General features: G+C 64.1%; 59 protein-coding genes and 3 tRNA genes. 17 read left to right on the forward strand and 45 right to left on the reverse strand.

Annotated elements, in window-relative coordinates; genetic code table 11:
* Positions 1–129: 129 nt before the first annotated feature.
* From ADADO0_RS10990 to ADADO0_RS11035, 10 genes are all read left to right on the forward strand, one after another.
* Positions 130–1,182 (forward strand): OmpA family protein, encoded by a 1,053-nt coding sequence (locus tag ADADO0_RS10990; protein WP_511305182.1) that lies wholly within the window; start codon positions 130–132, stop codon positions 1,180–1,182.
* Positions 1,183–1,337: 155 nt separating this feature from the next.
* On the forward strand, positions 1,338–2,048 hold the full coding sequence (locus ADADO0_RS10995) for a glutathione S-transferase N-terminal domain-containing protein (RefSeq protein WP_511305183.1): 711 nt from the start codon (positions 1,338–1,340) through the stop codon (positions 2,046–2,048).
* Positions 2,049–2,168: 120 nt separating this feature from the next.
* Positions 2,169–4,172: a tetratricopeptide repeat protein gene (locus tag ADADO0_RS11000; protein WP_511305184.1), complete on the forward strand. Its 2,004-nt coding sequence runs from the start codon at positions 2,169–2,171 to the stop codon at positions 4,170–4,172.
* Positions 4,169–4,579 (forward strand): DUF6165 family protein, encoded by a 411-nt coding sequence (locus ADADO0_RS11005; protein ID WP_511305185.1) that lies wholly within the window; start codon positions 4,169–4,171, stop codon positions 4,577–4,579. Before ADADO0_RS11000 ends, ADADO0_RS11005 begins: the two co-directional genes overlap by 4 nt.
* Before the next feature lie 67 nt (positions 4,580–4,646).
* Positions 4,647–4,738 (forward strand) — tRNA-Ser (locus ADADO0_RS11010).
* A gap of 645 nt (positions 4,739–5,383) precedes the next feature.
* The gene (locus tag ADADO0_RS11015) at positions 5,384–6,718 is read left to right on the forward strand and encodes a porin (RefSeq protein ID WP_511305186.1); all 1,335 of its coding nucleotides are present in this window, start codon (positions 5,384–5,386) and stop codon (positions 6,716–6,718) included.
* A 201-nt stretch (positions 6,719–6,919) separates the two neighbouring features.
* Entirely contained in the window at positions 6,920–8,200 is a 1,281-nt protein-coding gene (locus ADADO0_RS11020; protein ID WP_511305187.1) for a porin, read from the forward strand.
* A gap of 211 nt (positions 8,201–8,411) precedes the next feature.
* Complete coding sequence (locus ADADO0_RS11025) at positions 8,412–10,568, forward strand: BON domain-containing protein (protein ID WP_511305188.1); 2,157 nt, start codon at positions 8,412–8,414, stop codon at positions 10,566–10,568.
* 43 nt (positions 10,569–10,611) lie between these two features.
* Positions 10,612–10,734, forward strand: a complete 123-nt coding sequence (locus tag ADADO0_RS11030; RefSeq protein ID WP_511305189.1) for a hypothetical protein — start codon at positions 10,612–10,614, stop codon at positions 10,732–10,734.
* A complete protein-coding gene (locus ADADO0_RS11035; RefSeq protein ID WP_511305190.1) occupies positions 10,734–11,333 on the forward strand; it encodes a helix-hairpin-helix domain-containing protein in 600 nt (199 codons plus the stop codon). Before ADADO0_RS11030 ends, ADADO0_RS11035 begins: the two co-directional genes overlap by 1 nt.
* Positions 11,334–11,369: 36 nt before the next feature.
* Here ADADO0_RS11035 and ADADO0_RS11040 read toward each other — a convergent pair.
* Positions 11,370–11,446: transfer RNA gene (locus tag ADADO0_RS11040), tRNA-Pro, on the reverse strand.
* Between the two features lie 106 nt (positions 11,447–11,552).
* Here ADADO0_RS11040 and ADADO0_RS11045 point away from each other — a divergent pair.
* Positions 11,553–12,068: a GNAT family N-acetyltransferase gene (locus ADADO0_RS11045; RefSeq protein WP_511305191.1), complete on the forward strand. Its 516-nt coding sequence runs from the start codon at positions 11,553–11,555 to the stop codon at positions 12,066–12,068.
* Between the two features lie 2 nt (positions 12,069–12,070).
* On the opposite strand, the gene ADADO0_RS11050 is transcribed toward ADADO0_RS11045, so the two are convergent.
* From ADADO0_RS11050 to ADADO0_RS11060, 3 genes are all read right to left on the reverse strand, one after another.
* Positions 12,071–12,586, reverse strand: a complete 516-nt coding sequence (locus ADADO0_RS11050) for a DUF192 domain-containing protein (RefSeq protein ID WP_511305472.1) — start codon at positions 12,584–12,586, stop codon at positions 12,071–12,073.
* Positions 12,587–12,597: 11 nt separating this feature from the next.
* Positions 12,598–13,125 carry a cold-shock protein gene (locus ADADO0_RS11055; protein ID WP_511305192.1) on the reverse strand — a complete coding sequence of 176 codons (528 nt, stop codon included), beginning with the start codon at positions 13,123–13,125 and terminating at the stop codon, positions 12,598–12,600.
* A gap of 214 nt (positions 13,126–13,339) precedes the next feature.
* Positions 13,340–14,137: an SIR2 family NAD-dependent protein deacylase gene (locus ADADO0_RS11060; protein WP_511305193.1), complete on the reverse strand. Its 798-nt coding sequence runs from the start codon at positions 14,135–14,137 to the stop codon at positions 13,340–13,342.
* Between the two features lie 51 nt (positions 14,138–14,188).
* Between ADADO0_RS11060 and ADADO0_RS11065 the strand changes: the two genes are divergently transcribed.
* Both ADADO0_RS11065 and ADADO0_RS11070 read left to right on the forward strand, forming a co-directional pair.
* Positions 14,189–14,611, forward strand: coding sequence for a VOC family protein (locus tag ADADO0_RS11065; RefSeq protein ID WP_511305194.1), 423 nt, complete (start codon positions 14,189–14,191; stop codon positions 14,609–14,611).
* Positions 14,612–14,704: 93 nt separating this feature from the next.
* Positions 14,705–14,779 (forward strand) — tRNA-Glu (locus ADADO0_RS11070).
* Between the two features lie 27 nt (positions 14,780–14,806).
* Here ADADO0_RS11070 and ADADO0_RS11075 read toward each other — a convergent pair.
* The 4 genes from ADADO0_RS11075 to ADADO0_RS11090 form a co-directional block, all read right to left on the reverse strand.
* Positions 14,807–15,487 (reverse strand): ankyrin repeat domain-containing protein, encoded by a 681-nt coding sequence (locus ADADO0_RS11075; RefSeq protein ID WP_511305195.1) that lies wholly within the window; start codon positions 15,485–15,487, stop codon positions 14,807–14,809.
* Between the two features lie 77 nt (positions 15,488–15,564).
* The gene (locus tag ADADO0_RS11080; protein WP_511305196.1) at positions 15,565–16,050 is read right to left on the reverse strand and encodes a GlcG/HbpS family heme-binding protein; all 486 of its coding nucleotides are present in this window, start codon (positions 16,048–16,050) and stop codon (positions 15,565–15,567) included.
* 130 nt (positions 16,051–16,180) lie between these two features.
* Positions 16,181–16,771: a response regulator transcription factor gene (locus tag ADADO0_RS11085; protein WP_511305197.1), complete on the reverse strand. Its 591-nt coding sequence runs from the start codon at positions 16,769–16,771 to the stop codon at positions 16,181–16,183.
* Positions 16,768–18,330 (reverse strand): sensor histidine kinase, encoded by a 1,563-nt coding sequence (locus tag ADADO0_RS11090; protein ID WP_511305199.1) that lies wholly within the window; start codon positions 18,328–18,330, stop codon positions 16,768–16,770. The genes ADADO0_RS11085 and ADADO0_RS11090 overlap by 4 nt, the downstream gene beginning before the upstream one ends.
* A 415-nt stretch (positions 18,331–18,745) precedes the next feature.
* On the opposite strand from ADADO0_RS11090, the gene ADADO0_RS11095 reads away from it, so the two are divergent.
* Positions 18,746–20,383: an NAD-dependent malic enzyme gene (locus ADADO0_RS11095; protein ID WP_511305200.1), complete on the forward strand. Its 1,638-nt coding sequence runs from the start codon at positions 18,746–18,748 to the stop codon at positions 20,381–20,383.
* A gap of 205 nt (positions 20,384–20,588) precedes the next feature.
* Here the strand turns inward: ADADO0_RS11095 and serA are convergent, their stop codons facing one another.
* The 4 genes from serA to ADADO0_RS11115 all read right to left on the reverse strand — a co-directional run bounded on the left by serA (position 20,589) and on the right by ADADO0_RS11115 (position 23,230).
* Complete coding sequence (gene serA, locus ADADO0_RS11100) at positions 20,589–21,854, reverse strand: phosphoglycerate dehydrogenase (RefSeq protein ID WP_511305202.1); 1,266 nt, start codon at positions 21,852–21,854, stop codon at positions 20,589–20,591.
* Positions 21,855–22,179: 325 nt separating this feature from the next.
* Positions 22,180–22,494: a hypothetical protein gene (locus ADADO0_RS11105; protein WP_511305204.1), complete on the reverse strand. Its 315-nt coding sequence runs from the start codon at positions 22,492–22,494 to the stop codon at positions 22,180–22,182.
* A gap of 144 nt (positions 22,495–22,638) precedes the next feature.
* A complete protein-coding gene (locus tag ADADO0_RS11110; RefSeq protein WP_511305205.1) occupies positions 22,639–22,995 on the reverse strand; it encodes a hypothetical protein in 357 nt (118 codons plus the stop codon).
* On the reverse strand, positions 22,976–23,230 hold the full coding sequence (locus tag ADADO0_RS11115; RefSeq protein ID WP_511305206.1) for a hypothetical protein: 255 nt from the start codon (positions 23,228–23,230) through the stop codon (positions 22,976–22,978). The genes ADADO0_RS11110 and ADADO0_RS11115 overlap by 20 nt, the downstream gene beginning before the upstream one ends.
* 107 nt (positions 23,231–23,337) lie before the next feature.
* On the opposite strand from ADADO0_RS11115, the gene ADADO0_RS11120 reads away from it, so the two are divergent.
* Positions 23,338–23,478: a hypothetical protein gene (locus ADADO0_RS11120; protein ID WP_511305207.1), complete on the forward strand. Its 141-nt coding sequence runs from the start codon at positions 23,338–23,340 to the stop codon at positions 23,476–23,478.
* 3 nt (positions 23,479–23,481) lie between these two features.
* Positions 23,482–24,225 carry an SOS response-associated peptidase family protein gene (locus ADADO0_RS11125; RefSeq protein WP_511305208.1) on the forward strand — a complete coding sequence of 248 codons (744 nt, stop codon included), beginning with the start codon at positions 23,482–23,484 and terminating at the stop codon, positions 24,223–24,225.
* Between the two features lie 54 nt (positions 24,226–24,279).
* On the opposite strand, the gene ADADO0_RS11130 is transcribed toward ADADO0_RS11125, so the two are convergent.
* The 19 genes from ADADO0_RS11130 to ADADO0_RS11220 all read right to left on the reverse strand — a co-directional run bounded on the left by ADADO0_RS11130 (position 24,280) and on the right by ADADO0_RS11220 (position 42,699).
* The gene (locus ADADO0_RS11130) at positions 24,280–24,408 is read right to left on the reverse strand and encodes a hypothetical protein (protein ID WP_511305209.1); all 129 of its coding nucleotides are present in this window, start codon (positions 24,406–24,408) and stop codon (positions 24,280–24,282) included.
* Between the two features lie 94 nt (positions 24,409–24,502).
* Positions 24,503–25,249: an outer membrane protein gene (locus tag ADADO0_RS11135; protein WP_511305210.1), complete on the reverse strand. Its 747-nt coding sequence runs from the start codon at positions 25,247–25,249 to the stop codon at positions 24,503–24,505.
* A gap of 169 nt (positions 25,250–25,418) precedes the next feature.
* Positions 25,419–25,751, reverse strand: coding sequence for a hypothetical protein (locus tag ADADO0_RS11140; RefSeq protein ID WP_511305211.1), 333 nt, complete (start codon positions 25,749–25,751; stop codon positions 25,419–25,421).
* Complete coding sequence (locus ADADO0_RS11145; RefSeq protein ID WP_511305212.1) at positions 25,735–26,220, reverse strand: hypothetical protein; 486 nt, start codon at positions 26,218–26,220, stop codon at positions 25,735–25,737. The genes ADADO0_RS11140 and ADADO0_RS11145 overlap by 17 nt, the downstream gene beginning before the upstream one ends.
* The gene (locus ADADO0_RS11150) at positions 26,220–26,351 is read right to left on the reverse strand and encodes a hypothetical protein (RefSeq protein ID WP_511305213.1); all 132 of its coding nucleotides are present in this window, start codon (positions 26,349–26,351) and stop codon (positions 26,220–26,222) included. The genes ADADO0_RS11145 and ADADO0_RS11150 overlap by 1 nt, the downstream gene beginning before the upstream one ends.
* Before the next feature lie 46 nt (positions 26,352–26,397).
* The gene (locus tag ADADO0_RS11155; RefSeq protein WP_511305214.1) at positions 26,398–26,763 is read right to left on the reverse strand and encodes a hypothetical protein; all 366 of its coding nucleotides are present in this window, start codon (positions 26,761–26,763) and stop codon (positions 26,398–26,400) included.
* On the reverse strand, positions 26,760–28,091 hold the full coding sequence (locus ADADO0_RS11160) for a peptidoglycan-binding protein (protein ID WP_511305215.1): 1,332 nt from the start codon (positions 28,089–28,091) through the stop codon (positions 26,760–26,762). The genes ADADO0_RS11155 and ADADO0_RS11160 overlap by 4 nt, the downstream gene beginning before the upstream one ends.
* 48 nt (positions 28,092–28,139) lie before the next feature.
* Positions 28,140–28,415: a hypothetical protein gene (locus ADADO0_RS11165; protein WP_511305216.1), complete on the reverse strand. Its 276-nt coding sequence runs from the start codon at positions 28,413–28,415 to the stop codon at positions 28,140–28,142.
* On the reverse strand, positions 28,412–29,266 hold the full coding sequence (locus ADADO0_RS11170) for a hypothetical protein (protein ID WP_511305217.1): 855 nt from the start codon (positions 29,264–29,266) through the stop codon (positions 28,412–28,414). Before ADADO0_RS11170 ends, ADADO0_RS11165 begins: the two co-directional genes overlap by 4 nt.
* Complete coding sequence (locus ADADO0_RS11175) at positions 29,263–30,687, reverse strand: hypothetical protein (RefSeq protein ID WP_511305218.1); 1,425 nt, start codon at positions 30,685–30,687, stop codon at positions 29,263–29,265. Before ADADO0_RS11175 ends, ADADO0_RS11170 begins: the two co-directional genes overlap by 4 nt.
* Positions 30,688–30,751: 64 nt before the next feature.
* The gene (locus ADADO0_RS11180; RefSeq protein WP_511305219.1) at positions 30,752–30,961 is read right to left on the reverse strand and encodes a hypothetical protein; all 210 of its coding nucleotides are present in this window, start codon (positions 30,959–30,961) and stop codon (positions 30,752–30,754) included.
* Entirely contained in the window at positions 30,958–35,196 is a 4,239-nt protein-coding gene (locus ADADO0_RS11185; protein WP_511305220.1) for a host specificity factor TipJ family phage tail protein, read from the reverse strand. Before ADADO0_RS11185 ends, ADADO0_RS11180 begins: the two co-directional genes overlap by 4 nt.
* The gene (locus ADADO0_RS11190; RefSeq protein WP_511305221.1) at positions 35,196–35,627 is read right to left on the reverse strand and encodes a hypothetical protein; all 432 of its coding nucleotides are present in this window, start codon (positions 35,625–35,627) and stop codon (positions 35,196–35,198) included. Before ADADO0_RS11190 ends, ADADO0_RS11185 begins: the two co-directional genes overlap by 1 nt.
* On the reverse strand, positions 35,627–36,160 hold the full coding sequence (locus ADADO0_RS11195; RefSeq protein ID WP_511305222.1) for a DUF1833 family protein: 534 nt from the start codon (positions 36,158–36,160) through the stop codon (positions 35,627–35,629). The genes ADADO0_RS11190 and ADADO0_RS11195 overlap by 1 nt, the downstream gene beginning before the upstream one ends.
* 12 nt (positions 36,161–36,172) lie before the next feature.
* The gene (locus tag ADADO0_RS11200; protein ID WP_511305223.1) at positions 36,173–36,481 is read right to left on the reverse strand and encodes a hypothetical protein; all 309 of its coding nucleotides are present in this window, start codon (positions 36,479–36,481) and stop codon (positions 36,173–36,175) included.
* Positions 36,478–38,382 carry a hypothetical protein gene (locus ADADO0_RS11205; protein ID WP_511305224.1) on the reverse strand — a complete coding sequence of 635 codons (1,905 nt, stop codon included), beginning with the start codon at positions 38,380–38,382 and terminating at the stop codon, positions 36,478–36,480. The genes ADADO0_RS11200 and ADADO0_RS11205 overlap by 4 nt, the downstream gene beginning before the upstream one ends.
* Positions 38,382–41,948, reverse strand: a complete 3,567-nt coding sequence (locus ADADO0_RS11210) for a phage tail length tape measure family protein (protein ID WP_511305225.1) — start codon at positions 41,946–41,948, stop codon at positions 38,382–38,384. Before ADADO0_RS11210 ends, ADADO0_RS11205 begins: the two co-directional genes overlap by 1 nt.
* Positions 41,945–42,283 (reverse strand): phage tail assembly chaperone, encoded by a 339-nt coding sequence (locus tag ADADO0_RS11215; RefSeq protein ID WP_511305226.1) that lies wholly within the window; start codon positions 42,281–42,283, stop codon positions 41,945–41,947. The genes ADADO0_RS11210 and ADADO0_RS11215 overlap by 4 nt, the downstream gene beginning before the upstream one ends.
* Before the next feature lie 20 nt (positions 42,284–42,303).
* The gene (locus ADADO0_RS11220) at positions 42,304–42,699 is read right to left on the reverse strand and encodes a hypothetical protein (RefSeq protein WP_511305227.1); all 396 of its coding nucleotides are present in this window, start codon (positions 42,697–42,699) and stop codon (positions 42,304–42,306) included.
* Between the two features lie 191 nt (positions 42,700–42,890).
* Here ADADO0_RS11220 and ADADO0_RS11225 point away from each other — a divergent pair, with 191 nt between their 5' ends.
* Entirely contained in the window at positions 42,891–43,115 is a 225-nt protein-coding gene (locus ADADO0_RS11225; protein ID WP_511305228.1) for a hypothetical protein, read from the forward strand.
* A 3-nt stretch (positions 43,116–43,118) separates the two neighbouring features.
* Here ADADO0_RS11225 and ADADO0_RS11230 read toward each other — a convergent pair whose 3' ends face one another.
* From ADADO0_RS11230 to ADADO0_RS11295, 14 genes are all read right to left on the reverse strand, one after another.
* Positions 43,119–44,588, reverse strand: coding sequence for a phage tail tube protein (locus tag ADADO0_RS11230; RefSeq protein WP_511305229.1), 1,470 nt, complete (start codon positions 44,586–44,588; stop codon positions 43,119–43,121).
* Between the two features lie 83 nt (positions 44,589–44,671).
* Positions 44,672–44,899, reverse strand: a complete 228-nt coding sequence (locus ADADO0_RS11235) for a hypothetical protein (protein WP_511305230.1) — start codon at positions 44,897–44,899, stop codon at positions 44,672–44,674.
* A gap of 26 nt (positions 44,900–44,925) precedes the next feature.
* On the reverse strand, positions 44,926–45,336 hold the full coding sequence (locus ADADO0_RS11240; protein WP_511305231.1) for a hypothetical protein: 411 nt from the start codon (positions 45,334–45,336) through the stop codon (positions 44,926–44,928).
* Positions 45,336–46,010, reverse strand: coding sequence for a hypothetical protein (locus ADADO0_RS11245; protein ID WP_511305232.1), 675 nt, complete (start codon positions 46,008–46,010; stop codon positions 45,336–45,338). Before ADADO0_RS11245 ends, ADADO0_RS11240 begins: the two co-directional genes overlap by 1 nt.
* Positions 46,010–46,252, reverse strand: a complete 243-nt coding sequence (locus ADADO0_RS11250) for a hypothetical protein (protein ID WP_511305233.1) — start codon at positions 46,250–46,252, stop codon at positions 46,010–46,012. Before ADADO0_RS11250 ends, ADADO0_RS11245 begins: the two co-directional genes overlap by 1 nt.
* Positions 46,252–46,875, reverse strand: a complete 624-nt coding sequence (locus tag ADADO0_RS11255; protein ID WP_511305234.1) for a hypothetical protein — start codon at positions 46,873–46,875, stop codon at positions 46,252–46,254. The genes ADADO0_RS11250 and ADADO0_RS11255 overlap by 1 nt, the downstream gene beginning before the upstream one ends.
* Before the next feature lie 29 nt (positions 46,876–46,904).
* Positions 46,905–47,543, reverse strand: a complete 639-nt coding sequence (locus tag ADADO0_RS11260; protein ID WP_511305235.1) for a head-tail connector protein — start codon at positions 47,541–47,543, stop codon at positions 46,905–46,907.
* Between the two features lie 105 nt (positions 47,544–47,648).
* On the reverse strand, positions 47,649–48,053 hold the full coding sequence (locus ADADO0_RS11265; RefSeq protein ID WP_511305236.1) for a hypothetical protein: 405 nt from the start codon (positions 48,051–48,053) through the stop codon (positions 47,649–47,651).
* A 61-nt stretch (positions 48,054–48,114) separates the two neighbouring features.
* Positions 48,115–49,443, reverse strand: coding sequence for a phage major capsid protein (locus tag ADADO0_RS11270; protein ID WP_511305237.1), 1,329 nt, complete (start codon positions 49,441–49,443; stop codon positions 48,115–48,117).
* Between the two features lie 90 nt (positions 49,444–49,533).
* On the reverse strand, positions 49,534–50,421 hold the full coding sequence (locus ADADO0_RS11275) for an HK97 family phage prohead protease (RefSeq protein ID WP_511305238.1): 888 nt from the start codon (positions 50,419–50,421) through the stop codon (positions 49,534–49,536).
* 22 nt (positions 50,422–50,443) lie between these two features.
* On the reverse strand, positions 50,444–51,814 hold the full coding sequence (locus ADADO0_RS11280; RefSeq protein ID WP_511305239.1) for a phage portal protein: 1,371 nt from the start codon (positions 51,812–51,814) through the stop codon (positions 50,444–50,446).
* Positions 51,811–53,589, reverse strand: a complete 1,779-nt coding sequence (locus ADADO0_RS11285; RefSeq protein ID WP_511305240.1) for a terminase large subunit — start codon at positions 53,587–53,589, stop codon at positions 51,811–51,813. The genes ADADO0_RS11280 and ADADO0_RS11285 overlap by 4 nt, the downstream gene beginning before the upstream one ends.
* On the reverse strand, positions 53,570–53,965 hold the full coding sequence (locus tag ADADO0_RS11290) for a hypothetical protein (RefSeq protein ID WP_511305241.1): 396 nt from the start codon (positions 53,963–53,965) through the stop codon (positions 53,570–53,572). Before ADADO0_RS11290 ends, ADADO0_RS11285 begins: the two co-directional genes overlap by 20 nt.
* A gap of 4 nt (positions 53,966–53,969) precedes the next feature.
* Positions 53,970–54,209: a hypothetical protein gene (locus tag ADADO0_RS11295; RefSeq protein WP_511305242.1), complete on the reverse strand. Its 240-nt coding sequence runs from the start codon at positions 54,207–54,209 to the stop codon at positions 53,970–53,972.
* Positions 54,210–54,263 lie beyond the last annotated feature (54 nt).

Below are 54,263 nucleotides of genomic sequence, written 5' to 3' on the forward strand. Positions count from 1 at the left end.
ACGCTTCGTCCAGGCTATCTATGCGGAAAATGGCTTTTAGCACAGGATGGTCCGCCCGGTGTTTCCATCCGCGCTTGTCGCCGTCATGCAAGCGGACTAGCAATATTTGTCCTCCTAGGAGTGCCTCCTATGGCAGTCATGCGGTCGCTTGCGCTCACCTTCGCCCTGCTGCTTTCGAGCCCGGTCTTCGCACAGACGTTCGAGGCAATCCTCTCAAAGGATGTGCGGGGAGGGGCCGATAACCCGCTGACCGGCCGCTACAAGGATTCCATCCTGCTCGGCCAGACGACCAAGGCGTTCGATGAGATCACGCTGGCCTCCGGCCCCACCACCGGGGCAAGCTATTCCGACGACAAGAAATTCACCGCTCAGGTGAAGGTGCAGGGCAAGGTCACGCGCTCGCTCTATGTGACGCCGGCCGGGCGGTCCTCGCTGGAAGTGCTGGCGAATTTCGTCGAGGCGCTCACCGCCAAGGGCTTCCAGAGCGTGTTCGCATGCTCGGGCGTGGACTGCGGGGAGAGCTTCCCCATTCTGAAATATCGCTGGGACAAGGCCGAGACCAAGGTGATCGGCCCCAATTACGAATCTGCCCGCCGGCAGGTGATTGATGCGGTCTTCGACGAGGTGGTGGATGTCCGCTACGTCCTGATGAAGAAGGCGACGCCAGAGGGCGACAGCTATGCCGCCATCTATGCCGCCGTGAACCGCGGCGGCAGCTTCGGAGACATCTCCACCCTGCTCTCGGACCAGGTGAGCGTGCTGGTCGAACTGGTCGAGCCCAAGACCATGGACCGCCGCATGGAGGTGGTCAGTGCCGCGCAGATCACCGGCAAGATGGCCTCCGAGGGCAAGGCGGTGTTCTACGGCATCCAGTTCGATTTCGACAAAGCCGACATCAAGCCGGAATCCGAGCCCCAACTGGCCGAAATGGTGAAGTTCCTGAAGGAAAATCCCGCGCTCAAGGTCTACGTGACCGGCAACACCGACAACAAGGGCACGCTCGACTACAACGTGACGCTCTCCAACAAGCGCGCTGACTCCGTGGCGAAGGCTCTGGCGAAGTCGGGGATCGACCCGAAGCGCATGGTGTCGCGGGGGCTCGGGCCGCTGGCGCCGGTGGCAAGCAACCGCACCGAGGACGGGCAGGCAAAGAACCGCCGCGTCGAGCTTGTGGAACAATAGCGCCCTTTGGGGTCTTGCCGGTTGATGGTTCGTTGCATGTCGGCACGCAGAAGGTGACGGCTGGAAAGCCGGATTCAAGTCACTTGCCGAGAGCATTAAGCAGGAATACCTCTATCGCCCTCGCCGGCTGAGACCGGCCGGACGGGAGTACGCACATGGCCGACATCCAGCAGCCGATCGCGCTTCATTATTGGCCGACGCCGAACGGTTGGAAAGTTTCCATCATGCTGGAGGAATGCGGCCTTCCGTACGCGGTGCATCTCGTCAACATCGGCAAGGGCGACCAGTTCAAGCCGGACTTCCTAGCCATCTCGCCCAACAACAAGATGCCGGCCATCGTTGATCCCGACGGTCCGGACGGTGCGCCGATCTCGGTGTTCGAGTCCGGTGCGATCCTGCAATATCTTGGCCGCAAGACCGGCAAGTTCTACCCCGCCGATGAGCGCAAGCGGGTGGAAGTGGACGAATGGCTGTTCTGGCAGATGGGCGGCCTCGGCCCCATGGCCGGTCAGGCGCACCATTTCCGGATCTACGCGCCGGAAAAGATCCCTTACGCCGTCGAGCGTTACACCAACGAGGTGCACCGGCTTTATGGCGTGATGAACACGCGCCTGAAGGATCGCGAATTTCTCGCGGGCGATTATTCGATCGCCGACATGGCCTGCATCGGCTGGGCCAAGCTGTGGGAGCGCCAGGGCCAGAAAATCGAGGAATTTCCGCACCTCAAGCGTTGGATCGACACGGTTCTTATGCGCCCGGCGGTTCAGCGGGGCCTGCATGTGAATGCCGACGAACGCCAGAAGCTCGATCTGTCCAAGGACAAGGACGCGCAGAAGGTGCTGTTCGGCCAGCGCGCGCGCAACTGAGCCACCTAAACCTGGAAAGAGCGCGTTTCACCCATCAGATGGCATGCAATCTGACGGCAAACTGCTCTAGAGAAGCGGCCACGCCGCGTTCCGCTGCGTCTGGAAGGAAAACTGGTTCTCATGCAGCCTGATCCGCGCGCCGTGCTCGCCCAAGCCGCCGCCTTGCACCGTGCCGGGCAGGTGGATGCGGCCATTGACGGCTTCCGCCGCGCCGCCGCCATGAGCCCCGCTTTCGCCGATGCGCACCGTATGCTCGCCATGGCTCTGCTTCAGACCGGACGGGCGAAGGAAGCGGTGCAGAGTGCCCGCGCTGCTGCCAACCTTGCGCCCAACGACCCGCATGCTTTGCTGCTGCTGGGGGTGGGGCTTCAGGCAGCCGGGCAGGGTGAGAAGGCGCTCACCCAGTTCGAGAAGGCGGCGAAGCTCGCGCCCGGTTTCGGCGAAGCGCAGTTCCAGGCCGGCAACGCCCTCGCCAGTCTCGGCCGCTTCAAGGAAGCCGTGGCGCGCTACACCCGTGCGTTGGAACTCGACCCTCGCGCCATAGAGGCGCTGTCGAACCGCGCTGTGGCGCTGGGGCGCTTGAAAATCTATCCAGAGGCGCTGGCTGATTGCGACCGGCTGATCGCGCTCCAGCCCTGGATGCCGATGCACCTTGTCAATAAGGGCAGCATTCTGCTGGAGACCGGCGACATCGCTGGTGCCATCGCGGTGACCGAAAAGGCACTCGAAATCGCGCCGCGCGATGCCGATGTGCTCTCCCTGCTCGGGCAGGCGCGGTTCGCGGGCGCCGATCTGCCGGGTGCCCGAGACGCCTATGAGCGCGCCGTAGAAGCGGCGCCCGGACGTCCGGAAATTCGCGTTCTGCTGGCACAGGTGCTGCGCCGCCTGGAGGCGCTCCCCGAGGCATTGGCCCAGTGCGATGCTGCTTTGAACCTTGAGCCGCGCTTTGCCGGCGCGCTCTATGAGCGTGGCGAAGCCAAGCGTGCCCTGGAAGATCCCGCCGGAGCGCTTGCCGATCTCGACGCGGCCCTGGCCCTGGCGCCGCGCAATGTGGAAGCCGCCGTCGCGCGCTCCTATGCACTGTCGGACCTTGGCCATTTGGCGGAAATCCGCCCGGCCATCGAGAGGGCGCTGCGCAACGGCCCCAACCATCCGGATGCACTCTTCCACATCGCCATGGACGATCTGGCGCGCGGGCGCTGGGCCAAGGGCTGGGAAGGATATGAGGCGCGCGCGCGCATCGTGCCCCCGACCTATGCCCCGCTGCCCTTCACCCGATGGGACGGCAAGGAGACGCCCTCCGAACTGGTGGTGCAGAACGAGCAGGGTCTTGGCGACATGATCCAGTTTGCCCGGCTCGTTCCGCTGCTGGCGGAACGCGGCATCGCTGTGAAGCTGTTGGTGCGGCCGGCCCTGGCGCCGCTGCTTACAACACTGGACCCGCGCGTGAGCGTGATTTCGGATCTCTCCGAGGTCGACCTGGCGGCGCCGGGCCTGTGCTGGATCGCGGTGGGTAGCCTGCCGCTGATTCTTGCCCGCGATCCCGCACTCTGGCCGGTCACGCCCTATCTCGCGGCGCAGCCCGAGCGGGCGCGGCAGTGGAGCCATGTGCGCGATGCTGGCGATTTCGTCATCGGCATCACCTGGCAGGGCAGTACGCGGCGGGACATCGACGTGGGCCGCTCCGCGCCCCTCGCCGCGTTCGCCCCCCTCGCGGAGATTCCAGGCGTCAGGCTGGTGGCGATCCAGCGTGGCGCAGGCACGGAGCAAATCGATACGGTTTCCTTCAAGGGCCGGGTGCTGCGCCTCGATGAGGATTTCGACGCCGACGGTGCCTTCCTCGACAGCGCGGCCTTGCTCCAGCATCTCGACCTCGTGGTCACCACCGATACCTCGATGGCGCATCTCGCCGGCGCGCTCGCCCGGCCTGCCATCGTCGCGCTCAAGGCCGTGCCCGACTGGCGCTGGGGGCGGGAGGGAGACGCGAGCGTGTTCTATCCCTCCCTCACGCTGGTGCGGCAGGCAAAGCCCGGTGACTGGAACGGCGTATTCGACACCATCGCCGCGATGGTGCGCCGGCGGATGGCCGCGCGCGTCGAGGCGGGCGAGGGGGAAGCATCGTGAGCAATCCCACGGACGCCTCTCAGGCAACCGACATACTCGCGCCCATCGCGGCGGGTGAATTGATCGACAAGATCACCATCCTTGAGATCAAGGCGGAGCGCATCAGCGACGTCTCCAAGCTGCGCAATGTGCGTCGCGAACTGGATGCGCTGGTGGCGCTGCGCGATTCTCACGGCCTGGATGCCCTTGAGGCTCTCGCCGCCGACCTCAAGGTGGTGAACGAGACCCTGTGGCAGGTGGAGGATGAGATTCGCGAACTTGAGGCGGAAGGGCGCTTCGATTCGCGTTTCATCGAACTCGCGCGGGCGGTCTACGTCACCAACGACCGGCGGGCGGCGATCAAGAAGGACATCAACGTGGCGGTGGGATCTTCCATCGTCGAGGAGAAGTCCTACGCGGGGAGTTGATCGCCGCGCGGGAGAATGCGGCGGCGAACCTTGCAAAGCCGCCTCCGGTTCGGCATAGAGGGGCCATGGAGACGTGGCCGAGAGGCTGAAGGCACTCGTTTGCTAAATGAGCAGACCCCCAAAAGGGTCTCGAGGGTTCGAATCCCTCCGTCTCCGCCAATTTTCCCCGCCATGAAATCGCACCCTCGTTTTTCCGCCAAGCTGGCGCGGGCTTTATTGCTCAGAGCGTCGCGGGGCGGTCCCGGCGAACCTTACGGCGTTGATTCCGTGTGCCGTGCCGGAAACGGGGGACGATTCGACTCTGAAAACCCGAGACATTCCAAAAACCACAAGCCCAGTCGCCCAACCTGAGGCGTAACTGGAATTCGGTTCCCTGGGCGTCGTTCACGAACCTGAGAGCCGGGAAACAAGGCGAGTGCTATGTTTCATGGCGAAATGTGGTGTTTGGGTAGCTGAATCGCGCCGTGTTGTTCCTGCAACACCTGCCGGGAATCCAGCGCTCTCCGGGGTTTAGAGGCGATATGGGCGTTGATCCCCGTTCGGCCTTTTGTATGGTGACTTTGCGACGAAGGGGGGCAGTCCCCGGTCGCCCTTCCTCACAGGAGTTTCGGCTCATGTGTGGAGGGGAATCGGGGCAAGACCTCTCGGGTGCGAAACGCACCGTTGATGCGCTCTCGCTCCCTCGGAACGAAACTTTTGGAGGTCACGATGAAGATGGTTAAGAGCCTTCTCCTCGGTAGCGCTGCTGGTCTGGTAGCGATGTCTGGGGCCCAGGCCGCTGATTTGCCTGTTAAGGCAAAGGCTGTGGAATACGTTAAGGTTTGCTCCGCTTACGGCGCGGGCTACTACTACGTTCCCGGCACCGATACCTGCTTGAAGATTGGCGGCTTCGCTCGCTTCGACACGTATATTAACGCGGTTGGCACGTTCAACCCGGCTATCACGTCTGCGGGCGCGACCATCTTCAACGGCGCCGGCGGCGCTGCGATCGGTGGCTTCCCCTTCACGACCCAGGATACCCCGGACTACCTGACCCGCGCCCGCGGCGTGTTCGACATGGACGCCCGCACCGCCACCGACTACGGCGTTCTGCGCTCGTACGTCCGCTTCGGCGTCAACTGGGACTCGCAGGCGTCTGCCGGCAGCCCGGCCAACGCTGGCCTCTACTTCGAGCGCGCGTTCATCCAGTTCGCAGGCTTCACCTTCGGTTATACCCAGTCGTTCTTCGATCCGGGTATCAACTACATGTACACGACGTCGCTTGCCGGCTCGAACATGTGGACCACTGCGATTGCCTACACCGCGCAGTTCGGCAACGGCTTCTCGGCGACCATCGCCCTCGAAGACGCCGCCAACCGCATCACCGGCGTACAGGCCACCAGCGTTGCCTTCACCTCGACGGGCGGCACCTACACCAACTATCAGGACGGCCAGTCCGTTCCCGATATCGTCGCGAACCTCCGCCTCGATCAGGCTTGGGGCACGGCCATCCTGTCTGGCGCTCTGCATCAGGTCGGCGCGATCTCGCCGCTCTCGACCGGCGCGTCTTACCTGGGTGAATCCAGCACCGACACCTGGGGCTTCGCCATCGGCGGCGCGGTGGAGTTCAAGCTCCCCATGCTTGCTCCGGGCGACAGCCTGTTCATCCAGGCCAGCTATGCTGACGGCGCTCTGGCCTATCTCGGCCTCTCGGGCACCACGCAGGGCCGTGCGACTGGCTTCGGTAGCCTCTCTGTGGGTACTGTTGCCAACCAGCTTTCCGGCGCATTCTACCCGTTGGCTGACGCGATCTGGACCGGTACTGGCTTCACCAAGGAGTCCGGCTGGGCCCTCCAGGGTCAGTTCCGTCACTACTGGGTCCCGAATATCCGTTCGGCGATCCTCGGCAGCTACGCCTCGATTGACGTCCCCACCAATTTCGTTGGCGGCGTCAGCACCCAGGTGTGGCAGGTTGGTCTGAACACCATCTGGTCGCCGGTGAAGAACCTCGACCTCGGCCTCGAAGTGCTCTACTCGAAGGTTGATGGCGATGCGCCCCTGACCTATGCGGGTGGCAATGCGACCACGGTTCCCACCTCGATCGTTGGTGGCTCCACCGACGTGTGGTCGGGCGGCTTCCGCGCTCAGCGTAACTTCTGATCGAATATTCCTTCGGTTAGTAAGAAACCCCGGCAGGCAACTGCCGGGGTTTTTCTTTGTCTTATGTCTAAGAATGCTTCCTAACCTTAGGTTCGGTGACGATTTTACTGCTTCAAGATTTGCCTAACGGTATTTCTTGCGGCATATTTCGCGGGAAGGTAGCGCAGCTAGCTGTGCTTCGGGGAACTTCGGGGGATTTCAATGAGGATTTCACGCTTCGTGCCTGCGGTTGCGCTGGTGGCGGCATCGTCGGGGGCAGCGATTGCGGCGGACTTGCCCGTCAAGGCCGCGCAGACGGCCTATGTGAAGCAGTGCACGGTGATGGGACCCGGCTTTTATTACGTCCCAGGCTCCGACACCTGTTTGCGGATCGGCGGATATGTCCGGGCTGAATCCTATTACAACACCTACACCGACTATCCGCTCGAGAACGACAAGACCTATTCCATCGGTCTGTTTGGCCTGATCGTCGATGCCCGCACCAACACCGAATACGGCGTCTTGCGCTCCTACATGGACATCCGGTTCATGTGGCGCACGTCCAGCCCCTGGTCCGATAGCCCGAACGGCGCCCAGTTCGCCCCCTGGAACATGTATATCCAGTACGCCGGCTTCACCTTCGGCTACGCCCAGTCCAACTTCGATTTCTACGCGAATGCGAACGTCCTTGGTACCGATCCGGCCACCATCGGCGACGACATGCGCCTGCCCTTGATCGCCTATACCTGGGAGTTCGCGAACGGCTGGACGGCGACCGTTGCGGCGGAAGACTCCAGCAGCCGCAACGCTGGTACGAACCCCGCCGATCCTAACTATCCCGGCGTGTCCGACAATTACCTCGCGGGCACCAGCATTCCCGACTTCGTGGCCAACTTCGGCCAGAAGGGCGATTGGGGCCAGTTCCAACTGTCCGGCGCGCTCCATCAAGTCGGCGCCATGACGCCCACAACCGCCGGCGCCAACTATGTTGGCCAGACCGCGACCGACACCTGGGGCTATGCCGTGCAGGCCGGCCTGATGTTCAACCTGCCGTTCATCGCGGCGGGTGATTCGCTCTACCTGCAAAGCGCCTATGTCGATGGCGCCGTGTCTTATCTCGGCCTCGTCAACGCCAGCGGCGACTTCTCCCCGCCTGACGCCTTCATGAATTTCAACGGCAGCGTCTCGAAGGTCAGCGGCTGGAACTTCACCTCGCAGTTCCTGCATAACTGGAACGACAAGTGGCAGTCCGCCCTGTTCGGCGGCTACGCCAAGTTCGATCTGGACAATTCGGTCGCACAGGTCGCTTACGGCGCCACCTCCGGCACCAACTACAACATCGGCGGCAACCTGACCTGGACGCCGGTGGACAAACTCGCGATCACCCTTCAGTACGACTACAACATGTACAAGGCCAACAACTACGTGAATACCGGCTACGGTCTGCCGGTCGCGTCGCAGGCCGCGCATCAGGTGCTGTTCATGGTCGAGCGCGACTTCTAAAGGCGCCGCCAAATGTAGATGCGAGCGGCGGCTTCGGCCGCCGCTTTGCGTTTCAGTGCCCCTTATTCTCCGGAACCGTCGCGTCAGCCTTGACCCTTTCTATATTTCAGCACAAATCGAGCCCATCGTGCAGGCGTGAGCAATGCATGAACGAGACGTGCGGGCGCGTGGCTGGTTCAGAGCGTGCCGGTGGTTTTCTGGAAGGGCGGGCATGAGCGCAGGCTCCGGCATGAAGGCACCTCCCGGCTTGCCGCCCCGGCGCTGGAACCTGCTCGCCATTATGTGCGGAATTTTGTGCCTCGTGGCCATCACGACGCTCGCCGTGCTGCAGCGCCCGTTCATCGAGGCCACCCTCGGTAGCAGCGCGGATCACGCGCTTGAAATGACCGGCGAAGGCTGGGCCAGCGTCCGCTTCACGGGGCGTGATGTCGTCATATCGGGCGAGGCGTTGGCGGAAGAAGCCCGCGCCAAGGTGCGTCGCGCGCTCGCGGCCTTGCCGGGGGTCCGCCGCGTGGTCGATCACACCACCCTGCTGCCCGAGCGCCGGCCTTTCACCTTCACCGCGGTGCGCGACGGGCGCACGCTTCAACTCTCCGGCTACGTCCCTTCAGTCATGGCGCTGGAGCGCATCATCGTCGCGGCGCACGCCATTCCAGGCATATCGGTTGTGAAGGGGGCGGACCAATTGGTCCGCGCGCGCGGAGCGCCGGCGGGCGACTTCGCGGCGGTCGTGGGGTTCGGGCTCAGCCAATTGGCGGCGCTTCCCACCGGCCGCATCATCCTTTCCGACGATGCCCTTTCCATTGAGGGGCGCAGTCCGGATCTCGAGACATACGATGGCTTGTTCGCGACCCTGCACGAGCCGCTTCCCCAAAGCTTCCGGCTCGCCCGTTTCGCGGTGCGCCCGCCGGTTGTGTCCCCATTCTTCTGGTCCGCGCAGCGCGATGAAAATGAGCTCCGTGCGCTCGGTTATGTGCCATCCGAGGACGCGCGCGTCGCAGTGATGGCGGCTCTGCGCGCCGCGCTGCCACGCGCGCGCATCGTCGATGAGATGCGGCTTGGTGATGGGGGCCCTTCGACCGATCTCTGGCTGAAGGCGGTCGCCTACGGGGCGGCGCAGTTGGCCATGCTGCCGAAGGGCCGTCTGGTGCTGTCCGATACCTCCGTCGCGCTGGAGGGCGGAACATCATCCTTCGAGGTGTTCGATGCGCTGGTGGCCGCCCGACGCACGCCGCCGGAAGGCTTTTCCGTATCGCGATTCGCCGTAGAGCCCCCCAGAGTCTCGCCTTTCGTCTGGCGCGCGGAGCGGGAGGCGGAACGGGTGCGCGTGTCCGGCTACGTTATTTCCGAGGAAGCGCGGCGCGGAGTCAGCGATGCCGTGCGTAGCCTTTTCCCCGGCATCCCGGCGGTGGACGAGACGCGGCTCGGCGCGGGCGGTCCGCCGGCCGAGGTGTTCGGCGCTTCCGCCCAGTTCGCCCTCATCCAACTCGCCAAGATGCGTCTGGGCGAAGCGGTGCTTGAGAACCTGCGCCTTTCGCTGGGGGGAGAGGCGCTGGACGCCGAGACGCTCGCGATCCTCACAAAGGCAACCGGTGCGCCGCCCGTCGGTGTCACCGTGGATCAAGTCTCGATCCGCCCGCCGTTCATATCCCCGTTTGTATTCGCGTTGCACCGGGACGGGCAGGGGCTCGCTCTTTCCGGTTTTGTCCCCGATGCCGGTACCCACGCAGAGGTCTCCCGCCTGCTCGAAACGCTGTTTCCCGGCGAGAAGGTGCAGGATGTTGCAGCACTTGGCGGAGGTGCACCGCCCGGCTTCCTGGAGGCGGTGAAAGCCGGTGTGATCCAGATGGCGCGGCTCGACCCTGCCGATCTCATGCTGTCCGGAACCGATCTTCAGCTTTCCGGTGATGCGCTCCACGCCGTCACCGGCCGCCAGATCGATGAGGCGCTTGCAGCCGCCTTGCCGAAATCCTTCAGCTTTCGCACCGCGATCACCCCGGCGCAGCCCGGCGCGCCGCTGTCGGGATTGGAATGTCTGCCGCTTGCCCACCACCTCAGCGCCGGCCAGCTCACGTTCGAGGGCAATTCGACTAGCCCCGACATCAGAGGGGCGGCCATGCTCGACCGGCTCGCCCTTCTGGCGCAGCAGTGTCCCGACGCCGTGCTGGAAGTGGCTTTGGAGTTAGACGCCGCCGCTGGCTCATCCGGCGCCCTGGCCCACGCGCGCGCGCAGGAGATCGCAGCTTATCTCTCGCAAGCGGGGATACCCCAGAAACGCATCGTCATCGCGCCGTTCGATGCGGCCGCGCCCGGTGATGTGTCTGTGGCGGTGCAATTGCGGGCCGGCCAGGTGCGGCGTGAGAACTGAGGCTGCTTGAACGCCACCCGCTAAGAGCACATGCTCGCTCCGGATGGCGGAAGTACGCGCGGAGGAACGGTTGATCTATCTCGCCTTGGCCTTGTGGCCTTATGTGCTGGCGGCATTGGTTGCCGGCCTCGCCACCGGCTATTTCGCGCGAAGCGGAACGTCCTGATGGATTTCGCGCTGGAAACCATCCTGATCCTGGCGACGGCCTTTGCCGTCGGTGCGGTGCTGGGGTTGGCCCTTCGTCGCCGCGCGCGCGCCCATCGTGCCGCCTCGCTTCAGAACAGCATGGCGTTCGCGCCGTCTCCGGCACCGCGTTCAATCACCCCCCCGCCCTTGCCGGAATCACCCGCTTTTCTTGCACCGGAAGAGGCGTACGCGTCGCTTGCGCCCGAGGTGGTGCACGACGCCCCTGTCGATGTTCCATCCGCTCCGGCTCCCCGCCGACGCCAGGCCGGTGGGTTGCAGCGAACTGCACAGCAGGAGCAGGCGGGGAGCCAACCGCCCTCGCTGGCCGCGCCGCAAGGTGAAGCCGACGATCTCAAGCGGCTGAAGGGCATAGGTCCGCAGAATGAGCGTCGGCTGAATGCCCTCGGTATTTTCCACATCTCGCAGATCGCAGCATGGTCGGCCGAGGAGGCGCAATGGATTGGCGCCGCGCTTGGCTTTCCTGGTCGGGTCGAGAGGGAAGGGTGGGTCGGGCAGGCCCAGGCGCTGCTGGATGGAACGCCGCCGTCAGATGCTCCCGCGCCGCGCCAGAAACGCTGAACGTCCACGGGATGCTGGACGCCGAGAAAGATGAAATGGTCGGAGCAGCAGGATTCGAACCTGCGACCCTCTGCTCCCAAAGCAGATGCGCTACCGGGCTGCGCTATGCTCCGAACATGCGTGAAACACACGCCAGCCTTCATTAGGTTTTCACAGGCTCCGGCGCAAGTGAAAGGCGCCACACAGCTGGAATGCGTCGCAAACGGAAAGCGCCACTCGATGCCCCATGCAGTCTCCGACGACATCTCGAAGCCTGCGGGTGGCCGCTCTGGCAGCCGGGTTGTTCCGCTTGAGCCCTCGCACGCGGCGGCGTGGCGACCGCTCTATCGGGCCTATGCGGCATTCTACAAGATGCCGATGGACGAAGAGATTCTCACGCGCACCTGGACTTGGCTGATGGACCAGCAGGCGCGCCGTCTGGAAGGGCTGGCCGCTTTCGCGCGTGACGGGAGCCTAGCCGGGCTCGCCCATTTCCGCGAGACGCCCGATCCGCTTCTTGGGCGCGAGACGGGGTTCCTCGATGACCTGTTCGTTGATCCCCAGGCGCGCGGGCAGGGGCTTGCGGGTCAGCTGATGGCGGCTGTCCAGACCATCGCGGGTGAGCGTGGTTGGGCGCAGCTTCAATTGATGACCGCCACCGACAACCACGCCGCCCGCGCGCTCTACGACAAAGTCGGGCGCGCCGCCGCGTGGGTGACGTATGAGATTCCTGTCATCCCTCCGGGAAAAGCCTGATCCTATCGGCCACGAAACAGGGTGTTCGAGACCTTGTCGCCGGGCGCAATTCCCAGCCGCTTCGCGGCGCCGCCCGAAATCTCCACCACCGCGCGCACCGGCTCCCCGGAGGAGATGGTCGTTTCGGAGAATGGGGTCGTCATGGCTTCGATCCGCGCGATCGTCCCATCGGCGCGGATGAACAGCATGTCGAGCGGAATGAAGGTGTTCTTCATCCACATATAGACCGGCTGATCGACGGCGAAATCAAACAGCATTCCCTGCCGTTCGGGTAATTGCTTGCGATACATGAGGCCGGTTTCGCGCTGCTTGTCGGTGCGCGCCACCTCAACCTCCAGCACCACCACGCCCGACTTGGTCGCGATCTCCAAGGCATCAAGCTTGGGTGCGGTTTGCGTCGCGGCGGGGGCCGGAGCCTGGGCCGCAACCGGCAGGGGCGCGAGGGCCGGCGCGGCCACGAGAAGGAAAAGGGCGCACAGACGCCCGATCGAACGAGCCCGCAGGGCCGCCGCTTTCATCATGAATGTCCTCAATGGGTGCCGGGAAGCCCGTCCTCTGCCTTGACTTCGGTCGCCATGCGGCCCTTCGGGCCGTTGCCGAAACGCACCAGTACCTGTTGGCCGGGGCGCAGTTCGGTCAGGCCATGGCGCCGCAGCGTCTCCATATGCACGAAGATATCAGGGGTTTCTTCGCCCTGCGTCAGGAAGCCGAAGCCCTTCAGCCGGTTGAACCATTTGACCACCGCCGGTTCGAAACCGCCGGCCGGCTCGATCTCCGCGCGGACGCGGGTCGCTGGGGCGATTGGATTGGCAATAGAGGTGGAGAGGTCGAGCGAGACCACGCGGAACGCTTGCAGGCCCTTGGCGCGATGGGCGGCCTCGCAGACGATTCGCGCGCCCTCCAGGGCGCTTTGGAATCCATCACGGCGCAGGCAGGTGACATGCAGCAGAACGTCCGGGCCGCCGCCATCTGGAACGATGAAGCCATAGCCCTTCGAGGCATCGAACCATTTGATGGTGCCGGCAACCTCAACCAGGAGAACCGGCGTCTCGGCCATGTCCTCGGCGGGGACACTGAATGGCGATTCGATTCCCGGTCCCTGAGGCGCCATATCCAACTGACCCTGCACTTCACGCGACCCGTGCGACGCGCACCTGTTTCCAGGAGGTTAAGAATAGCAAGTCCACTGGCCCTCGCACACCCTTTCCGAGTGGTGAAATGCGCTTCGCCGCATGTTTCCTGGGTAAATTTTGCGCCTGCGTGCGGAACGGTCAATGAGGCGGAGCGAAACCTTCCACGAACGGCGCAAGCACATCACCGATCTCGCTGCGGATGACCAGATCGGCGATCGCGTCGAAATCGGTCTCCTGGCGGTTGATTATGACGAGGCGAGCGCCGTTGCGCTTGGCCTGGAGCGGAAAGCCGGCGGCGGGATAGACCACGAGGGAGGAGCCGAGGACGATGAACAGGTCGCACGCCTGTGTCATTTTCCGCGCACGCTCCATTTCCTGCTCGGGCATGGCCTGCCCGAAGGAGATCGTGGCGGTCTTGATCAGGCCGTCGCATGCCGTGCAATTCGGGGCGTGTCCGGAAGCCTCGAAGCGGGGGCGCACCCAGTCGAGTTCATGGCGCTGCCCGCAGTCCAGGCAGGTGGCATAGGTGGTGTTGCCGTGCAGTTCCACCAGATCGGCGTCCGGCACGCCGGACGCCTGATGCAGCCCATCGATGTTCTGGGTGATGATGCCGCAGAGCCGGCCCTCGGCCAGCAGCCGTGACAGCGCCTTGTGGCCCCGGCCCGGCGTCGCGCCGCCGAAGGCCGCGTCCATGGCGAACTTGCGTCGCCAAGCCTCATCCCGCGCCGCCCCATGGGCGACGAACAGGTCGTAGGGAATCGGCTTGTTTTGTGTCCACAGTCCGCCGGGCGAGCGGAAATCGGGGATGCCGCATTCGGTCGAAAGGCCTGCGCCCGTGAAGGCCACGGCGCGTTCCGCGCTCTGCAAAAATTCCCGCAGCGCGAGAAATTCCCGTCGCGTATCCTGCGCGCTCTTGAGATCGGCGTTCGATGTCATACGTTCCCCACGCCAACGAACACGATCGCTTCCACTGCTCCGGAAACTCCCATGCGCTTTCTCCACACCATGGTCCGCGTGACCGATATCGATCAGTCCCTCGATTTCTACGTCAATAAGCTGGGGCTGAAGGAGATCCGGCGCAAGGAGAGGCCGGAAGGTCGTTACACCCTGATATTCCTTTCCGTGCCAGGCCAGGAGGGCGTCGCCGAGATTGAACTGACCTATAATTGGGACAAGGAAGTCTTCGACGAAGGGCGCAATTTCGGCCATCTCGCCTTCGAGGTGGAGGACATCTATGAGACCTGCGCGCGCCTTATGGCCGGTGGCGTGACCATCAACCGGCCGCCGCGCGACGGCTACATGGCGTTCGTGCGCTCGCCGGACAATGTTTCCGTCGAGCTGCTTCAGAAGGGCGAGGCCAAGCCCGCCCAAGAGCCCTGGTCGTCCATGCCCAATACCGGTAAATGGTGAGGGCTCAGAAGAAAATTATCCGCTGACCTGTGGGTAGTTCCGCCGGGGGCCTTGCCTGCCGGCGGAGGCGCTCCTATAAGGACGGCCGCTTACGCGCCCTTCGTCTATCGGTTAGGACGCCACCCTTTCACGGTGGAGAGAGGGGTTCGACTCCCCTAGGGCGCGCCAGCGATACCCCATAATTTAGATTTCGACTCACGCCTTCCGGGCGGTCTCAAGGATTGCGGCGATCTCGCCGTATCCGCGTGTGCGGGCATGCTGTAGCGCCGTCACGCCTTCGTTGTCGGGGATCGATACCCGCGCGCCGGCATCCACCAGAAGCCTGACGATCGCCACATGGCGCGGGCCGCCGTCGCCGAGGATGACGGCTTCCAGGAGCGCGGTCCAACCGAGGCGGTTGACGTGATCGACGTTCACCCCCGCAGCGATCAGGGTGCGGACGGTCTCTACATGCCCGCGCTCGGCAGCGGGGATCAGCGCGGTGCCGCCGAAGCGGTTGGTGCTTTTCAGGTCGGCACCGTGTGACAGGGTCATCCGCAATATCTCAAGGTGCCCGCGCGCGCCGGCATAGAGATAGGCGCTGTCCTGGATCGCATCCTTGGCGTTCACGTCGGCGCCCGCTGAGATCAGCAGCCGCGCGGCTTCAACGGCGTTGGCCTGCGTCGCGACCAGAAGCGCCGTCTGGCCGTGGTCGTTCCGCGTTTCGATGCTTACACCCTCCGAGAGCAGAGCACGGATGGTTCCGGCATCGTCACGCGCGGCGGCGGTGAGCAGCGCGCGCTCCCTTGGCCCGGCCATGGCGTTCGTCGGCATTGAAGCGATCATGGAGAGCCCCAGAATGAGCAGAGCCTTAGGAAGGGTCGAACGAAACAGCATGACGCCTTCTCCAGGCTGTGTGGTGCGCGCCGTCTCGCCATCCCCGCCGCATGCGGGGATGGCGTCGAGAGCAAGGATTACTTGAGTTGGTCCTGCACCTTGGCGATGGCGGCGTTGGCGCAGGCCTCGTCGAGGTGGCCGCCCGGTGCGCCGCCGACGCCGACGGCGCCGATGGTTTCATTGCCGATCTTCACCGGCACGCCGCCGGCAACCACAAGGAAGCCGTCGATGGAGACCAGTTGGGCGGCGGCAGGGGTCTTCTGAATGTTCTCCACCATGGTGGAGGTGGGAATGCGGGTCGAGGCGGAGGTGTAGGCCTTGCGACGGGCCGCATCCGGCGTATGGACGCCGGCATTGTCGGCGCGCAGCAGGGCACGGAGCACGCCGGCCCGGTCGACCACTGCGGCCGAGACATTGTAGCCCTGCGCCGCACACGCGGCGACCGCCTCGCGAGCGATCTCGGCGGCGATGTTCAGCGGGATATTCTTTTCCTGAAGCACCTGCGCGTTCGCGGTGCAGGACAGGGTGACAGCCGCGGCGGCGGCAAGGATCAATCGCTTCATGTGCGTCCCCTAGACGTTTGATGACTGGAAGCGTTCGCTTTCCGCAGACACATCTAGGGGGAGACGCCCTGCGGCTGAATCCGCTGCGCCACAGGTGCGGCTAGGTAGAGCTACCGATGCGGCCCCGAAATCACGGGGCGGCCAGTGTCAGGCGCACGAACTCCGCGACCGAACTGGTGCCGAGCTTTTCCGCGATATTCGCGCGATGCGCGTCGATGGTGCGCGATGAGACGTTCAGGCTGGCGGCGATCTCTTTCGAGGCCCAGCCCCTGCACACCATGTCGAGCACCTCCCGCTCGCGCTCGGTGAGCGTGCCGAGGAGGTCGTGGGCTTCCTTGCGCTCCAGCACCCGCTCAAGCTCCTGCGCGGCGGACTGGATGGCGTCCAGCAACACCTGTTCGTCCACCGGCTTGGTGAGGAAATCGACGATGCCCGCCTTGAAAGCGCGGCGGCAAGCGTTCACGTCGCCATGGCCGGTGATCATGATGGCGGGCCAGTCGATCCCGCGCTCCACCAGCTTCTGCTGCAATTGTAAGCCACTGATCATCGGCATCCTGAGGTCGAGCAGGAGACAGCCTGGGCGCGCGGGATCGACATGGGCGAGGAATGTCGTTGGGTCGCCGAAGCTCTCGACATTCATCCCGTAAGTGCGCAGCAGCAGAGAGAGTGCTTCGCGCACCGGGGCGTCATCGTCAACCAGATAGACCTGAAGCTGCGTCATTGCGCGGCCATCTGAATGGACTTTGAGGCGGGCAGAGTGATGGTGAAGCAGGCGCCGCCGCTTGTGGCTTCGCCGGCCACGATGGATCCTCCCACCCGCTCCACCAGCGTTGCGCAAAGCGGCAGGCCCAGCCCCATGCCGCTCGCCTTCGTGGTGAAGAATGGCTCGAACAGTCGGGGCGCGACATCCGGCGGGATGCCGTGTCCGTTGTCCTCGACCCGCACCATCAACTGCCCGTCGCTGGAGGTGGTCCGCACGCCGATCCGCTTTTCGGGGACTGCGGTTTCATCGAGACTGTCGGCGGCGTTGCGGATCAGATTGAGCAGGACCTGCTCCATCTCGATCGGGTCGACCACCGCCTGCGGCAGCGCCGGCTGCAAATCCGGGGCGAGACTGATGCCGCGGGCCGTGAGATCGGCGCGCGCCAGTTCGCAGACATCCATCACCACTTGGTTGATATCGGTGAGGACCCGCTGGGGCTCCCGGTTGCTGATGTAGTCGCGCATGCGTGCGAGCATCTGGCCCGCTCGCTTTGCCTCGCGCACATTGGCATCGAGCGCCTGCAACAAGAGCGCCTGATTGTCGTCGTTGGAGGCCAGGCGTCGCGCCGCCTGACTTTGGCTCAACAAGGCAGTCAATGGCTGGGTCAGTTCGTGCGCGATGCCGGATGCAAGCTCGCCTAGGGCATTGACCCGCGAGGCGTGCGCAAGGCGGGTTTCGTGCTCCAGCAATTGGGTTTTCTGCTCCGCGACCTGTGCCGCCGCTTGCGAGCGTCCCGCCGCCACCCTCTGCTTCCAGGCATAATGCAGGATCAACAAGGCAATGAGCGAAAGGGCGGCGAAGCCCAGGGTCATCCTTGGATTGATGATGTCTTCAAGGGCGATCGGCCGCTCCAGGGTGAGCAGCAAAGGTTGGCTCGGGTTATCGATGGTCCGGCTGAAGCGCGGCACGCTGATCCAGGCGGACGCGATCTCGTCCGAGGCCCGGTCCGTGAGGACGTGGCCATCGAGGCTCAGCATCAGATGAGCCCAAGCCGGCCGCTCATCCGGCTCCACCAGCAGCGCCGGGTCGATCTCCATGATGATCGCGAATGCCGGGTTGGTGGCACTCGCCTTCTTGCCAAGGAGATAGCGTTCCGGGAGCTTCGGATCGATATAGGCCCTCACTTGGCCGGGACGCTGCTGGAAGATCGAGCCGGCGAAGGGGGCAGGGGCGGCCGCTTCATTCGCCTGGGGCACCGCCAAGACCGGCGTCATCGTCACAACGGTTCCATCCTGAGCCAACGAAACCAGATTGACGGCCGCAACGCGGGGGTAAAAGCGGATGATGTTTTGCGCGACCTGCCGAATGGCATCCTGGGGCGGCGGGTCCGCCACCAGCACCAGCGCGATCAGGCTCGTGAGGTGGGCATCGTGCTGCGCTACCCGCTGCGAGATGATCCGGTGCAGCATGAAGCCGGTGGCGTTCAATTCTTCACTCGCCCGGTCAATCTGCGCGCGGGCGTTCAATGTCACGAACAGCGCCACCGCGCCGATCCAGGCGAGAGATATCCATGCCACGGTCCTGAGCCTGGATGCGTCCCGTTTCACCTTTCGCTCCGTCCAGTCTGGTCAGGCGTCCCAGCGCATTGCCCGGGCTCTGCACACGTCCCCGAATGGCCAACCCTACATGATTTATCCAATAGCGGCGCCCCAACGTGTAAGCATAGGTTGTATTGCGGATCGCGGTGACGGTGTTCCGGCGCAAGCTTATGGTCGCGTTTGAAATGTAACGCTTTTTCTCCGCTTGCGCCTGTAAGATGATCCCGCAAGAATGATCGTCTGCTCAAAGCTTCGATGTGTTGGAAACGCCTGATTTCCTTCATGGCGAGCAATGATCCGCCGCGCCGATGGGCCGTCGACCGAACGTTCACAAGCGGCATAGCCGCCCGGCATTCACAACGGGCGGTCCAATCTTTCCGGAGGATCCACGCCCATGTCCGCGCCTGTCACGAACGCCCCGACCGGGATCGGTCTGCTTCACGACCCAGCCTTCAACCGCGGCAGCGCGTTCGCCGTGCAGGATCGCGCGCGGCTCGGCCTGGAGGGATTTCTTCCCCCGGTCGCCGACACGCTGGAAACCCAGATCGCCCGCATCCATTTGCAGCTCGAGGTGCTGGACAATGATCTCCAGAAATATCTTCTTCTGAGCGACCTCCAGGCGCGCAACGAGACCCTGTTCTATGCCGTGCTGATGTCCGATCCGGCGGTGTTCATGCCGCTGGTCTACACCCCCACCGTCGGTGAGGCGTGCCAGAAGTTCGACCACGTCTTGCGCGCCACCCGCGGCATGTATCTGCCGATTACCCTCAAGGGTCGGCTCAAGGAGGTCCTCTCCCGCTGGCCACAGAAGGACGTGCGCTTTATCGTCGTGACCGACGGCGAGCGCATCCTCGGCCTGGGCGATCTGGGCGTCGGGGGCATGGGCATCCCGGTCGGCAAGCTCTCGCTTTACACCGTCTGCGCCGGCGTACCTCCCGAACTGACCTTGCCGATCACGCTGGACGTGGGCACCAACACCCAGACCTTGCTGGACGATCCGCTCTATCTCGGCCTGCGCCAGAACCGGGTGCGGGGCGCGGACTATGACGCTTTCATCGCGGAATTCGTCTCTGCGGTGACCGAGCTTTACCCCAAATGCTGCCTGCAATGGGAAGACTTCGCCAACATCAACGCCGTGCCGATCCTGGAGCGATATCGCGACAAGATCTGCACCTATAACGACGATATTCAGGGCACGGCGGCGGTTGCCGTGGCTGGCATCTACGGCGCGCTGCGGATTTCCAAGCAGAAGCTGACCGACCAGACCTTCCTGTTCCTGGGCGGCGGCTCGGCGGCCACCGGCATCGCCGAACTCATCTGCGAGGCGATGGTTCTAGAAGGCTCCACCCTGGAGGAGGCGCGGGCGCGCAACTGGCTGTTCGACGTCAACGGTCTGATGGTGAAGTCGCGTACCGATATTGCCGGTTTCCAGATGCCGTTCGCTCATGACCATGAGCCGATAAATTCCTTCGTCAAGGCGATCGAGGCGATCAAGCCCACCGGCATCGTCGGCGTCAGCACCGTGCCGAAACTGTTCAACCAGGCTGTGATCGAGACGATGGCCAGGATCAATGAGCGGCCGATCATCTTTCCCTATTCCAACCCCACCTCGCGCTCGGAGTGCACCGCCGAGGAAGCCTACAAATGGTCTGAAGGGCGGGCGATCTTCGCCAGTGGCAGCCCGTTTCCGCCGGTCACGCTCGGTGACCGCACCTTTGTCCCGGGGCAGGGCAACAACGTCTATATCTTCCCGGCCATGGGCATGGCGGTGCTCGCCACTGAGGCCTCCCTCGTCACCGAGGACATGTTCATCGTCGCGGCGCAGGCCGTTGCCGAACTGGTGACGGATGAGGACCTGGAGCGCGGGCTGATCTATCCGCCACAGCATGACATCCGCAAAGCGTCGCTGCATGTGGCGGCGCGCATAGCAGAGCGCATCTTCGACAAGGGCTTGGCGCGGGTTCCCCGGCCGGCCGACATCGCGGCGCATGTGGCCGAACTGGCGTACCAGCCGGTTTATCCTGCGGTCTAACATGATGGCGCGGTCGGTCCCCTCCGAGGGGACCTATGCGTTATTCCCTCTCCCGCTTGCGGGGGAGGGTAGGGTGGGGGAATTGGTGACAAATGGCCGGGCGCAGAGCTTCTTGTGAGGCTCCTGCCCCCTCCCCAGCCCTCCCCCGCAAGCGGGAGAGGGGGAACCGCGCATTATGCATCGGCCCAGCGATGTCAGTTATCGCTTACAGCCGGGATTCATAGAGCAGGCGCGCGCGGATCGTGCCTTCCAGCGCGCGGATGTCGGCAAGAACCGCTTGTGTATCCGCCGCCGAAGCGTCGGCGTCGAGCACCACATAGCCGATGTCGGCATAGGTCTCGTAATATTGCGCGGCGATATTCACCGAATGGCGCGCCAGCACCTCGTTCAGCCGGCCGAGCATGCCCGGAACGTTGCGCTGGACTTGGATGAACCGCGTGCCCGAGGGGCGCGCCGGCAACTGCACCTGGGGGAAGTTCACTGCGCCCATGGTCGAGCCGGAATCGCTGTAGTCGATGATTTTGCGCGCCACCTCGGCGCCGATCCGCTCCTGCGCCTCCTCGGTCGAGCCGCCGATGTGCGGCGTGAGCAGCACATTGTCCAGGCCCTGCAAGGGTGACACGAAGCGTTCGCTGTTGGAGCCGGGCTCGACGGGGAATACGTCCACTGCGGCGCCCCGCAGCTTGCCGTCGCGCAGGGCATCGGCGAGGGCTTCGAGATCCACCACGGTGCCGCGGCTGTTGTTGATGAAGTAGCTGCCAGGCTTCATCGCGGCGATTTCTTCGCGGCCGATCATGCCGTGCGTGGCCGGTGTTTCCGGCACATGCATGGTCACGACATCGCTTTGCGCGAGAAGCTCGTGGAGGGTCGCGATCGGCTCGGTGTTGCCGTGGCGGAGCTTGTCGGTGTGGTCATAATAGATCACCCGCATGCCCATGGCTTCGGCCAGATAGGACAGCTGCGAGCCGATGTTGCCGTAGCCGACGATGCCGAGGGTCTTGCCCCGGACTTCGTGGCTGTTGCTCGCGGACTTGATCCAGCGCCCCTCGTGCGCCGCGTTGGACTGGGCGAGCAGGCGACGAAACATCACCACGATCTCGCCGATCACCAGTTCCGCGACGCTGCGGGTATTTGAGAACGGCGCGTTGAAGACCGGAATGCCATGGGCGCGGACGGCATCAATGTCCACTTGGTTGGTGCCGACACTGAAGCAGCCGATCGCGATCAGCCGGTCGGCCGCTTCGAGCACGTCGGCGGTGATCTGCGTGCGCGAGCGGATGCCCAGGAGATGCACACCCTTGACCGCTTCCTTCAGAGCATCCCCATCGAGCGCCTTGGGCAGCCGCGTCAGATTGGTATAGCCGGCGGCCATCATCATCTGCACGGCGCTGTCGTTGACGCCTTCGAGCAGCAGGACGCGGATCTTGTCCTTGGCGAGCGAGAGCTGCGAATGAGAATGGCTATCGTGCACGATCTCGACGTCCTTCGGCGATGAATAAACGAATGGCCGGGAACCGTGGAGAGGTTGGTTCCGGCTGATACGACCGGTTGGCCGCCCTGAGAAAGGCGTTCCTCGGGCGGGCGAGAACTTACCCCTTTTGCTGCTGGCGTCTAGGCAGGGCCTGAAGGAGCCGGGCTGCTCCGCTCTGCTTAAAGACCCCGTTGGATGAGCGGCTCTTGGAAAGCTGCCCTCGACAATCCTTCGGTCCAGATCCGGGTCAACCTGCTGGATCGCTGCATGAACCTTGAGGGCGTGGAACCGCACAGCGCTCCGTCTCTCGCGAGGACGCGCGATGCTACTCCAGCGGTGAGGAGCCGATGGGCGCCGGCGCCTTTCCCGGTCGGTGCAGCAGGGTCAGCGACAAGAACGCGCCGACCCATGAGCCTGCCGCCGCGAAAACCACATACATCCAATTCTCCGTGTAGCTGATCACGGCGAAGGATGAGAGCATGTACCAGACGCTCGACCAATTGGCGGCGGAGAGCCGCCTGCGGGCCACCACGGCCGTTGTGAAGGCCACATAGCAGGCATCCGTCGCCGCCGTGGCGATGAAGACGCCGAGCGCGACGAGCGGGTCGAGAGCGGAAAAGGCAGTGAGAAGGTGTTGCATGGAATTCAGGTGATTGGTGCCGCTTGAGAGATTGGGACCCAGGGAGTGCCCCGTCTACAAAGTGTTTTAGCGGAACGAAAGTGTCGAATTTTCGCGGCCCTCATGTTGTGTCGTTTGTTGTGTGATCAACCTGCCCGTCGGCGGCTACTCCGCCGCCTTGTTGTCGATCACCAGCCTAAGCCCCATTTCGGGAGGCAAGTCCGGCGGGCGGGGCTGCCGATCCCAATCGGGCAAGGCGATGTGGCAGACCGGCTGCATCTTTCGCCGCTTCCTAATTGTCCAGGGTAGGGGATAGCCGCACGGCTTGCGAATCGCTGCCAGAAAATCGTCCAAGGTGAACTTGGCTCCATACCGCTCGGCGAGGTCCGCGAGCTTGTACTCGCCCTTCCGTCCGCACAAATTGCACTCCACCCTGACCACGATATACGGGAAGTCGCGGAGGCGCGGCTCTACAGGCGGCTGCTGATCCTGGTTGTCGGGCTTAGGCGATGGTTGCGACATCGGCCTTTTCCTGGACGTCTTTCATAGTGACGAACGGCAGGGGCCGCGACCTGCCGTACCCCTTCGACGATGCGCACTTCAGGCTGGATATCTGGTTCTCCAGGTACGCCTGACCGATCAAAAGTTGTCGAATCGTCTCCCTGAGATCGCCCATGCAGAGGGCGATGTTCTGTTCGACCTCCGCCTCGCTGACGTCAAAAAAGGTCTCGTCCGCGCGGGTGGCCTCGCTCGGCATGGCAGTCTCCATTGGCTCGATGGCCATATGAATCCATGAGAACGAAAAAAGAACAAGCCGCTACATCTGGTATGGCGCGCCAGCGGAAAGCGGGTGATCATCGTGGCATGGACTATCGCCACAAGCTCCCGAAGCGTCCGGCATGGAAAGACATCCTCGGCGACGTCGTTCTGTTTGTGGTTATCGCAACCGCGACCGCGCTGGTGGCTCTGCCGCTGGTGATCCGCCTCCTACACCTCGTTTGGTGATCCATGTGCAATCTCTACAACGCCACCACCACCCGCGAGGCGATGCGGGCGCTCCGGCGCTACATCCACGACATGACCAACGGGGCGCCCTGGCCGCCGCAGATGTACCCGGACTATGCCGGGCCGATCATCCGCAACGGATCTGACGGTGATGAGGAACTGGCGCTGGCCCGGTGGGGCATGCCGTCCAGCCGCAAGGCGATTCTGGACGCCGCAACCAAGCGCGCGGATAAACTCCGCGCCAAGGGCAAAGACGTCGACTTTGACGCACTACTGCGCATGGAGCCCGACGGCGGGACGACCAACGTCCGCAACACCAGCAGTTCGCACTGGCGCCCATGGCTTGGGCCGGCGAACCGCTGCCTCGTACCGCTGACCGCCTTCGCGGAGCCGGGCAAGGACGCGGACGGGAAATTCCAGAACGTGTGGTTCGCCGCCGAGCAGCCTCTCGTTTTCTTTGCTGGAATCCAGATGGTCGGGTGGCAAGGGGTACGAAAGACCCGAGAGGGTTGGGTGACGGCCGACCTCTATGCCTTCCTGACCACAGATCCCAACGCGGAGGTCGGCGCGGTCCACCCCAAGGCGATGCCGGCGATCCTTACCACGGCAGAGGAATTCGATGTCTGGATGCGTGCGCCCTGGAGCGAGGCGCAGGCACTCCAACGTCCGATCCCTGATGGCGCGTTGCAGGTCGTCGCGAGCGTGGCCGCGCCGGGAGTCGAAGCTAAGCAGGGCGCTCTGCTGTGACTCGGATGGCGGCAGCGCAATCCCCGACCGCCTGAGGCGCGCCGGGGACGCCGATCACTTGGCCAGCCGCTCGGCCTCCGCGACCACCATAGCCAGCAGATAAGAGAGCAGGCGCTGGCGGCGCCTGTCGGCTATCGCGCGCAACTCGCGCGCCAGATCAGCGATATAGATGATGTCCGACATTACGGTTCCCCAACCGGGCGACATTGCCCCAGGGAAATTTTGCACGCAGGAAGCGCAACTCGCCGGATTGATGGCGATCTCTCTGGAATTCGGGTCAGAACAGATAGTTTACAGCTGCGCGGGCAATACCCATTGTAAGCTCGCCGCCGTAGGAAATATTATATAAATCAATGTACATATTCGTCTGGCCAAGGTCGAAATACATCGCCTCGCCCCTTATTGATAAGTTGTTCGTAAGTGCGTACTCCACGCCAGCACCAGCCACCCAGCCGACGTTTGTTTTGCTGCTGGACTGTCCGAATGGTTGCGATCCAAAAAGCGAAGGATACGTTGCATTATAAAAACTGTTGGAAACCTGGGCGTAGGCCAGTCCTGCGGTGGCAAAAATTAGAAGACGGTCGACGGGTGCTATGCCCAAACGCACACGCACTGAGCCAAACCAATCGATCTCGGATCTCACTTCCTGGGTGGAGGCATAAGAAATGCCCCCGAAAGTGGCAAATGCATCCACTTTGTTTCCCGAGCTACTTCCTCCGAATGAAAAGTCTGATTCTGCTCCGACGATGATCTTCCCGCTCTGGGTATTGTACCCAACCTGCCCGCCTCCGGTCAGGCGTGAGGGAATCATCGGCTGCACATAGAGCCCAGCAAGGTTCTTATACTGCTGAAAGCCCTCGTATCCGAAGCTATCACCCGTGCCCCAGGCGCCGCCGATGTTGCCACCCGCGTAGAACCCTTCCCACCGAAACCCGGGAGGTGGCGAGAGAACTCCGCTGTTGAATTCCGCCGCGCACGCGCCCGTCGCCGCCAGCAAGGCAGCGCCCACCATTATCGCCTTCATCGCCCACTCCCAGCTGACACGCGATGGTTGCGCATCGGAGGGGAAGGTGTCGATATCCGCGCGGATCTAGGGTTTATCGATCGTGAATGGGCAGGATGGTCCGAAACGCAAAAAGCGCCCCGCCTCCCTGTGAGGGGAGACGGGGCACGGGTGGAACGTCGAGCGGTCGTCAGAGCGTGGCGATCTTCTTCATGATCTCGTCCATCCGCTCATGGACGCGGACCAGCTCGTTGTGCTTCTGCTCGTCCTTCTTCGCATTGAGGGACTCTTCCATGAGGTCGGCGATGCGCTCCAGCACCTCCGACACGCGCGTCAAGCCGGCGCGGTCCGCCAGCGCGCCACCAACCACCATTGCCTCGGTGTTGGATGCCTTCATCGCCCCGGAGGCGTCCTTGGTCCATTGTTTGATGTAGCTTCCGACCATCATGGCGGCCACGATGAGCGACGCCACGATCACGATGTAAGGGTGCCAGTTCGCCGGCACCTCAACCCCCGCCGGCATTGGCCCTCTCCCTGCTGCGCGCCCTTCGCGCCTCGTCTTGGATACGCCGGTCGGCTGCTCGCCTGTCCATTGATGCCGCGTCGCTCATCGCCTGCGTCGCGGCATATGCCTCGAAACACGACAGTACGACATAGACCGCCATGCCGGTGCTGCTGGTACCGGCGAGCAATAGGCCCAGCGCCACCTCCAGCCAGAGAATCGCTGTGACGGCGCTGAAGCCCGCGCGGAGGTGGGCGCACGGCCGCCACATGCCGTTGATGACCAGTGCCGCCGCCCGAAGCATCCCGATCCCGACCGTGAGGAGGCCCCATCGATCTTCCGAGGCGATGTACGCGAGCGTTCGGTACGAGGGCTGGTCGAAGGTCGCCCCCTGCATCAGCAGGATCACGCCCCATCCGGTAAGGAGGCCGACGCCTTGCCATTCCAGCGATCGGGCACGGAAGTAGCGTTTGAACTCGACGATCAGCATCAGCTTGCTCCCGCCGGCCGACCGGAGGGGTTCGGCGCTTTGATGCCGCACTCCGCTTCGAGCTGCTCGTTGTAGGCGACCGAGCGCGCGAGCTGCTGGTGCCTCATCGCCTTGATCACCGCCTCGGTCATGGGAATCGGCTCCCGCCCCCGGCAGTCTTCGAGCGGCGCGGTGCCCTTACCCGTCGTGACGCACCCACCGGCGAGCACGCCGACGCAGCTCATCATCAGGAGAAGCGTCGGCGCTCTCCAGCACGCGCTCCCGCGCATCCGCTCGCTTCGCAGCATTGACCTTCTCCTTCTGGGATTGCTGGTCGGCGCCGCGCTGGGCGCCCCTTTGGTCGATGAGATAGCCGGCCGCCACCAGCAGCCAGGCGAGGGCGGGCTTGAGGCCCACCAGCCGCCAGATGACGACGAAGCCGGCGATGCCGGTCGCCGCGATCGTCGCGAGCCACCAATCACCGCCGAAGATGACGGTGACGATCCAGGCGGCGACGGCGGCGAGCGCCGGCAGCAGCCAGGGCAGGGCGAGCAGCGCGGTCATGCCGGTTCTTCCGCGTCGCGCGGCAGGGCCGGCGCGGGCGCGATCACGCTCGCCAGCGCGGCCGGGCCGGCATCCTGACCGGAGCGCACCGCCGCCACCTTGGCGTTGGTCGCCCGCTGGCTATTCCAGAACACCGCGACGGCGATGAGCCCCATCGCGACGGGCCCAACCCACCACGGGAGGTCGCCGAGGTATTCCTTCCCACGCTGGACGTAGCCGGAGGCGACATCGAACTTGCTGGCTGCGCCCTCAATGACGAAGCCGGCGGCGGCGGGCGCGCCCAGAATCCACGCCATCACCTTGTTGCGCCAGTTCGCCCGGGCCTCCGTGGACCCGGCCGCGCGCAGGTCGGCCGCGGTGACGTCGGCGCGGACACCGGTCGGGGCAACCGGCGGGGTGGTGGCGAGCGCAGCGGCCGTCGTCACGTCGAGGAGGCCCGTCTCCGGGAGGCCGGCGCGGACCTGGAATGCTCGGAGGGCGTTCGACGTGTCCGTCTTCCAATCCCCGTCGATCATCCCGACCTTCGGAAATCCCTTGTCGCGCAGGGTGCGCTGGAGGGTCTTGACCTCTTCCACCGAGAGATCCCCTGGGCCGTAGACAGGTCCGTTGGAGGCGGCCGTCGCGGAGACCATTGCAACGGCGGCGGCCGGCTTCGCAACGCCCTTCCACCCCAGCTCGGCGATCACCTTCTTCGCCTTGACCAGCCACTGGTGCTGGGCCTTGTAGCCGTTCGGGATCTGCTTCGACTTCGCATTGCCGGTGTTGATCACCCGCGCGATGGAGAGGTCGTCATCGTCGTCGGCATACCCGTTGCAGCCCTTGTCCTTCCACTCGAACAGCGACGGCAGCAGGATATAGGCGGGGTCGAGCATGTGGTCCGGGTTGGCAACCAGGTCAACGCCGATCCGAGCGCCGTATTCGGCATAGGCTTCCTTACCCGTGACCTGGAGCGGCCCGCGCCCTCGGTACCGAAAGCCGTCGCCGCTCTCAGGCCCGCCGTTGCCCATGCGGTTGCCGTAGATGACGTTGAACAGCTTCTCGCCCTGGCCCGCCAGCTTCAGCATCGCGGCCTTGTTGGCGAAATAGGAATGCCAATTCCCCTTGTCCCATTGGTCGGAGAGGTTCTCGCGATTGTATGCGGCGCTCTCAACAAGCGTGGTGAACGCGCCGGTCTCAGAGAGGCAGCGGGCGAGGAAGTGAGCCAGCCGGCGAGGCGTGGTGATGCCGGCCTTTGCGATCTGGGCGTCCCCGTCGGCGTCGAACGCCTTGACGTATGCGGCCTTTGCGCGGGGCGCGAGTTTGCGCACCACGTCGATGACGCGGGTCATGGGTCTCTCCATGGTGTGAAAATGAAAAGGCCGCCCGGGGGCGGCCGATCAGGGGAATGAAGGCGGGATTAGATCCGGCGGGATCTCGTCGACGAGGGCCGCGCGCTCGCCGCTGGTCAGCAGCGCGTCATACTCGGCTTGGCTGAGGCTGATGCCGCAGTCGGCCGGCACGTCGGGAATGCGCAGCGCGCAGCGCCCGTCCGTGAGATCGATCGCGCCCCAGAGAGTGACGCCACCAGGACCAGGAATGCCCGGCAGCACGTCAGCAGCGAGACGAGAGCGCGCGCGAGCGGCGGACGCGTCAGCCAGGATCAGGTATTTCATAGGTGAGTGATCCCGCGTCCGGCGGCGAGGATGCGGCCGATCTCATTCATCTGTGCGGTGGTCGGCGCCCGATCGAAGGTGATCAAGCTGCCTATTAAGCCCTGAACGCCATTGGCAACGGGCGACCCGCGCATGATGACGGGGGCGCCCATGATTGTTTGGGTCGTTCCGGCAGTTCCGACTGTCCATGCGCCGTTGACGCCGACCGCCGAGGCCGCACCGTTGAGCACGCCGCCTATCACGTAAGGCTGGCCGTCCGTCAGGGTGACCGATGACTGCAACAGCGTGCCCGAATAAACGGCGGGGCGCCCATTGGTCTCGATCCGCATCAAGGTGATGCCGGGGGTGCCCGCTTGACCTCGAATGATCTCTTGCGGGTTGGCCAGGGTATAATCCGGGCACATGATCTCGCAGAGGAAAGAGAGCGGCGTCACCGTGGTGGTCGGCCAAATCGACCCGAATCCGTGGACCTGGTCCGGCGAGTACCAGGCCGGCCGCCCGCCGAATTTGTCCATGACGCCAGCGTTCACCAATCGCGGCTGGTCAGCGAGCGTCGCCTGACCTGCCCAATATATGCTGCTGATCCCGCGCTGATCCCACCACTTCGTGCCGAAGGCGCTTGCGGTACCGACCCAATCCAGCACAGCCTTTTCGTTAAGCCAGCCGTCCGGCCCCAAGCCGAAGTCGGCCGTCGCGTTATCGGTCGATCGCCGGAGGCTGATGATAGGTGCGTTATACCCGGGGATGAGGGCGCGAAACGCCAACGGCGACAGGATATTCGACACGCCGTCGAGGGTGAAAGGAAAGGCCGGGAGCCTCCCGCGCGGTGCGCGCCCCATCAGCATCGTCATCCGATTGCCCCGCCGATGCAGTACGCCGCTGCCAAGCCGCCAACGTTGCTGTCGATCTCGACGAGCACCGATCCCCACTGCGCTGCGATGCCAGTGCCCGGCGGAAATTCGTGCTTCGTGGCGCCGGCAGCGGTGACCCAGGTGACCGGCCCGCCGACCCGCCTCAGAGAGCAAAGGAAGCTGGAATCCAAATCATTCGGGAGCGTCACGACGCATCCGGAGGCGTGCGTGCAGCGAAGCATCCTCCCGGCGTCAGCGGCGCTGAGCGTATAGGTGGTGGTGGCCACGGTGATGGGGGGGGCAGTGACAGCGGCGTAGATCGTCTGCACCGCAGCCCGGTCCGTCGCCGCATTGGTCGCCGACGTGGCCGCTTCGCCCGCCTTGTTGGTAGCGGTGGTGGTGGCGGTGTCCACCAGCCCCTTAGCTGTGTCCACGGCGGTTTTTGCCGTGTCCACCTGGCCCTTGGCGATATCCACGGCGGCTTTTGCCGTGTCGACTTGCCCCTTCGCGGTGTTGACCGCCGCGCGATCGGCGGCGACGGCGGTCACGTCTGCGGCGGTGGCCGCTGCCGCGTTGGTCGCATTCGTGGTGGCCAGATCCACGTCCGCCTTGGCGATGTCCACGGCCGCCTTGGCCGTCGAAACGGCCATCTTGTCTGTCGCAACAGCCAGGCGGTCTTCATAGGTGGCTTCAGCGGCGATACCGGCGGTGCTGGCGGAATTCGCCGCCGATGCAGATGCGGCAACCGCGACCTCGGTGGAGTCTTCGACAACACCACGATCGACCGCGACGGCCGCGCGGGCCTCTTCGACATACGTCCGGTCATCCGCCGCGGCGCTGGCAGACGCTGATGCGCTCTCAGCCGCCGCAACCGCCGCCGCGCGGTCGTCCGCAATGCTGGAGCCATCGACCCAGAGAACCCAGACGCTGCCCTCGGCGCCGGGCTCGGTGTCCGTCGACGCTGGCGTCCACCAGAGCGAGTTGTCGTGCCTGACGATCGAGATGGCGTCATAGCCGCCAGCCGCCCACTCGCCCCTCCAAACTCCGAACGGAGGCCCGGGAAGCCCCGGGACCTGAACGACACCGCTGCCGGGGAGTGAAAGCTCGCCGACACTGTCCACCCAGAGATGGCCTGCAGCGATCTTTCGACGTCCGGTTTGGTCTGTGGAATAGAGGTCGAAGGTGTTGTTTCCGCCCTTGGCAATCTTATTGGCGTCTTCCTGGCTGTACGACCACGTCACGAGGGAGGAGACACCCGCGAAAACGACCGACATTCCGCCGATCGCGCCGTTGTCCGCCGGCAGCGTGCCTTCGCTCGACACAACTTCGAGCTCAATGAACGCCTCGGTCAGGTCTGTATCTGGCACCGTCCATGTGATGGCCGGCGCGCTGGTGTGATGGGCGAGCGAAGGGGTGGCCATGGCGGGCTCCAGGCAGAGAAAAAGCCGCCCGGAGGCGGCCTATGAGGTGTGGTGGTGGGGACGATTAGGCCGGACGCTCCGCCAAGACGCAGGGGACGTCGTCATCCCCTGCGTTGAGGACGATATGCGTCTGCGGAGTGATGCCAGCCAAAGACGGGACAAGCAGGATGGCTTGCCCCGCGCGAGCCTGCATGTTTGCATCGTTCATGCTGGATGACGCCCCCGTCGAGATGATCTCGCCTGAGGGTACGGTGTGAACCACAAAGCTGATCATTTTTTGAACTCCGTGATGACTGTCACGAGATTAGAGAAACCCGCCGAATAGGAGCTTTCTCTAACGTTTACGCCGGCTCCAGCGGCCTGTTGCTCCAGCAACCTCAGGGCCTCAATTTTGTACTCATAGGACCCTGCCGGAAGCACGTCGGTGTCGATGAAGTTGATGTGTATATCGTTCTCACCGATGTAATAATCCGTACTGCCGCCTAGACCCGGAACCGTTACCAAATTAGGCATCTGGTAGGTCTTGACGGTAAAATTTGTAGTTCCTGACGATGAAACACGAACCACTCTCGCCTCTAAGAAGAAGTACAACCTGGCGGCCGAGATGGAGTGCTGCTTGTAGTTCGGTCGGAAGTTGAACTCTGCCTTGACATAGCTGTCGGCGATGCGAGTCATGCTCGCCGCGCCGATATAGCCGCCGTACACCGGGCCGGCGGTAGAAACGGCTACGACATTCGTCACAGCCGATGGAGCGATCCTGTCCGTCGTCACCCCGTTCAGGATGATCTTGGTCGTCGTGACCGAGTTGGCGGAAAGCTCGTTCGCCGTAATCACATTAGCGGCCAATTTGGCCGTGACGATCGAACCGGTGAGGATGTCGCCGCCGCTTATGGCGGTCTGCCCCTTGGAGACGTAAGGCGTCGGTGCTGTCTGGTTGGCGCTCGCGACCCCAAAGTAGGGGGCCGCGACCATCAGCGTGCAGATGCTGGAGCCATCCCCTGGGAGCTGCGCATAGATAACAGCCCGCACTGCGCCGGCTGGCGCGGTTCCGAAGACATAGGGCCGCCCCCAATTGCTTAGCGGCTGCCCGACCTGAGATGCGCAGACAAAAGGGCCAGCAATTGATTGGGAAATGAACGCGCCGTTCTTGTCGCGCCACTCGATGAAAAGCCAGCAGCGAGCCCCAGAAACATGGCACTGCGCGTAGAGTGAGGCCTCGTATCTCTGCCCCGGAACGACGTTAAAATCGGCGATACTTCCGTTAACGTCATAGTCGGAGACCGAAACGTACATGGCGGAGGTCGTCGCAAGGACGGTCGCCATGCTGAATGAAATGCACTTGAGGCCGTTGGGCGCCCACGTATCGCCCGCGATGCTGGACCGGATGAGGAAGTTTGCCTCGGTGCCCGGCCCTCCGAGAAAGCGTCCGAACCCCAGCGCGCCCGAGCCAAGATCCGGGTTCCGGATCATGTTCATGGTCGAGCCGAGGGTCAGCAGCGACCCCTTTAGGTAAAGGCTCCCGGAGATAGAATCGAAGAGGGCGAACGGCGTGCCACTGCCAGACCTGAACAGGAACTTGTCGGCATCGGCCCAGATCTGACCGCCGCCCGTCGTCGAAACCAGCGTAATGCCCGTGTCCACCCCGCCGGAGCGGACCTGCATCTTGTAGGCTGCGGTCGTCCCTGGGGGGGCAACGATGCCGAGGTAGTTGATGATCGCGCTGGAGTCGAAGGCGTCCGCCCTGTCGGAAAGCGCGTCGAAATTCGCATCGACCAGGTTCGCCAGATCGTTGACGACCTCGAACTGCGTCTCGGCGTTCTCCGCTAAGGTGATCAGCGAGGACTGTGCCGCCGCCCATGATGCGGCGAGATCCGCGTCAAAGTTGTCTTCGGTAACGACCACGTTGGCGTAGCTGATGTCAGGCGCGGCGATCGGATACGTGCTCCGCGCGCCCTGGCCGGCGCCCACCGCGGACACGCCAAGCAGCATGGCACGGGGCTCGACCACCACCGAGAACGACGGCGAATTGGTCTGAGTCAACGGAGCCCATGTGGTGCCGCCGTCGAAGGATAGCTCGGCCTTGTAGAGCAGCGCGCCGGCCGCCGGCCGCCACGATGCGGAGAGCACAGGCTCAAGCACATTCTGCTGCAGCGTCGCGACCAGATCCGCGATCAGCGGCACCTTCGGGTTGCTGAGCGTCGCCTTCGGCGGAACCGCAGAGGGCGACCCACTGTCGTCGTGGACCTCCTGGTGGTCGACCGCGAGCTCAAGGACGACCTGGTCGCCGTCCGGTGCGCCAGAGAGCACGATGCACCGCTGCTGCCATGCCGTGCCGAGGCCGATGGCGAACGAGGGGAATGGACCGCCGTCATTGCGCTCCAGGACGTCGGCGAGCACCCATCCTTGCTGGCCCTCGACAAGGGTGAGGTCCGAGCTGTTCAGGACGGCGATACTGTCACTGGCGCCCTTGGAAACCTTGATCGGGCCAAACGGTTCGCCGGTGGGCGTGCGCAGCAGGATGTAGCTCTGGCCGACCTCCCACGTCGGGGCCGGGTTGATCGTCAGGGAGAGGCCGGAGTGCGCCACCACGTCGCCGGCCGAGCCCCATTCCATGGGGATCTCTGACTGAAGGGTGATGACCGACCCGAGCGACAGCCGCCGTCCGTCGTGCTCGGTGGTGATGGTGGGGCGCTTCCGGCGAAGGACGTTCTGTTTCCAAAGGAAGGTCGTCTCGCGGAACGCATGCGCGCGGCCCTGAATTCCAGGGATCTGCATACGGGTTGCGAACTGCGGCTCAACGTCGGCCGGGACTTGGACCTCCTGGACCGACCATGTTTCCTCGTCGAGATATTCGAGGATCACCGCGTCCGAGGCGTCTGCCGCCTGAAGCTGGTAGTCCACCGAGAACGAGCCGCGCACGATCTCGCGGTCGGTGAGCAGCATCTGCGGCAGCGTCACCCACTCGTCGCGCACCAGCGAGAGGACGTCGCCAAGCCACCGGTGCTTGCTGCGCGCGACCGCCAGGGCGGTGTCCAGCGCATCGGTCGCGGGGATGATGGAGCGGAATTCGTAATCGAACCTGTCGCCCCGGGTCGTGGCCTTCGTCGCCAGCGCAACGAGCGCCTGCGTGTCCACCTTCGACCAGGAGAGCATGCACCCATAGTCGGTGTTGGTGGCGATATCGAGCGTTGCCCATGCGGGATTGCGCGTCGCGGCGTCGACCCAGGCGCTGCCGTTCCAAAGGGTCAGGATGCGGGTGTCGATCGCGCCGAACTTGCCGCTGGACGTCTGCGTGAGCTGCGCCGTCGACTTCATGCGGATCGCGGTGACGGTGACGCCCGGGAACGCCTGAGGCCCGGTCAGGTAGGACCGAAGGCCTGCCCAATTGACTTGGTCGATGGCGTCAGCGTGGGGGCCGAGGGTGCGGCGGAGGCGGACCTCGTAGCGACCCGGCGCCACGGCGGTTTTGACCGAGACCCGGATCGGCTTATTCGAGCTGCCGTGGATGTCCTTCTGGAAAAGCTGGACATATGGACCGGTGGCGACGCCCGAGGAGTTGACCGGCCGATATTCCGCCGTGATGGCGCAAAGCCAGACGGTGATGCCGGACGACCCGCGCAGGCCGAGGCCCTGGCCAAGCACCAAGTCGATCGCGATCGCGTTGGACGTGGTGCCGGCGGCATTGGCGATGTACCCGCCAACCCAATCCGTCGTGTCGGGCAGCTCCTGGCCCGAAACCTCGACCGAGGCCGCCACGTTGACCGGGAACAACGTGATGTTGTCGCCGGGCTGGGCGAACTGGAACTCGACGTCGGTGAAGCTGCTGGAGAGGCCAGTGGCGCTGTCCCAGAGGACGGTGTCCTCGATGAGGATCTGCTCGCGCTGGTATTTCCCCAGGCCATGAACGAGCAGGATGTTCAGGTATTGATCGTCGCCGATGAACTCCGACCAAGGTACCGCGGCATAGTCGAGGTAGCTCTTGGTCCGGCCATAGCGGACCGGAATGGGGTCGAGCGGGCGCGCGGAGTTGGTCTGGGCGCCGAAGGAATACAGCGTTTGCTGCTGCTGGGAGCTCGCAGAAGGGGCCGCATCCGGCGCTAGGAGGGTGTTGAGGAGGAAGGAGCCGCCGGCCAGGAATGCGCCGCTGATGAGGCCTGACATGCCGGCCAGCGCGCCGGTGGCGAGCGCCGTGCCGACACCGGGCGCCAGCAGCGAGAGGGCGATGACGCCCACCAGCCCGATGGTGCTCTTGGTGCTGGAGCTGCCGCCGCCACCGCCGCCGCCCGGACCATGCGTCTTGGTCTCGAAGCGGATCTTGTCCTTCGCCCGAATGCGGTACGTCTCCCACTCGGCGCGCATCAGCGGCTTGTCGTTCAGGCGGCACACCGTCGGCAGGAAGGTCGTGCTCCAGCCGTTGCGGGCCAGGAATTCCGCGACGGTTTCGCGGGCAAGGCTGTTCGCCTCCGCGATCTTGAGACCGGGGAGCACGACATGCGAGATGCGGGGCATCAGATGTCCTGGATTGGCTCGAAGAAGGACAGGCGGCCCCAGCGGTCGGCCTTGAGAGCAGCTGGGGTGTCGAAGCTCACGCCTTGCTTTTCGTCGGCGTGCAGAATGCCGCCCTCTTCGGCGAGCCAGACGCCGATGTGAGCTGGGCGCGATCCACGGGCCATCAGGACACCGGCGCCGTCGGCTGCTGTGATGACGCCCTGCGTCATCTCGAACTCGACCCAATCATTGCGCTGGTCGTGAGAGCCAATGGTCTCGACCATCCATCGCAATGTCGCGCCGAAGGGGACATCGACGTGCGGCAGACAGCGCCCCCAGAGCGCCATCTCGACTTCGCAGAAAAGCCCCCAGCAGGAATAGACGTCAGGGCCTTCGCCCTGGGGGTGCCACGGCTTGCCGATGAGGCTGCGCAGATAGTCGGCGCGGTCCATCACGCCACCAGCGCCGGGAACTGCTTCCGCGTGTAGACGCGGCGCAGGAACTTCATATTGGCGAGGTCGGTGAGCTTCGCGGTGCCCTCGACCCGTGAACCAGATGTCCGCACGTTGCGGATGATGAACTGGTATGGGCCCTCGCTGGGCTGGGAGACGTCGTCGTCGAGGTACTGCCGATAGATCAGCACCAGGTCCGCGCGCACCTTCACCGCCGCGTTGAGGTAGGGCATCAGCGTCCGGCCCACGTTGTCAAAGCTCACCCGGCATTCGGGCACCTTGCCCTGCTCGAAGTCGGGCCGTTTGGACGTGAAGGTGATGGGCGTGAAAGTCTGCATCGTCCCGGGGTTGAAGGTCGCCGTGGCCTCGATCCCGAAGGAGCGGGCGACCTTGCCGAGCGTGAAGCGGAGCGCGATCGGCACGCCGGCCTCAAGGAACGCGGGGTGCTGGAGCTCCAGCGTCTCGTACATCAGAACTCCGGCCGAGCACGAGGCTTCGGCCTCCGCCCAGGCGGGGTCCCAAATGTCTGGCATTGTGATGAACCCTTAGAAGAAGGTGTGGGCCGGCCAAGCGGGCGCGACCATGAATGGCCACAGCGGCTCAGGGGCGCCGCCGACGGTGAGGCGCACGTCAACGTGGAACCCGGGCGCCCACAGCGGGGGTGTGCTGGTGCCGGAGGAAGGGTCGAAGGTGCCGGCTGTGGCGACCACAGGGATGCCAATGACAGCGGCCCATCCATCGCCGGAAGGATAAGCGACAAGCTCGCCCTCCCGCCCGCGTGTGGGCCAGCCAACGTCAGCAAAAATGGCCTCGTATTCGGTTTGATCAGCAAACCGCAAACGGATGTCGATCATGCGCCAAGTCCCGGAAGTTGAGAGTTTGGAATTCGGCGCGGGATGTAGATGAGTTTCCGGATGTGTCCGTCCCAAAGTCCGTCGAATTTGCCGATCACAAGATTAATGAGGGTCGGCATCGTGCTCAGGGCAGAAGTCATCACTGCCCCACCGTTATAGGAATAGGCTTGGCTGCCGTCGGCCCATGTCATTGCCCCGCGCCACACTGCATTTGCAGCAGGGATTCCACCGATACCAATTCCGACGCCGGTGCTAGCAATGCGGCCAGCGGCATAGATCGCGCCCGATGCCGAGTACCGATAGAAGCCAAGCAGATTATCTCCCGTGCCAACGAGAGACGCCGCGCCAGGAAACGCAGTTGGCGCCGTGAATGGCTGCGAAGCCTCTACCATCAGAGTGCCTTGGCCCTGCTGGAAGGCCGCTGGAAGCAAGTACTGCAAGTCGTCTGTGTAGCGGCTGGCGATTGCTCCATTCGTGCGAATTACCGAGTCTGGAACATCTCGCTTTTGGAACTGCGGTAACCCGATGCGAAGGGTGAAATCGACGGGACCTGGGGTCAAATACAGGGCGTAATACCCATTCGACCCTGCCACCGTTGGCTGCGACATCGTCCGCGTCGTGTGAACACGCTTCAGTGTACTGTTGATGGTGTACACCTGCTCGCCGACCGACTGCTCAAGCCACGTTCCAGCGCCGTTTTGCTCGCTAATGACTTGGAATATTGCCGTGACGTTGGTGAGAGACCCGCCGACAAGAGCCAGCCAATTGGATATAGTGTATGTGTCGCCTGTAACGGCCGGCGCCGGGTTGCCATCAAGAGTGATGCTGTAGTAGTCGGCGGTAGCTGCGGTGCCGAAAACCCGGATATTCATACACTCGATACCCTGGTAGGTACCGAAGCTAAGTTGCCGACTTAGGCCGGATATAGGCGTAAATGTACTCATATACGTTGGCATTACGCCCGGCGTCCCGGCAACGCCGCCCGACATCATGTTGTTTCGGATAAGATTGGTGCTGCCTACCTCGATCAAAGCCCCACGGGGTGCGAGCGTGACGGGGTCATAGTCGAAGCGGAGAGCGTTCGCGGCGACGGTCTCCAAGACCCCGGAAGCATTGATGCGGGTTGCGGATGTCGCGCGGACAAGCGGCGTCACATCGGTTACCCGCCCGAGATTCTGCGAGGACGGCGCGGCCGGTGCCTTGACCATCGCCGCGTCGTTGATGAGGTCGTAGACAATTCCGCTTGGCTCTGTCGCGGGCAGCATCGCGCGGAGCGACCGCATCATTGCGTTCGGCATCACGATCTCGATCGGCACGCACCAGGGGCTGGCGATGCCGCCCACCGTCTGGCGCGCCTGGATCGGGTAGGCACCATCCTCAAGGTAAGGGACCGCCACAGACCACGCCCCGCCGGCGGACGCCGTCGTGGTGCGGATGATCGTCCCGAAGTTGACCTCGATGAGGGCGCTGGCCGTGGACGTACCGGTGACGCGGGGCTCGACGGCGGTGATCACCGGCATAGCCGGCGTCAGCACAGCCGGGGAGACTTCGAGGGTAAAGCTGACGTTCCAGCGCCCGCCCTCAAGCTGGCTGTATTTCGGCGGCCCGGAGATGATCTGAACCAGCCGGGTGCGATATCCACCCGGCAGCTTGACCGGCATGTAAAAGCTCAAGGCCCCGCCGACCAAGGTGGTGGTGACGAAGTTGTCGAACGTCGCCGTCTCGGCGGCAGACAGATCCTGCGACCATGTGTAGGTCCCGACGTCGTCGCCCGGGCGGCTGCGCTGGCGGGTGTTCCCACCCTCCATGTCCGTGGCCAACGGCGCGCGATATGGCGTGCCGCCCCAGGATTTGGTGATCGGCCGGTATTCGACCGTGAGAGGCCAGGAGGGGATCGCCATCAGCGTAGTTTCCTCTTCAGGCCATAGGTTCCTTCCAGCTTCCTCGCGACAGATCCGCGGCCTTCGACGCTGGACGCTATGTGGGCGTCGACGTGCTTCATGATCACGTCGATCGAGAGGCTCCCGTCGCCGTTCCGCTTCTTCTGGACCTCAGCGGAGGTGCCCTCGACCGGGTAGACGTTCACGTTCACCGCCTGGCCGCCAACCATGCCGCTGCTTTGCGGCCCACCGACCATCCCCCCGTCAGCGAAGCCGGGGAGGCTCCAGCTGTTGCCGGAATTGATCATTTCCAGGACGCCGCGATTGCGAGAGGTCGCGTGTGCATTGACGACGAATTCGCCGTTCGACACCCGTGAGAGGATGCTGTCGGACGTGCCGGTGCCCGGGCCCTGGATGATGCCACCGGCCGCCCTCGCGCCAATCCCACCCATTCCCAACGGCGTTCCGCCGCCACCGAAGAACCCGGAGAGGAGAGGGGTGATGAAGGACTTCGATGCGTTGAAGAAGGACGTCGTGGCCTGGTCCGCGACGAGGTTCGCCAACTTGCTGGCCATGCTGCCAAGCGCAGAATTGAGCGACTGGACCGCTGACGCACCGCCCATCATCGAGGAGACGAAGCTCGATCCGAAGTCGCTGGTGAGCTGCTTCGTCATTGCGAGCTGCTCGTTCATCCGGATGAGCCCGGCGGTCGGGCCGTCCAGATCCTCACCGAGGCCCGAGGACCGGAGGGTGCCGGCAACGCGCTGCTCAACGTCCGTCCGGCCGAGTTGGCGACCCTGGAAGCCGAGATCGTCCTCCAACGCGCGCTTGGCCAGCAGCTCCTTCCGCGCGACCAGCAGGGCATTCTCCTGCTGGAGACGCGCAACCTGGGCTTGGTCAATCGCGGTGTTGTTCTGGGCCGCCTCACGCCGGAGATCGGCGTAGGTCTGCCAGTTCAGGCGCAGCAGCTCGGCTTCGCGCGCGGTCCTGCCGATTCCGTCGATTTCCGCCTGCGTCCCGCCGATCGCATCCTGGATCGAGAGGAGGCGCATGCGCCCGGCCTCGGAGAGCTGGAAATTGCCCTCCTTCAGCGCGTTGTTGTAAGCGAGCTGGATCTGGGCCTGCTTCTCGGCAGGCAAGAGGGCCGCATTATTGAGCTCAAGCGCCTTCTGCTGCATCGCGATGGATGCACGCTCCGCAGCCGACCTCGCGGTAATAGCCTTGTTTGCCAGTTCAGCCTGGGCAATGGCGGCTTCCTGCGGGGTCTTGTAGGACTTTGCGAGCTCGGCGGCGCGCTCTGCGGCCACTTTCACCTGCGCCGTAGAAAACCCCGACTTCGTGATAGCAACAGGGTCTTCCGCCAACGTCGCGAGGAACTTGGCACGATCCTGAAGCGCCCTGAGGGCGTCGGGCTCGGGCAGAACAACCCGGATCTCGCCCATCGCTTTGATAGAATCGAGATTGGCCTTTATGTCGGCTGACTTGGTGGCGGCGTCGGCCATCGCATCGCGAAGGCGCTCGACCTCGGCGCGGGCGCGCTCGATCTCGGCAGTGGTTCCAAGGTTCTGATTGACCGTCGGAGTGCGCCGACTGGCTATGGTTTGAAGTTCGGCAAGCCGACGCTCTGCGGCCTCAAGCTGATCCTGATTGGTGCCACCCGTGCCCCACTGCTTATCGATCGCCTTCCCGGCGGCGGCCCAGTAACGAGAAGCAGAAGACGCTGCGGAATCCCACATCCGACCCCAGCCAGACGTCAGTTCCGCGCCGTTGACGAGGCTGGACTTCACGCCATCATAGAGGACCTGTTGGGCCTCAATCGTGCGGTTCTGAGCCGTCAGGCTTTGGACATTGCGGATCGTCGCCGCGCTGAAAGCGCCCAGACGCGCATTCAGCTGCTCTACGCCCCGAGCGGGATCAGAGAACGACTGTGCCAGGATGGCAGCGGCGCCGGCTGCGTCCGTTCCGAATGTGCGCGCGATGTCCTTCCCGGCCATGACGAGCTTCTGGGCCATCTCGTCGCCAATACGACCGGTCGCTGCCAAGGCGTTCGCCATTGTGCGCGCCTCGCCCACCGTTCCCTGGCTAACGCCAGCGGCGGCAAAAGAGATCGCGTTGATGCTTTCAGCGGTCGACCCCGACGCCCGTCCGATACCGGAGAGCGCCATCGTGATTTCGCGCTGGCCGTTGCGCCAGGAGTTGTAGGCGGTGACGCCGGCCACGCCGATCGCGAGGAGAGCGCTCCCGGCTACCACAGCTGGCGTGACTAGACCAAGAAGGCGCAGTCCGATGGACTTTAGCGCGCCGCCAACGCCGCCCTCCGCGTCGGAGAGGACCTGATAAATCTGGCCACCTTGCGTCGCCAGAACCTGCATCGGGCTGGAGCCGCTAAGCAGCATCGTCCCAACGTCGTTCACCTGATAGCCGAGGTTGGTCCACTGGTTCGCGTTCAAGCCAACCGCTGCGCTGTTGTTCTTAAGCGACTGCGTGGTCTGCTTAAGTGTGATCTCGGCACGCTTGGTCAGGCCATCACGGTGCTCTTCGGTTATCCCCCAAGTCTTCCACTTTGCGTTGATCTCGTCGATCGCCGCATTGTATTCCTTCGTGGCAGCCCAGACGGGGTCTCGACGCGCTCGGCCCTGATCGAGTGAAGCCCCAAAGGCAGCGATATCCTCGCCACGCTTTTGCGTGTTGAAATCGGTGCGGACGCCCAGGCGGTCATTGATCTGGGACTGAGCTGCGGAGGCGCGTGTTCGCGCCAGCGCCTCCTCCTCCCGCCGGGCGCGCAGCAAGGACTTGGAATAGTCGTCGTAATTGCGGGCGAATGCCTCGATATCGGCGGACCGGCGCTCCGTGTCGAAGCTGTCACGCACAGAGAGCGCGCCGTTGATCTGGGCCTGCGCATTGCGGGCGCGAGAGCGGGCAAGATCCTCTTCTGCATCGCGGACCTTCACCAGGCCCTGGACGTAGCGGTCATATTCCGCGGCGAAGGCCGTGATGTCCTGCCCACGGCCGGCACCACCGAAGTCGTCTTTCACTCCGAGCGAGGAATTAATGCCCGACTGGAACGACGACGCACGCGCGTTACCTGCCGCCGCGTCCGCCAGACGCTGTTTAAGGGTTTGCTGAGCATCGGCATGCAGCCGGGTCGCAGTAGCCGCCTTCTCCTGGGCTGCCGCCTGCGCGTTGTAGTGTGCCGTGAGCTCCTGGATCACAGGGCCGATCGAGACGAAACCCTGTTTCGCCAGCTGCGCCGCGTCGGCCACCAGCCCAAACTTGCGATACGCAGCATCCAAAAGCAGCTGCGCCCGATCGAGGTTCATTCCGGTGTCAACCGCGCGGCCGACATCCCGAATGGTCTTCTCAAATGTGGAGCCGGACTTATAGCCCTCAATAAGGCTCCCGCTCAGCCGCTTCACGCCGGATGCGGTCTTCTCCGCCTGGGCGTCAACATTCGCCAGCGCGGTCCCGACTGCGGTACTCGACGTGGCGCCCTGCCGGTCCGCCGCAACCTTCTCAGCCATAGCCCGCGTGTACGGCGACACATCCATGTCGGCCGTCACGCGCAGGCTGGAAAGCTGTACGGTCATGGGGTTTTGGTTCCGGATTTCTGGCGGGAGGCGACCTGGACCAGCCACTCCTCATCGATCCCGCGCATTGCGGCGATGAAGGTCTGAAAGTCGTCGCCGGAGATGTGGTGGTCGGCCGCGTACTGGCGGATTACCGAGTAGGAGATGCGGCTTTCACCGCTGAAGGCTCCGTACTGACGGTCGTGGCGGATAGCCGCCCATGCCCGCCAGTAGAGCTGGTAGAATGGCCGCGAGAGCTCGGCCGGGACGGGCTCTGGCTCGGGGAAGGCCGCTGCTGCGTCTGGATCTTCGGCGCGGAGACGGGAGATCCAGTCATTGCGACCCCCGTCTTCCAACCCATGACGCAGAGCGGCTCTCAGTTTTTTACGAGAGCTTCCACGAATTCGAGATTGCGCTTGCCGACCTTGCGAGCGGCCAGTTCGACGTCCGCAACGAACTCGCGATAGGCCGGATCGGTAAGGGTTTCGAGAGCTGCCTCACGCGAATAGGGGGTGTCGAAGCCGGACCATCCCAGAAGGATGTGTTCCGCCATCAAACGCCCCTGGTCGGCGATCTGGGCGTTCCGAGGGATCGGCTGGTCGCCGAATTTCTTGAACAGCGTCTGAAGCGAGAGATCGCGGGCGGTCTCATAAGGCCCGAACAGGATCGACCGCACGGTGTATTTGACATTGGGGTAGAGAACGCTCGCGATTTCTTCGCCATCTCGCTCAGCTTCAAGGTTCGCGGCAATGCTGGACAACTTGACCGACATGATTTTCCTGCTCCTTCAACGAAAAAGGCCGCCTCGCGGCGGCCCCATGTTCAGAATTCAGCCCTGTCGAAAGGGCCGCTTCGCCGCGTGCTGGCGTTACAGCCCGGCGTAAAATCAACGCTCAGACTCTGACCTCCTCAATCATGAAGTGTGCTGCTAATCTGCCCGGAGTTAATAAGGGGGAGATCGCGTTGGCGCGCTTCAAGTTGACGACCATTGGCATAACCGCAGCCCTCCTCGTGGGAGGCTGCGGCGCCGAGACCAAGGAAGCTTTCCTAAAAAGGCTGGAGGCGGAGTGCAGAAGGGAATTCCCGAACCGGAACGACCTCTTCATGGACTGCCAGATCAAGGGCGTAGCCCGTGAGACGCTTGCACGCTCAGGAAGCGCGGACGCTGCCTATCAAAGGGCCCGCTGACCCTCAGTCCTCGTAATATTCCAGCCGGTCCAGCAGGATGTGGGCGTTGGTGAGCGGGTCTCGGTTCGCCTCCGCCTGAAACGGCAGCATCACGTCCTGGTTCTTCCCGCCAGCGTTGGGCGCGCCGTCGGTGCGGGTGAGCCGGGGCAGGGCGAAGATGGTCGCCTGACTGGCTTTCACCACCGCGCAGGCAGCGTTGGTGGGCGTGCCGGCGAGATAGGCTTGATACTGCGAGGCGGACCCGAAATAGGTGTCCATCTGCACCGTGACCTCGCAATCCCCGAGGTTGATGTCCACCGGCCCGAACTTCCCGTCGTCGCGCAGCGCATCCTTGTTGCGGCCGTTGTTGTTGACCGTGATCTGGATCGCCTTGAGGAAGTTCGGCCCTGCCGCAGGCGCGCCGTTCTCGCTGACGCGGCCGACATTGACCGACGCGGCCATGATCGGGTTGGTGGTCGCCAGATCAGGGACCGTGTCGAGGGATGTGGTGCTAATCGCCCCGCCCACCCCCATGAATGTGTAATTGGCGGTGACCTTCTCCCCGGTGGAGATTCCGAACACGCCCTGGTTCGCCACCATGCCCCACTGGCTGACGTAGGAGGGGACGGTCTGCCCCATGAAGCCGCGCTCGATCGCGCCATACTTCTTCGTCACCCCGTTCTTGATCTGATCGCCGAAGAAGACGCGGAGGGTCTTGCCCGTGCCGGCATCACCGGCCCAGGACCCCGGCAGGTTGTCGAGGGTGATCTTGTTGGCGACCACCGCCGCGACGCGCACGAAGCGGTTGTTCGCCTCGGTGGCGAAGCGGAAGGCGGCGCCGGTGCCGCCGGGCTTCAGCCACATGCCGGGCACGATCCCGAGCGTCGTGAAATCGAGCACGGTCGATGTGATGCCGTCAGCCACCGCAACCAGGTCGCCGGAGGCTCCCTGGAAGCCCACCACCTTCAGGCGGGCGGCGGCGGCGGGGATGGCATCATCCGTGAGGAGGCCTGCGCCGACCGCCGGGACCGTGGCCGAGCCGGTGGTGATCCGGAACAGCCCGTTGTTGCCGGCGGTGCCGAAACCGGTGGTGCGCACCAGGTGGCCCAGGACGAAGGCGGCTCCCGTCAGAACCGTGATGACGCCCGTCGAAGCCGTGATGCCGGTGATGACGGAATCGGCCACCCCGTCATTGTCGCGGACGGGCGTGTTCGCCCAGGAATTGGCCAAGAGCGAGGCGAGCATGCTGGAGCTCGGGCTCAGGTCAACCGGGAACGACCATTCCGTGTTGATGCCGCCGTTGTTCTCCTCGCCGACCTTGATCGCATCGGGGCGCATGCGGTCATCGCGCAGCTCCTCCGAGGAGGTGAACGTGGGCTTGAACACCAGGGATTCCCCGGTGATGCGCACGATGCGCATGCGAGGGGTGGTGGGGATCACCTGTGGGTCGGTCTGATCGACCCATGACATGCGAAGGCGATTGCTCTCAGTCATGAGAGGGCTCCATCAGAACGAGGCCGGGTGGCCGGAAAAAGAAAAGGCCCGCCGAAGCGGGCCCAGGTGGGGGAAGTCAGGGTTCAGGCGGGGCGTTTGGTGCGGGGAGGCGGCTCAGGGACCGCCTGCGGCAGGGTCTCCACCGGCTCCGGCGCGGGCTCGGCAACGGCGGCCACCTCCGGCGCAATGAAGCCGCGGTCGCGGAGGCCTTCGCGATCGAATGGCGTCAGATCATCCGTGTCGAGCACGGGCGCACCCACCGCGAACCGCTGCGTGTGGGAATTGAACGGCTTGGCGACGACGTATTTCATGACTTCGGTCCTCTTTTCTCGCGCGCTCACTCGTCGCGCTTCCATTCGATGCTCACGCTCAGTCGGGCATAGCTGCCGTCGGTTTCGACCGCATCGCCCATGCCGACCGAGGCTTGGCGGAATTCAATTCCCTCAATGGGCTGGGACAGGAACAGCTTCGTCAGCTGCCATGCGTGCCGGCGGCCGACCCGGGTTCCGTCCCAGGCTGGCATCATGATGTGCAGCCAGAGGGCACCTTCCTCGCGCCAGAGGTTGCCCTCGGAGCTGCCGCCGCCGATCGACGCGAGATCGAAGACGCGCCCAAACATCTCCACCAGGACAAAGGTTTCACCGTTGGTGGACGACGCCGGCTTTTCGTTCTCGAACACGAGCGGGCTGACGTTCCAGACGGACTTGAGGAAGTCCTCGACCGGCTCGAAGGCATCGGGGGAAGCCATCACAAACCCTTCATGCTCATGACGATGGCGGGATAGGTCATCCGCGCGCCGGCACGGGTGTCCTTCTTCAGATCCCGGCGGGCGTGCTTGCGGAAGCCGCGCCGGAAGACGCCCTTGAGCACGTAGCCGTTGGGAATCTCGACCTGACGCACACCGACCTGGAGCGGCCCCTTGTTGCCGCCGAACCGGGTCGCGACCTCCATCGCCGTGTCGTAAATGATGAACCGGGGCACGCTCATTTGCATGTGCCCCATCTCGATCTTGCGCGCATACGGCACCGTGGCGAGGAGCATGACCTCCTCATCGGCGGCGATCGGCGCGCCCGTGGCGATGATCTGACCACCGATCATCACGACCTGGGAATCCACATAATCACCGGAGAGCCGGGGGCTCCGCTTGGCGAGATATTGGCGCGCAAAGGCAAGGATGGGTTCCCAATATGAGAACACATAAAGGATCGGACCCGGCGCGCTGACGCTCTCCTCGGCCGCGCCGCGGACGCCGTTGACGTAGGTCTCATAGATGCCGGACGCCTCACCCCTGCGGATGAAGCCGTCACGCTCGGTCTTCGCGAACCGTGCGAGCTCTGGCCCGATCGCCTTAGGCTCCAGGCCCGCCGTGGCGAGCTGAATGTCCTTCGCGAAGGTCATGAACTTGCTGGGGCGCTTCGCCATCAGAACGAGGCCTCTTTGGCAGACGCTGCGTCCAACGCGGGTGCCCGCCGGATCTCGCCGAAGTAGAGCGCGAGGCGCCAGTACGGCCAGCGGCTGGCGCCCTTGCGGTAGAACTCGAAGGCCTGACCCGCGCGGGTCCGCCAGAAGACGTGAACCCGACCGCTGCGGTTGCGCATCGTGTGAACCGAGCAGCCACAAGCCGCCGCTGCGAGGGCGGCGAGAGCACAATTGGCGGGGAACATCAGCCGCCCGCCACGGTCTCGTAGGCGAGCAGCACACCGGCGAACCGGTGGGTGCTGTCGTCGAGCGAGCGCATGGTGAGCTGATCACCCCGAACCACAACGCGGTCGGTCTGGTTGAGCGGCGGAGACCACCCTGCAGCCTCGACGTCGGCCGCCAGCAGCAGGATCTGCCGATCGCCCTGGCGCATGCCGGCGACCAACTCCTTCGGCTTGTAGCCGGTGACGTGCGCCCGGACGCTGGCGTTGAGCTGCGGCGTTCCCAGCCGGCGGATCACCACCATCTCGCCTTCGGCGTCGATATAGCTGGCGTAGAGATCGAGGCTCTCGGCGCCGATCACCTCGAAGGTGATGCTGGCGTCCTTGCGCTGGGGGAGCCCGACCGCGCGAACTGTGAAGCGGAAGCCATCGATCTCGACCTGGTGCGACCGCCTGATCGCCCGGGAGAACGGATCATCGCGCAGCGTCAGCAAACCCGACGGCACGTTGACGTGGAAGTCGCCGATGGCAATGCGGAACGACGGGCGCTCCTCATAACCCGCCCAAATGGCGGGGCTCATGGGCATGAAGCCACCACGCGGGACGCCGGGCGTGGTGGGAAGGGGCGCGCGCTGGAAGAATGTCACCAGCCGATCGAGCTTGCCCGCGGCGACCATCAGGAATGGTCCTTTGCGAACTTGTACCGGCCGGCGAGGGCCTTCAGGCCATAGAGCGCCTCCGGTCGAACGGCGTCCACCGAGGCGCTCCGGTTCTCATAGAACTCGGTCACCAGCAGCTTGATCGCTTGCTTCAGCGGCGCAGGCACGAGGGCCGGCGTTGCGTGCCCAGCCTTGAAGGTGACGCGATAGGCGAGGGGAGATCCGACGCCGGTATAGGGCCAGCGTCCGGTGCCGACGCGGGAAATGGCGGCGTACTCACCATCGGGCGATGTGACCGCGAACAGGGACGGCGCCACCTCAAGATAGCTGCCGTCAGGCTGAAGCCATTCGAATGAGATGACCCCGCCGAAGGGCCGTGCGGGCAGCTCGAAGCGCCGGAATGAGCTGGAGAGTGCATGGATGCAGACCGGCGACCATGACGGCACGTAATAGGAGAACGTCTCCTCCAGGAGGTGGTAGCCGTTCAGCCATCCACCCTGGCCGGAGAGAAAGTCGAAGGCGGTCTCGATATAACCCTGAAAGAGGCCGTCTTCGACGCCGTGGGAGACACGGGCCTGCTGCCGAGCGTCCGCCAGCGAAACCACCTCAAGCTTCTGCTTGATGGTCAGCGGATTGGAGGTTCGGCGCAGGTCCATGGTCATCCCTTGGTGGTGTAGCCGCCACGCGCAGGGCGCAGCGCCTTGTCCTCATAGGTGCCGGCGGAGCGAGGCTGGACGGCCTTCCCGGCGGCTGTGGCTACCTCAAACGGCGGGCTTCTCGCCGGCTCCGGCGGCTCGACGTTCGACTTCGGCTTGGATGAAGACATCAGCCTGCTCCTTGGTGGTGATGTCGACGCCACCCAACTCCTTCGCGAGCTTCACTCGCTGGAGGTGGTGCAGCTTCTCCCAGGCGTCGGGGATCGCGACGATGGTGCCGTCGGGAGACTTCGGCTCGACGGCTGCTGGCTTGGGAGCTTTGAACTTGATTTCGTTGCCGTCCTGGTCGCAAGGGACGGCGAAACCCTTGTTGAAGGCGTCCAGGGCAGCGTCCGGCGGAAAGCCCGCCAGGTCGCCCACGTTCCAAGGGGTGAATGCTTGGGCCACGCGCATGAGAACCAGCTCGTACTCCTTGTTGGCAAGCTTCTGAAAGGCTTCGATATTCGGCATCGGATTGTTCCTCGCTGGCGGTTTCCGCCCCGGCGAACCGGGGCGGATGGTGACGTTCGGCTCAGAACTTGATGGCCGTGGCCTTCACGACGGCCTTCGCGTAGCGCAGGCCGAAGTCGTGTTCGCTCTCCGCCAGGATCGCGAACATGTTCTGCTGCCAGAGGTGCAGAAGGCCGGTTCCGTCGACGGCGCCCGTGGTGTTCAGGGTCGCCTGCTCGGACATCTTCATGATGACGCCCTCCTCCTCGCCGAAGAGGACGTGCGTGAAGTCGACGAGCCCGATGGTCGTCTCGTTCGTGCCGGAGCCGCCGTTGGTGGGGATCTGGTTGGTCACCACAACCTGGATGCCTTTCCAAGTGACCTTGCCGGACAGGAACTCTTCGAGCGACGGGAACGCGAGGTCCCCGCTGCTGGTGCGGATGGTGGAGAGGTACATCACCGTCCGGTAGGAGAAGACCCAGCGCCACCGCGGGTTCAAATAGATGTTGGCGGTGGTGAGCTTCAGGATCATGGCCGAAGCCATGGTGTCCAACTCGGCGAGCGTCGGCGCCGTCGCGCTGGCGAAGGTCGGCGTGACGGTCTGGACGCCGGACTTGTTGAAAATGCCGGTCGGCGCGGCGCCGGAGCCCGTGCCGAGGTAGGCGTTGAGGTCCATGGTCAGGGCCAAGGCCGACCGCAGGTCGTCGCGGATGTAGCCCTCGATATTGCCCACGGTCCACTTCTTCGCCTCGTTCGTCAGCGGGACGATGGCGGCGAGCTTCTTCGCCTTCATGTCGATGCTGTCGAAGGTCGGGCTTGAGATGGGCTTCAGCCCGCCTTCGCCGAGATAGCTAGCGGTCGCTCCGGTGGCACCTCGCGGCGCCTTATATGCGCCGCTGATCAGCTGAACCTTGGTCGGGTTCGACGCGATGAAGGTGGATTCATTCCGCAACAGCGGAATGATGCCGCCATCCAGCGCCGTCGGAACAAGGATGCCACCGTCACCGCTGTTCAGCGTATTGACAGACTTCGCCTTCAGCTGATCGGCGAAGCGACCATAGCCCTCGTCTGCGAGAACCTTGAAGGGGTCGCCATTCTTGCCCGCCTTGATGATGGCGGCGGCGGTGAGCGACATCTTCTGGCCCAGGTCCATCTTCACCTCGGGCGCCGCCGGCACCGTCGGGGCGGGAGTGCCCGCCGGGGTGTTGGCGGGCTGAGAATGCTTCGCCTGGAAGGCCTCATCCTGCTCGGCCATTTCGAGCTGCTCTTCAGCCACCTTGATAGCTTCGAGCTGGGTCTTCATGGCGGCTCGGTCTTCCGGCGCGGCGCTGTCCGCCAAGGCTTTCGCCTTCAGCAGAGTGAGAGCTTCGACCAAGGACTTAAGACGGGCGCGCAGTTCTGCGACGGTCATTTTGGGCGTCTTTCATAAAAAAGGGCGCCCCGAAGGACGCCCAAACCCAATCCCGGAAGCGCCGGGTCGCTATTCGGCTACGCGCCGATTTCAGATGCCCTTGGCGGCCAGCCGGCCTTCCAGGGCAGTAAATTCCTGCTCAAGCGCCTTGCGCTCGGTCTCTGCGGTTTCGGAAAGGGCGAGATCTTCCTGGCGCTTGCGCTCGATCGCCGCCGCGCCACCGTCGCCGGCCATGAAGCTGAGGAAGCGGCGGAACATGCCGGCCTCCTCGGTCGTCGGGGTGACGATGGTCGTGCGATCACCATTCGCCGTCTTCCAGGCAGCCTCGAACTCGCTGCGCGGGATGAGAAGACCGGTCTCCGAGTGCTTGGCCCAGGTGTCGAGGACGCTTTCCAGGATCTCGCGGGCCATGGTGTCGCCGCCGGCTGCGGCCTTGGCGAGCGCCGCCGGGTTCGCCGGCACGGCGCAGGGGCTGCACTCGACCAGTTCGCATTCCAGGATCTTGTAGCCAGGATAGTAATAGCCGGCGTCCTTACGATCCTCAGGCACCTCACGGCGCTCGATCGCCTTCGGGATGAAGCCGATGGAGCATGCGCGCAGGCTGCCGGCACCGAGGTGCACGGCGACGCGGTCGGCCATCTCGTCGCCCTTCACGAGGGTGAGCGTTCCCTCCATGCGCTTCGGGCGGCCGGTCAGGTTCTTAGCCACGTCCGACCAGGAGCCGATGGGCAGTTCCCAGGAGTTGTGCGCGAGCAGAGCCACCGGGTTCTTGATGAACTCATCGGTCGAAATGCCGTCCTGCATGACGATGTCGCGGTCTCGGTCCTCGACCTCGGCGCTCATCGTAAAGCGCGCCGTCCCCGCGTCTTTATTCCAGCTCGCAGGGGCCTTGGAGGCCTTCATGAGCACGTCGCCGGACTTCACATAGTCCTTGCGCTCGGTGAGGAATTCGTCCACCGAGATGAGATTGTCAGGCATCGGGGTTCTCCAGGTGCAGCGGTCAGGTGTTGTCGACCGCGAGGCGAGGGCCCTTGGCGCCGTCACCTTCGTCTTCTTCCGCAGGGGTGGGCTGCGGCTGGCCGGTGGCGGCCTGATGAATGATTTTCCCGGAGCGATCGACGATCGCCATGTTCACCGGGACATACCGGACGTCGCCGCCGTCGATCGGGTTCAAACCCAACGGCAGGCGGTCGCGGGCCTCATTGATCTCGACGACGCCATTCTTCAGGGCCTTGTCGAGGATGTTCATGAGGGTGGTCGGGTCGCCGGCGAGCAGCGCCATGCGGTCGAACTCGGGCCAGTGATCATCGATCTCGTCATCGGTGAGGAGCTGAAGCCGGAGCTTCTCCTCAATGTTCTTCGCGATGGGGATCAGGCAGTCGTTGGCATACTGCGAATTCGCCGCCGTCTGGTTGTCGTACTTCACGCTGTTGAAGTGGAAGATCTTATGCGGCGGCGTCTCCATGAGGCCGCAGATCCGCTCCACCTGCTGATTGTATGCCTCGGTGGTCAGCGCATCCCGCGAGTTGATGGCGATAGCCTTCGCCTTCAATCCCGCTTCGAGCAGGATGGGGTCACCAGTGGCGCTCGCCTTCCGGGTGCGCTCCCCCAGCTGTTCCTTCAGCCGCCGAAACGCCACGTCGCCGGAGCCGCCTTCAAAGGTCTGATCGGTCTCGAACACCAACGGCTGCTTCCCGTTGTTCCCGAAAAGACCCGTCTGGTAAGCGTTGATCGCACCAAGGAGCTGGAACAGCGGGTTCCCGAGCTGCATGCTGGAGACGCCATTCAGGCCATCCAGCAGCTTGCCGCGCAGATGAATGATCCGGTCCGCCGGCACAATGATGTGCGTCTCGCCGAGCTGGGCACGCTCGAATTCGGTTGCGGCGTTGATCTCATAGAACAGCTTGCCGTTGCCGCTGATCCGCTCCCGGCAGCGCGACGGCATGATCGGGATCAACTCCCGCACGTCACCGAGCCGGGTGATCATGGGGAGGATGTAGGCGTTTTGGGCGAGCTCCAGGTGCATGACGGTCATGCGCCAGAAATCGGTCCAGGACTGATGCTCGTTCGGCTTCCGCCGCATCATCTTGGCGAGCCAATGCTTCTTTGGCTTCACCTCTTCCCAGCTGCGGCCGACCTCGCGCCACAGGACTATGTCGGCCTTGGCGATGTCGCGCGCCTTCACAGCGGCGCACTGGATGGCCAGAGCCAGCCCGACCTGATCGAGGCGGGACATGCTCGGCACGTTCCAGCCGAACGAAGGGTGAAGGTCGATCCAGTCCGACGCGGCGCCCCAGCTATCGATCAGCTCGGGGGTGAGCGGCTGAGCCCCGCCATCCTTCTCGACCAAGGCCGACAGGTCTTCGCTCATGCTTCAGCTCCTGCAAGTCCGCGGTTGAGGTAGGGGTTCGGCCGATCCTTCGACTTGTCCGGCTCGCCAAGCACGCCGGCCTCGTCGTCGATCCGCAGGGCATTGGCCACGATCTCGGCATCCATGCCGTCGATGTTGGCCTTCGACCCCTTCTTTTCCTTCTTGGGCAACACGTTGTCGTTGGCGTCGTAATGGCCGACGACGTTGCCCGCGCACCACGCGCTGACCGGGTTGGCGTCATGCTGAAACAGCGCCGGGTCGGTCACGCGGGCGATCAGATCCTCGGTCGACGCAGTGAGGTTCCGCGCCGTCTTCGCGACGATGAAGGTGCGGTAACCCGCCTCCTCGATCATCGAACTCATGATGTTGGCCTGATAATCGTCCAGGCCGATGCCGATGACGTTGTGGCCCTTCAGCATTGCGAACAGCTTCTTCAGGATCACCCGGTAATCAATGAAGCTGCCCGGCGTGAACTCGATATGGCCATCGCGATGCCAGGCCAGGAACGAGTCCGCGAAGCGGTCATCCAGCAGGCGTTCCGACTTCTCGGGGATCCAGTACAGGATCACCGCATAGACGCGGTTGCCCACCTGGACGTTGAAGGCCGCCGCGTTCAGATCCGAGCGCGACGCAAGGTCGATGCCGACATAAAGCGGGAAGCCCTTCAGGTCCTCCAGCTTCAGCATCGGGTCGCCGCAGCGGTCCCAGGCGTCCACCGAGATGAGGTTGCCTGCGCCCCGGGACCAGATATTGAGCCGGGTCCGAAGGTACTCTTGCAACTTCGATTCCGACTTCCTCGCCTCGGAGATCTCCTCCTCGATCGAGACCGGGTTGAGAGAGACGCCGAACATGGGGTTCAGCTTCTCGATCACCTTCTGATCGAACCGCCTGGCCTTGTCCGTGTCATCGCCGGCATACATGCAGATGAACATGCGGCTGGCTTTCAACCTGCCGTCGAGCACCTGCTCGCACATCCGCCAATCGTCATGGGCGGCGGAATTGGTGTCTCGGCCGGCGGTCGAGATGCCGAGATCCAGCGGCGCCGCGCGCGAACCCTGCGCCGTCTTCAACACGCCGATGACGTCCTGATCCTGCGCGTGCAGCTCCTCCTGGAACAGAACGTGCGGGTTCATGCCGTCGAGGTTCTTCGCCCGGGAATGCGCGATCTTCAACTCGCCGCCGGTGGCGTGGAAGGTCGCGAAGTCCTTGTAATCCTCGACACCGAGGATCGCCCGGAGATCCGGCGTCTGCTCGAACATCGCCCGCATCACGTTGTACGGGATCTTGGCTTGCTCCTCCGAACCGGCGGAGATCACCATCTCGGCGCCGGGCTCGCCCTCGAAATTCGCCGCATAGAGCGACGCTCCGACGGACAGGATCGACTTCCCGTTCTTGCGCGGAATCCACACCCGGACCGTGCGGACCCAACGCCTGCCGGTCGCGCGCTCGCGGAACCCGAAGATCCCGGCCAGCCACCAGCACTGCACTGGCTCCAGGACGATGTCTCCGGTGAAACCCTTCACATGGGGCAGCTTCTCGACGAAGTCGCAGACGTCAACGACATGGTCCGTTGACCAGGTCATGGCGCCTTTGGTGCGGCTTCCCTCCGCCACCATGGCAAGGAACCGCTCGGCCGCCTGGGTCTCGCGCTTGCACGCCGGCACGGTGCCGGCCACGACCTCCTGGCAATACCAGATGGCCATGCCCGGAAAGTCCGGGTACTCGCGCCCATCGACCTTGATCTTGCCGAACCGCTTATCGGCGACGCCCCGCAAAACCAACGTGCGCGAACTTGTTGGTCGGCGCTGACGCTGACGAGGCGATCGGCTTGTCGATTTCATCGAGACCAAGCTCTTTCCTCGCCTTGTCCAGCTGGTTGAACCACGACCCGCGGATCTGCTTATCGTTGGCAGCCGCCGCCGTTATGGTGTCGAACTGCATCGCGTAGCTGGACAGCGCGCGGTGGGTCGCCAGGGTCAGCCGACCCCGCTCGAACAGCGTGCGGGCCAGCGTGTCGTATTCGGTTTGCGCCGCGTCGGTGCGCAGCGGGAACAGGCTCTTCGGGATCTCGCGAAACGAGGGGTGCGCCACGACACTGGTGTCCCCGCCCACTGGCGCACCAACCGCGCTGGGCTTGGAACGGGGTGCCATGGCTCTACCTCGGGTCGCCGCGACGGATCTCCGGCCGGCGTTCAGGTTGATCGCACCACTCGACGATCATGTGCATTTGCCCGCTCTGACGGGCGTGGGCCTCCAACAGCTGCTTCCAGCCGTGGCAGGAGCTGCACAGCGACCAGAGACCGGCGTCGCGGCAGTGCACCACGCCACCGTCCTGGACGGGAAGTTTGTGGTCCACCACCTCGCAGAAGATGAGCGGCGCGCCGGGGTCTTCCATGCACCGCTGACAGAACGGGTGCTTCCGCCGGAACGCCGTCGACCGCCTGTCCCA

This window comes from Aquabacter sp. (assembly GCF_965279295.1).
GTDB lineage: Bacteria > Pseudomonadota > Alphaproteobacteria > Rhizobiales > Xanthobacteraceae > Aquabacter.

Excerpts from the sequence above, each read along its gene's own strand:
- ADADO0_RS11240 (WP_511305231.1), bottom strand. The coding sequence starts at position 45,336 with ATGGCTTCCCCCGATGCCTTCGAGCCGGTCGAGGACTTCCTCAAGTCC.
- ADADO0_RS11150 (WP_511305213.1), bottom strand. The coding sequence starts at position 26,351 with ATGACCGAGGCGGTGATCAAGGCGATGAGGCACCAGCAGCTCGCGCGC.
- ADADO0_RS11205 (WP_511305224.1), bottom strand. The coding sequence starts at position 38,382 with ATGGCGATCCCCTCCTGGCCTCTCACGGTCGAATACCGGCCGATCACC.
- ADADO0_RS11265 (WP_511305236.1), bottom strand. The coding sequence starts at position 48,053 with ATGCCGAATATCGAAGCCTTTCAGAAGCTTGCCAACAAGGAGTACGAG.
- ADADO0_RS11120 (WP_511305207.1), top strand. The coding sequence starts at position 23,338 with ATGGACTATCGCCACAAGCTCCCGAAGCGTCCGGCATGGAAAGACATC.
- ADADO0_RS11170 (WP_511305217.1), bottom strand. The coding sequence starts at position 29,266 with ATGACGATGCTGATGGGGCGCGCACCGCGCGGGAGGCTCCCGGCCTTT.
- ADADO0_RS11160 (WP_511305215.1), bottom strand. The coding sequence starts at position 28,091 with ATGACCCGCGTCATCGACGTGGTGCGCAAACTCGCGCCCCGCGCAAAG.
- ADADO0_RS11025 (WP_511305188.1), top strand. The coding sequence starts at position 8,412 with ATGAGCGCAGGCTCCGGCATGAAGGCACCTCCCGGCTTGCCGCCCCGG.
- ADADO0_RS11140 (WP_511305211.1), bottom strand. The coding sequence starts at position 25,751 with ATGCCGGCGGGGGTTGAGGTGCCGGCGAACTGGCACCCTTACATCGTG.
- ADADO0_RS11220 (WP_511305227.1), bottom strand. The coding sequence starts at position 42,699 with ATGTCGGTCAAGTTGTCCAGCATTGCCGCGAACCTTGAAGCTGAGCGA.
- ADADO0_RS11065 (WP_511305194.1), top strand. The coding sequence starts at position 14,189 with ATGCGCTTTCTCCACACCATGGTCCGCGTGACCGATATCGATCAGTCC.
- ADADO0_RS11045 (WP_511305191.1), top strand. The coding sequence starts at position 11,553 with ATGCCCCATGCAGTCTCCGACGACATCTCGAAGCCTGCGGGTGGCCGC.
- ADADO0_RS11145 (WP_511305212.1), bottom strand. The coding sequence starts at position 26,220 with ATGCTGATCGTCGAGTTCAAACGCTACTTCCGTGCCCGATCGCTGGAA.
- ADADO0_RS11110 (WP_511305205.1), bottom strand. The coding sequence starts at position 22,995 with ATGTCGCAACCATCGCCTAAGCCCGACAACCAGGATCAGCAGCCGCCT.
- ADADO0_RS11260 (WP_511305235.1), bottom strand. The coding sequence starts at position 47,543 with ATGGACCTGCGCCGAACCTCCAATCCGCTGACCATCAAGCAGAAGCTT.
- ADADO0_RS11245 (WP_511305232.1), bottom strand. The coding sequence starts at position 46,010 with ATGGCGAAGCGCCCCAGCAAGTTCATGACCTTCGCGAAGGACATTCAG.
- ADADO0_RS11295 (WP_511305242.1), bottom strand. The coding sequence starts at position 54,209 with ATGGAAGACCCCGGCGCGCCGCTCATCTTCTGCGAGGTGGTGGACCAC.
- ADADO0_RS11095 (WP_511305200.1), top strand. The coding sequence starts at position 18,746 with ATGTCCGCGCCTGTCACGAACGCCCCGACCGGGATCGGTCTGCTTCAC.
- ADADO0_RS11105 (WP_511305204.1), bottom strand. The coding sequence starts at position 22,494 with ATGCAACACCTTCTCACTGCCTTTTCCGCTCTCGACCCGCTCGTCGCG.
- ADADO0_RS11235 (WP_511305230.1), bottom strand. The coding sequence starts at position 44,899 with ATGAAATACGTCGTCGCCAAGCCGTTCAATTCCCACACGCAGCGGTTC.
- ADADO0_RS11180 (WP_511305219.1), bottom strand. The coding sequence starts at position 30,961 with ATGATCAGCTTTGTGGTTCACACCGTACCCTCAGGCGAGATCATCTCG.
- ADADO0_RS11130 (WP_511305209.1), bottom strand. The coding sequence starts at position 24,408 with ATGTCGGACATCATCTATATCGCTGATCTGGCGCGCGAGTTGCGCGCG.
- ADADO0_RS11155 (WP_511305214.1), bottom strand. The coding sequence starts at position 26,763 with ATGACCGCGCTGCTCGCCCTGCCCTGGCTGCTGCCGGCGCTCGCCGCC.
- ADADO0_RS11210 (WP_511305225.1), bottom strand. The coding sequence starts at position 41,948 with ATGACCGTACAGCTTTCCAGCCTGCGCGTGACGGCCGACATGGATGTG.
- ADADO0_RS11050 (WP_511305472.1), bottom strand. The coding sequence starts at position 12,586 with ATGAAAGCGGCGGCCCTGCGGGCTCGTTCGATCGGGCGTCTGTGCGCC.
- ADADO0_RS10990 (WP_511305182.1), top strand. The coding sequence starts at position 130 with ATGGCAGTCATGCGGTCGCTTGCGCTCACCTTCGCCCTGCTGCTTTCG.
- ADADO0_RS11125 (WP_511305208.1), top strand. The coding sequence starts at position 23,482 with ATGTGCAATCTCTACAACGCCACCACCACCCGCGAGGCGATGCGGGCG.
- ADADO0_RS11290 (WP_511305241.1), bottom strand. The coding sequence starts at position 53,965 with ATGGCACCCCGTTCCAAGCCCAGCGCGGTTGGTGCGCCAGTGGGCGGG.
- ADADO0_RS11200 (WP_511305223.1), bottom strand. The coding sequence starts at position 36,481 with ATGATCGACATCCGTTTGCGGTTTGCTGATCAAACCGAATACGAGGCC.
- ADADO0_RS11000 (WP_511305184.1), top strand. The coding sequence starts at position 2,169 with ATGCAGCCTGATCCGCGCGCCGTGCTCGCCCAAGCCGCCGCCTTGCAC.
- ADADO0_RS11030 (WP_511305189.1), top strand. The coding sequence starts at position 10,612 with ATGGCGGAAGTACGCGCGGAGGAACGGTTGATCTATCTCGCCTTGGCC.
- ADADO0_RS11075 (WP_511305195.1), bottom strand. The coding sequence starts at position 15,487 with ATGCTGTTTCGTTCGACCCTTCCTAAGGCTCTGCTCATTCTGGGGCTC.
- ADADO0_RS11035 (WP_511305190.1), top strand. The coding sequence starts at position 10,734 with ATGGATTTCGCGCTGGAAACCATCCTGATCCTGGCGACGGCCTTTGCC.
- ADADO0_RS11195 (WP_511305222.1), bottom strand. The coding sequence starts at position 36,160 with ATGCCAGACATTTGGGACCCCGCCTGGGCGGAGGCCGAAGCCTCGTGC.
- ADADO0_RS11230 (WP_511305229.1), bottom strand. The coding sequence starts at position 44,588 with ATGACTGAGAGCAATCGCCTTCGCATGTCATGGGTCGATCAGACCGAC.
- ADADO0_RS11175 (WP_511305218.1), bottom strand. The coding sequence starts at position 30,687 with ATGGCCACCCCTTCGCTCGCCCATCACACCAGCGCGCCGGCCATCACA.
- ADADO0_RS11085 (WP_511305197.1), bottom strand. The coding sequence starts at position 16,771 with ATGACGCAGCTTCAGGTCTATCTGGTTGACGATGACGCCCCGGTGCGC.
- ADADO0_RS11115 (WP_511305206.1), bottom strand. The coding sequence starts at position 23,230 with ATGCCGAGCGAGGCCACCCGCGCGGACGAGACCTTTTTTGACGTCAGC.
- ADADO0_RS11190 (WP_511305221.1), bottom strand. The coding sequence starts at position 35,627 with ATGGACCGCGCCGACTATCTGCGCAGCCTCATCGGCAAGCCGTGGCAC.
- ADADO0_RS11055 (WP_511305192.1), bottom strand. The coding sequence starts at position 13,125 with ATGGCCGAGACGCCGGTTCTCCTGGTTGAGGTTGCCGGCACCATCAAA.
- ADADO0_RS11270 (WP_511305237.1), bottom strand. The coding sequence starts at position 49,443 with ATGACCGTCGCAGAACTGCGCGCCCGTCTTAAGTCCTTGGTCGAAGCT.
- ADADO0_RS11185 (WP_511305220.1), bottom strand. The coding sequence starts at position 35,196 with ATGCCCCGCATCTCGCATGTCGTGCTCCCCGGTCTCAAGATCGCGGAG.
- ADADO0_RS11080 (WP_511305196.1), bottom strand. The coding sequence starts at position 16,050 with ATGAAGCGATTGATCCTTGCCGCCGCCGCGGCTGTCACCCTGTCCTGC.
- ADADO0_RS10995 (WP_511305183.1), top strand. The coding sequence starts at position 1,338 with ATGGCCGACATCCAGCAGCCGATCGCGCTTCATTATTGGCCGACGCCG.
- ADADO0_RS11135 (WP_511305210.1), bottom strand. The coding sequence starts at position 25,249 with ATGAAGGCGATAATGGTGGGCGCTGCCTTGCTGGCGGCGACGGGCGCG.
- ADADO0_RS11020 (WP_511305187.1), top strand. The coding sequence starts at position 6,920 with ATGAGGATTTCACGCTTCGTGCCTGCGGTTGCGCTGGTGGCGGCATCG.
- ADADO0_RS11280 (WP_511305239.1), bottom strand. The coding sequence starts at position 51,814 with ATGAGCGAAGACCTGTCGGCCTTGGTCGAGAAGGATGGCGGGGCTCAG.
- ADADO0_RS11060 (WP_511305193.1), bottom strand. The coding sequence starts at position 14,137 with ATGACATCGAACGCCGATCTCAAGAGCGCGCAGGATACGCGACGGGAA.
- ADADO0_RS11165 (WP_511305216.1), bottom strand. The coding sequence starts at position 28,415 with ATGAAATACCTGATCCTGGCTGACGCGTCCGCCGCTCGCGCGCGCTCT.
- ADADO0_RS11250 (WP_511305233.1), bottom strand. The coding sequence starts at position 46,252 with ATGTTCCCCGCCAATTGTGCTCTCGCCGCCCTCGCAGCGGCGGCTTGT.
- ADADO0_RS11275 (WP_511305238.1), bottom strand. The coding sequence starts at position 50,421 with ATGCCTGACAATCTCATCTCGGTGGACGAATTCCTCACCGAGCGCAAG.